The 57,671-nt window shown below is 73.3% G+C and carries 35 protein-coding genes and 1 pseudogene (1 of these 36 running past the window's edge); 17 read left to right on the plus strand and 19 right to left on the minus strand.

What is annotated here, in order from left to right; genetic code table 11:
* Positions 1-104: 104 nt before the first annotated feature.
* Entirely contained in the window at positions 105-2,780 is a 2,676-nt protein-coding gene (locus ACZ4Z2_RS18485; protein WP_468077218.1) for an RICIN domain-containing protein, read from the minus strand.
* 635 nt (positions 2,781-3,415) lie between these two features.
* Between ACZ4Z2_RS18485 and ACZ4Z2_RS18490 the strand changes: the two genes are divergently transcribed.
* The 6 genes from ACZ4Z2_RS18490 to ACZ4Z2_RS18515 all read left to right on the plus strand — a co-directional run bounded on the left by ACZ4Z2_RS18490 (position 3,416) and on the right by ACZ4Z2_RS18515 (position 9,296).
* The gene (locus tag ACZ4Z2_RS18490; RefSeq protein WP_468077220.1) at positions 3,416-3,958 is read left to right on the plus strand and encodes an MOSC domain-containing protein; all 543 of its coding nucleotides are present in this window, start codon (positions 3,416-3,418) and stop codon (positions 3,956-3,958) included.
* A gap of 170 nt (positions 3,959-4,128) precedes the next feature.
* The gene (locus ACZ4Z2_RS18495; RefSeq protein ID WP_468077222.1) at positions 4,129-5,151 is read left to right on the plus strand and encodes a Rieske 2Fe-2S domain-containing protein; all 1,023 of its coding nucleotides are present in this window, start codon (positions 4,129-4,131) and stop codon (positions 5,149-5,151) included.
* Positions 5,152-5,197: 46 nt separating this feature from the next.
* Positions 5,198-5,920, plus strand: coding sequence for a VOC family protein (locus ACZ4Z2_RS18500; protein ID WP_468077224.1), 723 nt, complete (start codon positions 5,198-5,200; stop codon positions 5,918-5,920).
* Between the two features lie 201 nt (positions 5,921-6,121).
* Positions 6,122-6,526, plus strand: a complete 405-nt coding sequence (locus ACZ4Z2_RS18505; RefSeq protein ID WP_468077226.1) for a hypothetical protein — start codon at positions 6,122-6,124, stop codon at positions 6,524-6,526.
* A gap of 57 nt (positions 6,527-6,583) precedes the next feature.
* The gene (locus ACZ4Z2_RS18510) at positions 6,584-7,450 is read left to right on the plus strand and encodes an endonuclease/exonuclease/phosphatase family protein (protein WP_468077228.1); all 867 of its coding nucleotides are present in this window, start codon (positions 6,584-6,586) and stop codon (positions 7,448-7,450) included.
* Positions 7,451-7,652: 202 nt separating this feature from the next.
* The gene (locus ACZ4Z2_RS18515) at positions 7,653-9,296 is read left to right on the plus strand and encodes an alpha/beta hydrolase (RefSeq protein WP_468077230.1); all 1,644 of its coding nucleotides are present in this window, start codon (positions 7,653-7,655) and stop codon (positions 9,294-9,296) included.
* Between the two features lie 83 nt (positions 9,297-9,379).
* On the opposite strand, the gene ACZ4Z2_RS18520 is transcribed toward ACZ4Z2_RS18515, so the two are convergent.
* Positions 9,380-12,268, minus strand: coding sequence for a SpoIIE family protein phosphatase (locus ACZ4Z2_RS18520; protein WP_468077232.1), 2,889 nt, complete (start codon positions 12,266-12,268; stop codon positions 9,380-9,382).
* A 240-nt stretch (positions 12,269-12,508) separates the two neighbouring features.
* On the opposite strand from ACZ4Z2_RS18520, the gene ACZ4Z2_RS18525 reads away from it, so the two are divergent.
* Positions 12,509-13,204 (plus strand): hypothetical protein, encoded by a 696-nt coding sequence (locus ACZ4Z2_RS18525; protein WP_468077234.1) that lies wholly within the window; start codon positions 12,509-12,511, stop codon positions 13,202-13,204.
* A 32-nt stretch (positions 13,205-13,236) separates the two neighbouring features.
* Here the strand turns inward: ACZ4Z2_RS18525 and ACZ4Z2_RS18530 are convergent, their stop codons facing one another.
* Positions 13,237-13,806, minus strand: a complete 570-nt coding sequence (locus ACZ4Z2_RS18530; protein WP_468077235.1) for a hypothetical protein — start codon at positions 13,804-13,806, stop codon at positions 13,237-13,239.
* A gap of 158 nt (positions 13,807-13,964) precedes the next feature.
* On the opposite strand from ACZ4Z2_RS18530, the gene ACZ4Z2_RS18535 reads away from it, so the two are divergent.
* Positions 13,965-14,546 (plus strand): AMIN-like domain-containing (lipo)protein, encoded by a 582-nt coding sequence (locus ACZ4Z2_RS18535; protein ID WP_468077237.1) that lies wholly within the window; start codon positions 13,965-13,967, stop codon positions 14,544-14,546.
* Between the two features lie 72 nt (positions 14,547-14,618).
* On the opposite strand, the gene ACZ4Z2_RS18540 is transcribed toward ACZ4Z2_RS18535, so the two are convergent.
* Positions 14,619-15,422, minus strand: coding sequence for a HEAT repeat domain-containing protein (locus tag ACZ4Z2_RS18540; RefSeq protein WP_468077239.1), 804 nt, complete (start codon positions 15,420-15,422; stop codon positions 14,619-14,621).
* Positions 15,423-15,532: 110 nt separating this feature from the next.
* Between ACZ4Z2_RS18540 and ACZ4Z2_RS18545 the strand changes: the two genes are divergently transcribed.
* Positions 15,533-28,912, plus strand: a complete 13,380-nt coding sequence (locus ACZ4Z2_RS18545; RefSeq protein ID WP_468077241.1) for an amino acid adenylation domain-containing protein — start codon at positions 15,533-15,535, stop codon at positions 28,910-28,912.
* A 76-nt stretch (positions 28,913-28,988) separates the two neighbouring features.
* Here ACZ4Z2_RS18545 and ACZ4Z2_RS18550 read toward each other — a convergent pair whose 3' ends face one another.
* Positions 28,989-30,968 carry a hypothetical protein gene (locus ACZ4Z2_RS18550; RefSeq protein WP_468077243.1) on the minus strand — a complete coding sequence of 660 codons (1,980 nt, stop codon included), beginning with the start codon at positions 30,966-30,968 and terminating at the stop codon, positions 28,989-28,991.
* A gap of 340 nt (positions 30,969-31,308) precedes the next feature.
* Here ACZ4Z2_RS18550 and ACZ4Z2_RS18555 point away from each other — a divergent pair, with 340 nt between their 5' ends.
* Complete coding sequence (locus ACZ4Z2_RS18555) at positions 31,309-33,741, plus strand: non-reducing end alpha-L-arabinofuranosidase family hydrolase (RefSeq protein ID WP_468077245.1); 2,433 nt, start codon at positions 31,309-31,311, stop codon at positions 33,739-33,741.
* 217 nt (positions 33,742-33,958) lie between these two features.
* Here ACZ4Z2_RS18555 and argG read toward each other — a convergent pair whose 3' ends face one another.
* Together argG and ACZ4Z2_RS18565 are read right to left on the minus strand one after the other, a co-directional pair.
* Entirely contained in the window at positions 33,959-35,413 is a 1,455-nt protein-coding gene (gene argG / locus ACZ4Z2_RS18560) for an argininosuccinate synthase (protein WP_468077247.1), read from the minus strand.
* 133 nt (positions 35,414-35,546) lie between these two features.
* On the minus strand, positions 35,547-37,259 hold the full coding sequence (locus ACZ4Z2_RS18565; RefSeq protein WP_468077249.1) for a lysyl oxidase family protein: 1,713 nt from the start codon (positions 37,257-37,259) through the stop codon (positions 35,547-35,549).
* Between the two features lie 386 nt (positions 37,260-37,645).
* Between ACZ4Z2_RS18565 and ACZ4Z2_RS18570 the strand changes: the two genes are divergently transcribed.
* On the plus strand, positions 37,646-38,680 hold the full coding sequence (locus ACZ4Z2_RS18570; protein ID WP_468077251.1) for an SCO2400 family protein: 1,035 nt from the start codon (positions 37,646-37,648) through the stop codon (positions 38,678-38,680).
* A gap of 419 nt (positions 38,681-39,099) precedes the next feature.
* Here ACZ4Z2_RS18570 and ACZ4Z2_RS18575 read toward each other — a convergent pair whose 3' ends face one another.
* The 3 genes and pseudogenes from ACZ4Z2_RS18575 to ACZ4Z2_RS18585 form a co-directional block, all read right to left on the minus strand.
* A complete protein-coding gene (locus ACZ4Z2_RS18575; RefSeq protein WP_468077253.1) occupies positions 39,100-39,792 on the minus strand; it encodes a TetR/AcrR family transcriptional regulator in 693 nt (230 codons plus the stop codon).
* A gap of 224 nt (positions 39,793-40,016) precedes the next feature.
* Positions 40,017-40,331: pseudogene (locus ACZ4Z2_RS18580) on the minus strand (TerD family protein); the annotation flags it as partial.
* 157 nt (positions 40,332-40,488) lie between these two features.
* Positions 40,489-41,088, minus strand: a complete 600-nt coding sequence (locus ACZ4Z2_RS18585) for a hypothetical protein (protein ID WP_468077255.1) — start codon at positions 41,086-41,088, stop codon at positions 40,489-40,491.
* A gap of 110 nt (positions 41,089-41,198) precedes the next feature.
* On the opposite strand from ACZ4Z2_RS18585, the gene ACZ4Z2_RS18590 reads away from it, so the two are divergent.
* Positions 41,199-41,393: a hypothetical protein gene (locus ACZ4Z2_RS18590; protein WP_468077257.1), complete on the plus strand. Its 195-nt coding sequence runs from the start codon at positions 41,199-41,201 to the stop codon at positions 41,391-41,393.
* 162 nt (positions 41,394-41,555) lie between these two features.
* Here ACZ4Z2_RS18590 and ACZ4Z2_RS18595 read toward each other — a convergent pair whose 3' ends face one another.
* A complete protein-coding gene (locus tag ACZ4Z2_RS18595) occupies positions 41,556-43,121 on the minus strand; it encodes a carbohydrate-binding protein (RefSeq protein WP_468077259.1) in 1,566 nt (521 codons plus the stop codon).
* A 280-nt stretch (positions 43,122-43,401) separates the two neighbouring features.
* On the opposite strand from ACZ4Z2_RS18595, the gene ACZ4Z2_RS18600 reads away from it, so the two are divergent.
* Positions 43,402-43,971: a SigE family RNA polymerase sigma factor gene (locus tag ACZ4Z2_RS18600; RefSeq protein ID WP_468077261.1), complete on the plus strand. Its 570-nt coding sequence runs from the start codon at positions 43,402-43,404 to the stop codon at positions 43,969-43,971.
* Positions 43,968-45,326 (plus strand): PQQ-binding-like beta-propeller repeat protein, encoded by a 1,359-nt coding sequence (locus ACZ4Z2_RS18605; RefSeq protein ID WP_468077263.1) that lies wholly within the window; start codon positions 43,968-43,970, stop codon positions 45,324-45,326. Before ACZ4Z2_RS18600 ends, ACZ4Z2_RS18605 begins: the two co-directional genes overlap by 4 nt.
* A gap of 118 nt (positions 45,327-45,444) precedes the next feature.
* Here ACZ4Z2_RS18605 and ACZ4Z2_RS18610 read toward each other — a convergent pair whose 3' ends face one another.
* The 5 genes from ACZ4Z2_RS18610 to ACZ4Z2_RS18630 form a co-directional block, all read right to left on the minus strand.
* On the minus strand, positions 45,445-45,951 hold the full coding sequence (locus tag ACZ4Z2_RS18610; RefSeq protein WP_468077265.1) for a hypothetical protein: 507 nt from the start codon (positions 45,949-45,951) through the stop codon (positions 45,445-45,447).
* 251 nt (positions 45,952-46,202) lie between these two features.
* Complete coding sequence (locus tag ACZ4Z2_RS18615; RefSeq protein WP_468077267.1) at positions 46,203-46,568, minus strand: DUF1330 domain-containing protein; 366 nt, start codon at positions 46,566-46,568, stop codon at positions 46,203-46,205.
* Positions 46,569-46,717: 149 nt separating this feature from the next.
* Positions 46,718-47,314 carry an exonuclease domain-containing protein gene (locus ACZ4Z2_RS18620; protein ID WP_468077269.1) on the minus strand — a complete coding sequence of 199 codons (597 nt, stop codon included), beginning with the start codon at positions 47,312-47,314 and terminating at the stop codon, positions 46,718-46,720.
* A gap of 54 nt (positions 47,315-47,368) precedes the next feature.
* Positions 47,369-48,766 (minus strand): serine hydrolase domain-containing protein, encoded by a 1,398-nt coding sequence (locus ACZ4Z2_RS18625; RefSeq protein WP_468077271.1) that lies wholly within the window; start codon positions 48,764-48,766, stop codon positions 47,369-47,371.
* A gap of 109 nt (positions 48,767-48,875) precedes the next feature.
* Entirely contained in the window at positions 48,876-49,793 is a 918-nt protein-coding gene (locus ACZ4Z2_RS18630) for a hypothetical protein (RefSeq protein WP_468077273.1), read from the minus strand.
* Positions 49,794-50,066: 273 nt separating this feature from the next.
* Here ACZ4Z2_RS18630 and ACZ4Z2_RS18635 point away from each other — a divergent pair, with 273 nt between their 5' ends.
* Positions 50,067-53,990: a glycoside hydrolase family 2 TIM barrel-domain containing protein gene (locus ACZ4Z2_RS18635; RefSeq protein ID WP_468077275.1), complete on the plus strand. Its 3,924-nt coding sequence runs from the start codon at positions 50,067-50,069 to the stop codon at positions 53,988-53,990.
* A 217-nt stretch (positions 53,991-54,207) separates the two neighbouring features.
* Here the strand turns inward: ACZ4Z2_RS18635 and ACZ4Z2_RS18640 are convergent, their stop codons facing one another.
* Positions 54,208-54,792: a hypothetical protein gene (locus ACZ4Z2_RS18640; RefSeq protein ID WP_468077277.1), complete on the minus strand. Its 585-nt coding sequence runs from the start codon at positions 54,790-54,792 to the stop codon at positions 54,208-54,210.
* Between the two features lie 198 nt (positions 54,793-54,990).
* Between ACZ4Z2_RS18640 and ACZ4Z2_RS18645 the strand changes: the two genes are divergently transcribed.
* Positions 54,991-55,467, plus strand: coding sequence for a DUF6174 domain-containing protein (locus ACZ4Z2_RS18645; protein WP_468077279.1), 477 nt, complete (start codon positions 54,991-54,993; stop codon positions 55,465-55,467).
* A gap of 52 nt (positions 55,468-55,519) precedes the next feature.
* On the opposite strand, the gene ACZ4Z2_RS18650 is transcribed toward ACZ4Z2_RS18645, so the two are convergent.
* Entirely contained in the window at positions 55,520-55,978 is a 459-nt protein-coding gene (locus ACZ4Z2_RS18650; protein ID WP_468077281.1) for a hypothetical protein, read from the minus strand.
* 185 nt (positions 55,979-56,163) lie between these two features.
* Entirely contained in the window at positions 56,164-57,102 is a 939-nt protein-coding gene (locus ACZ4Z2_RS18655) for a hypothetical protein (protein WP_468077283.1), read from the minus strand.
* A 480-nt stretch (positions 57,103-57,582) separates the two neighbouring features.
* Here ACZ4Z2_RS18655 and ACZ4Z2_RS18660 point away from each other — a divergent pair, with 480 nt between their 5' ends.
* Positions 57,583-57,671: the beginning of an ATP-binding protein gene (locus tag ACZ4Z2_RS18660; RefSeq protein ID WP_468077285.1), read on the plus strand. Its footprint extends 877 nt past the window's final position; only the first 89 of its 966 coding nucleotides appear in the window; it begins with the start codon at positions 57,583-57,585; its stop codon lies beyond the right edge, outside the window.

The raw sequence follows: 57,671 nt of genomic DNA on the forward strand, positions 1-57,671 counted from the left end.
AGGACGAAAAAAACCCAGGAGCACCCCAAAAAAAAGGGGGGGGGGGAAAAAAAGACCGTTTCTCCCCCCCCCCGCCGCCTCTCGGACCGCGTCAGGTCACCCGGTCACTGGATCGTCCAGGTCTGGTTGGACTGGTTGAGGGGCATCCACTGGCTGACGGCGGCTCCGTTGGCGGTCGATCCGCCACCGACCTCCAGGACCTGCCTGCTCTCGAAGTTGCGGATGACGTACCCGCCGCTGGTCGGCTCGAAGTACCACAGCTGGTTGTTGCCGCCGCCGTAGGTGTACTGCCGGAGCGCGGCCCCCTTCCGGTGGCTGGAGGCGTTGATGTCGAGGACCTTGCCGCTGTTGCGGTTCACGATCCTGTAGAGCTGTCCGCTGACCGGGACGATGTTCCACTGCTGGTTGGTCCCGCCGGTGCTCGGCCACTGGATGATGCCGGCGCCGTCGGCGGTGGAGCTCTGGTACACGTCCATCAGCTGTCCGCTGTTGGCGTTCTTGATGGTGTAGTTCGTCGACGCGTTGACGTTCGGTGTGCCGGTCGCGTCCTCCAGCGCCCCGCCGGCCCGCTGCACACTGAAGTCGGCGAAGAAGAAGTACGCGCCGTCGGTCTTGGCGACCCGTACGTAGCGGAACTTCTGGCGGACGTCGATGTTGCCCGTGAGCGTCGAGGCGAGCGGCAGGGTGCTCGTCTGGCGTCCGAGGACGGTGTAGGTGCCGAAGGACGGGTCGTTGGAGCCCCGGATCTCGAAGTTGCCGCGAGTCTCGGGCTGGTCCAGGTCCTGGCGGGTGGTCAGGGAGAACTGCCCGAGCTGGTAGGCCTGGCCCAGGTCGACCTGCCACCAGGCCGAGGTGTCGCTCCCGGTCGGCGACCAGCCGGTCGCACCGTTGTTGTCGTTGGCCTTGGACGCCGCCCACGAGGAGTTCAGGGTCGTGGACGCGGAGGCCGGCTTGTTGTGCGCGAGGTTGATCCTGGCTGCCAGCCCCTGGTAGGCGGGCTCCAGACCGGACGCCTTGATCACCGCGTCGCCGGAGGTCCTGTTGTTGGTGAGCGTGACGCTGGTGCCGTTGCGGTTCTGGTTGATGAATCCGTCGGTGCGCGACAGCACGTTGTTCGAGAGGGTCATGTTGTTCGACCCCTCGTCCAGGTAGATCCCGCTGACCGCGGACGTGCAGGCGGACGGCGTACGCACCACGTCGTGGATGTAGTTGCCGTTGAAGACGGTGCCCGGGTCGTTGGAGAGGTGGTAGATCCCGGCGGCGTCGCAGAGCCGGTTCATCACGTTGCCGATCCGGTTGTAGCTGACGCTGTTGCCGCCCAGGGCGTTGGCCGCCGACTGCCAGCCCCAGCCGAGCGAGATACCCGCCCACGGTGTGTCGGATATGTCGTTGTGGTCGATGGTGGTGCTGTTGACGAAGCCCGCGTTGATGCCCGCGGTGCCCACGTAGTCCTCGCCGATGCGGGTGATCAGGTTGTTGGTGACGGTGACGTTCTTGACGACCTCCCGGGCGTCCTCACCTGCCGGGGAGGTCGGCGGGTTGTAGACGGTGTGGAACTCCACGGTCGGGTCGGAGAACTTGCCGACCATGATCCCGTTGCCGGCGATGTCGTGGATGACGTTGCCGGTCACGCTGCTGGCGTGCACGCCGTGGTGCAGGTCGAGGGCGGTGGCGCCCATCTGGGTGAAGGTGTTGCCGGTGAAGGAGAGGCGGTCGGCGTTCGACGCCTGGACCCCGGCCGGCGGACGGCCGACGAACTGGTTGTTGGAGGTGTCGGCCGACGTGTTGTAGTTGCCGCCCTGGCCGTTGAGGTAGCCGTTGTCCGTCGCCTCCATCCAGGTGGTGCCGGTGAAGGTGAGCCCGGAGAAGCGCAGGTCGTGAGCGGGGCTGTCGAGGCTGGTGCCCTTGATGTCGAAGAGCGTCTCCAGCGTCGGCGCCTGCACGGCGGCCGTGGACATGTCCTCGCCGGGGCGGGGCTTGTAGTAGACGGTCTGCGCGGCTGTGTCGACGTAGAACTCGCCCGGTTCGTTGAGGAACTCGTGGGCGTTCTCGAAGTGCACGGGGGAGCCGTTGGCGAGGATCGGGAAGGGACGCGGGAACAGGATGCCCGCCTCGTGGTCCTGGATCGACACGTTGGCGGTGCCGTTGCTGTTGCTGATCGACTTCAGCCGCAGATAGCTCTCGCCCCACTGCGTTTCCAGCATCATCTCGACCTTGCTGAGCTGGCCCCAGTCGGAGACCTGCGAACTCAGCATCTTCAGCAGCTTGTTGGTCTTGTCGCTGCCCTGGAGCTGGAAGTCCGAGCCGATGTCGGGGAAGCGGGCCCGGGTGGCGCGGACCCCGTTGACGTACAACTGCCGGAAGTCGAGGCCGCCCACCGACGCCTTGTACTCGCCGCCCGAGGCAGCGGTCCAGCCGGTGATCGCCTTGCTCCCGGTGATCACCGGCGTCTCGCCGTTGTACGCCTGGTAGACGACCGTGTGGCCGTTGGTGCCCGAGTCACTGGTGCCGAAGGTGATCGGGGAGGTGAGGGGATAGGTTCCTCCGCGCAGGTTCACGACGATGTCGTCGGACATGTTCGCGTTGACGGCCCGGACCGCGGCCTTGGCGGCCTGGATCGTCCGGAACGCCGCGGCGGTGCTGGTTCCCGAGTTGCTGTCGCTCCCGTTGACGGGGTCGACGTAGAAATTCGTCGTGGCCGCGTAGGCGGGTTGGGCGGGCAGTACGGCCGCGAAGACGACGGCCGCCGCCGCGAGCGCCCTGACTGCCCCCGCACCCATGCGTAGGGGTCTCATCTGTGGTGTCCCTTCTGCAACCCCCGGCTTCTATGAGTTGCATTTATCGACGCAGAAGAGCACCGCAGTCAAGACAATAGGCATGCCTATTTTTTTTCTGTGGCAACACCCGTGACACGTGGACGAATTGAACGGAGGGCGCACCGCAGGGCCACCGGCATGGCAATACCGCAGGCTGTGGCCCTGCCGAGGGGAGCGGTCGGCACGCCCGTCGCGAGGATTCTCTCCACGCCGCCAGCGCCCCCCACTTCAGAATGAGTACTACTCATTTTCCTTGGTGGGGATGCGACCGGGAGTGAAACGCGGGCTCCCGCCGACCGTCGCCGCGGTGACGTGCCGTCCGGCGGGCGGCAAGGGCCGGTTACCCCCGCGACGGCGCCCGGACCCTCGTGTACAGCGTCAACTCCACCGACGCCAAGGGCCGGGGCATGAACAAGGTGGCCGAGACCATCATGGTCGCGGCGTTCGGCATGCCCGACGCCCCCGCGCACCGCTGAGGTCCCCCGCCGCACCGCCTGATGCCCCCTCGGGCACGCACCGCTGAGGTCCCCTCCGCCGTGCCCCTTCCGGCGGGTTAGGGTCGTGATCCACCGACACAGGGGGATGCCGAGATGCCGACGATGAGCGGAACGGTGACGGCGGTCAGCAGCAACGCCTCGTACTCGTTCACCAAACCGAACCGGGACGGCGTCACGCTGCTCGCCGGGCTAGGCGTGGAGGGGGACGTCCACGCGGGGGTGACGGTCAAGCACCGCTCGCGGGTCGCGCAGGACCCCACGCAGCCGAACCTCCGCCAGGTGCACCTCATCCACGAGGAGCTGTTCGAGGAGGTCGCCGCGGAGGGCTTCGAGGTGGGGCCCGGTGACCTCGGCGAGAACATCACCACCCGGGGGATCGACCTGCTGGGGCTGCCGGTCGGCACGCTGCTGCGCCTCGGCGGCGGGGCGGTGCTGGAGGTGACGGGTCTGCGAAACCCGTGCCGCCAGATCGACGCCTTCCGCGAGGGCCTGCTGAAGCGGGTCGTCGGCCGCGACGCGTCCGGCGGGCTCGTGCTGAAGGCCGGAATCATGAGCATCGTGAGGGAGGGCGGGGTGGTACTGCCCGGAGACCCGATCGAGGTGGAGCTGCCCAGCGGCCCGCACCGGCCGCCGGAACGGGTCTGACCACGCGCCCCCGCTCCACCGCACCGCCGCCTTTACGCCAACTCCGCTTGCGTACACGCAAGTTGTTCTACGGTGAACGGCTTCGCGGCTAGCATCGCCCCATGCGCCTTTGTCGGCAACATGACAATCTCGCGGGGCTGCCCCGTGATCCGCGAGCCGACGAGTACCCGATGCCGGCCGTCCCGTACGGCTGGTACGCGGTCCTGCGGAGCCGGGAGCTGCGGCCGGGGAAGGTCGTCAGCCTGCACTACTTCGGACGGGCGCTGATCGCGTTCCGCGGGGAGGACGGCCGGGCCGCGGTCCGGGACGCGCACTGCCCGCACTACGGCGCGCACCTCGGCGTCGGCGGGAAGGTCGTGGACGGGACGGTGGAGTGCCCCTTCCACGGCTGGCGGTTCGGCGCGGACGGACGGTGCGTCGAGGCGCCGTTCGCGGCCCGCACCCCGAAGGTGGCGCTCGGCGGTCTCCCGGTGCGCGAGCACAGCGGCCTCGTCCTCGTGTACGTCGGGCCGGGCGAACCCGCGTGGGAGGTGCCGGAGATCCCGGAGGCGGTGTCGGGGGAGTTCTCGCGGCCGATCGACGACACCTGCCGGGCCCGGATCCACATCCAGGAGATGCGCGAGAACATCGTCGACGAGTCCCACTTCCACTTCATCCACGGGCAGAGCGAGCCACCGGTGCAGCAGTGGCGTGAGGACGGCCCGTTCGCCGAGGCGCGGGGGTCGTTCACCCGGCGGGTGCTCGGCCGGGACATCGCCAACACCTTCGACGCGTTCATGTACGGGCCCGGCGTGATGGTGGTCCGCTCCCACGGGCCCGTGCTGTCGGTCACCGCCGTCGCGCTCACCACGCCCGTGGACGACCGCACGAGCGAGCTGCGGATGCTGTACCACCTGCGCGGACCGGCCCGGATCCCGCTGCTCACCCCTCTGCTCAAGCTGGTCTTCCGGAGGGAGGCGCTGGGCGAGGTCCGCGAGGAGGTCCGCATCTGGGACCACAAGATCCACCAGCCGCGTCCGGTGCTCCTCCCGCACGAGAAGGGCATCCGGGCGCTACGCCGCTGGTACGCGCAGTTCTACCCGCCCCGGGCACCCGACGGGCCGGCTCGGGTGCTCCGGGCCGCCGGAAATCGGGCTGCGGCTGACGACCGGTCGGCTCTAGGCTCCGCCCCGGGGGCCGGCAAGGCACCCTGACGCGACCAGCCGGACGAGCGGCCGGCGGATCGGAGATTCCGGGGCCATGACCTGTCAGCTGTACGCACTCTGCTTCGACGCGAGCCGGCCGCGGGACCTCGCGCACTTCTGGTCCGGTGTCCTCGGCTGGGAGCTCACCGACGACCCGCACGAGGGCATCGCGCTGCTGCCCGCCGACGACACGGGGTTCCGCCTCGGCTTCTTCCCGACGGAGCGGCCCAAGACCGTCCCGAACCGGATCCACTTCGATCTGACGAGCACGTCCCCCGAGGGCCAGCAGGAGACGGTGGCCCGGGCGCTCGCCCTCGGCGGGCGGCACATCGACATCGGTCAGCGCCCCGAAGAGGGGCACGTGGTGCTCGCCGACCCCGACGGCAACGAGTTCTGTGTCATCCCGGCCGGCAACAGGTTCCTCGCCGACTGCGGCTTCCTCGGGGCGCTGGCCTGCGACGGCTCGCAGGAGGTCGGGTACTTCTGGAGCGCGGCGCTGGAGTGGCCGCTGGTCTGGGACCAGGACGAGGAGACCGCGATCCGCGCGCCCCACGGCGGCCCCAAGATCACCTGGGGAGGTCCTCCGGTGGCGCCCAAGGACAGCAGGAACCGCCTCCACTTCGACCTCGCGCCGCCCGCCGGCGGCGACCAGCGGGCGGAGATCGACCGCCTCCTCGCCCTCGGCGCGAAACCCCTCGACGCCGCCCCGCGCCGGGACGGCCGCGTCACCCTGCTCGACCCCGACGACAACGAGTTCTGCGTCCTGACACCCCGGTAGGCCGGTCACGTTCCCGGCCGGTCACGTTCCCGGCCGTGCACGTTCCCGGCCGTGCCACATCTCCCGGCCGAGTCACCCTCAGCCGTCGCATTCCTCCGTCGTGTCACATTCCTCGGTCGTGTCACATTCCTCGGCCCCGCTCCGTCGGACCGGGAGAACAGCACCGACGTTCCGTCGTGAGGCGGGAGAGGGGACCGAGTCATGGCCATCCACACGGCACCGCCGTACCGGGGGACCACGTTCCTGCGGGTCGCCGTCGCGTTGCAGACGCTGACCCTCTTCTTCCAGGCGGCCACCGCCGGTCTGCTGCTGACCTCCGCCGGCGGAGCGCTGCTGCACGACGTCGGCGCCCGCGTGATGTACGGGGCCGCCATGCTCCACGTACTGGCCGCCGTCCTCGCCTGGCGCCCCGGCGGCGGCTCTCCCCGGCCCGTGCTGTACGCCTCGGGCTTCCTCCTCCTCGCCTCCCTCCAGGTGGTCCTCGGCATCGCCCACGTGCCGTCGCTGCACGTCCCCCTCGGCATCCTGATGTTCACCGGGAGCGTGCTGGTGCTCGTGGGCGGACGGCCCGGCGGCGCGCCGGACCGCCCCGGCAACGGGAGTTGATCGCTTAACCTCGAACGTGGATGTCGGTGCCTTGGGGTTCCGGGTGAGGAGGCGAGGGTGCTCGGCAGGGGCACGCGTTTGCTCGCGGGGGGTCTGGGCGTGGCCTGCGTGGTGGTGCTGGTCGGGCCCAGTGCGCCGGGCGGGGGGCTCTTCGGCGGGTCGGAGCCCGTGAAGGCCGTCCGGGACATCGACCCGGACCGGGTCATGACGTGGAACCTCTGCAACCCGTGCGACACGGGTGACGTCGACCGGGCGGCGGAGATCGCCCGGTACGCGCCGCAGGTGATCGGCGTGCAGGAGGCGTGCGTACGGGACGTCGAGCGGATCCGGGACTATCTGGAGCACCTGCACGGGCTGGTCTACCAGGTCGCGTACGGTCCGGTGCTGCGCAGTTGGAACCGCTGCGGCGGAGTGCCGTGGAAGCCCGGCGGCTTCGGCCAGGCGATCCTGTCGGCGGCGCCGATGAGCGACCCCGTCAAGAAGCTCTACCCCGACGGCGGCTCCGAGGCGCGCGGGTACCTGGCGGTCACCACCACCGTGGACGGCAGGCCGGTCCGGGTGTTCAACACCCACCTCGCCCAGCGGAGCCAGGAGGCCGTCCGCCGGAAGCAGGTCGGGGTGCTGGCCGAGGCGGTCGCCCGGCACGACCGCGCCATCGTCCTCGGCGACCTCAACGCCGTGCCGGACGCCCCGGAGCTCACCGCCCTGTGGGCGCTGGCCGCGGACGCGGATCCGGCGTGCCGACCCCCGGCCTCCGGCGACTGCGAGGTCACCACCGACTGGCGGCTCAAGTTCGACTACGTCTTCCTGCGCGGCGTCACCCCGCTGGACCAGGACGTGCGCCGAACCCCCGCCTCCGACCACGACCTGGTGCACGCCGACGTGGACACCGCACAAGGGAACACCGCGGACGGACGGTCCTAGAAGGCTCACGCACACGCGCGCCCCGGTGTACGAAGCCGGTTCCGGTCGCGGTAACTACCGCCGGGTAGTGGAGAGATCGGGTGGAAAGTCGGCCACGGTGGCACCACGCTCGCCTTTTTCCCCTCTCTCGAGCTAGACATTGCCCCGACTCACCTTGACCAGTGGGTACTTGAGGGCAACTTCAGCACAGGGGGAAGGACACATGACGACATCCCATGGCGCACCGAGACGTTTCGGGCGTCTGAGAATGGCCGGGGCCGCGCTGACCGCGCTCCTCGTCGCCGGCACGGGGACGGCGACCCAGGCGATGGCCTCGCCGAAGACACCCGACACCCTGCCGACCCCGCCCGTGCCGTCCCTGGCGTGGACGGACTGCCAGGGCGGCTACGAGTGCGCGAACGCGGACGTCCCGCTCGACTACCGCGACCCGGACGGCAAGAAGATCACCCTGGCGGTGGTGCGCAAGAAGGCCGCGGACCCGGCCAAGCGCAAGGGCACGCTCTTCATGCAGCCGGGCGGGCCCGGCAACTCCGGCGTGGACTTCGTCCGCAACAACTACGCGGGGCTGCCGGCCGCGCTGCGCGAGTCGTTCGACGTGTTCGGCTACGACGTCCGCGGTGTCGGCCGCAGCTCGGCGCTCACCTGCTTCGACGACACGCGCTACTCCAAGGCCGTCACCGACGCCAAGGGCGTGCCCGGCCCCGACGCGTTCGGGCCGGCGCTGCGGGAGGCCGCCGAGTTCAACCAGGCGTGCCTCGACAACGCGGGCGGACTGCTGCCGTACATCGGCACCGAGTACGTCGCCCGTGACATCGACCTGCTGCGGCAGGCCCTCGGCGAGGAACAGCTCACCTACTACGGGCGGTCGTTCGGCTCGTACATCGGGACCGTGTACGCCGCCCTGTTCCCGCAGCGGGTGCGGGCGCTGACCCTCGACGGGGCGTACGACCCGGTGCACTACGCCAACCGCCCGTACGCCTACGACCGGCCGCAGTACCTGGCGCTGGACGGCGCGATGAGCCGCTTCCTCGACTGGTGCGCCGCCGACCAGGCCGTCTGCGGGTTCGGTGACGGCGACCCGCGCGGGGCGTTCGAGCAGCTGAAGAAGGACCTGGACGCCAACCCGGTCACCACCGCGAGCGGCGGCAAGGCGAACGGTTACACGCTGGTCTACCGGCTGATGTTCAACATCAACGAGGGCAAGGTCATCTGGCCCTCGCTCGGCGCGGCCCTCAGGAAGGCGCAGCTGCGGGACAACACCTCGTTCCTGCTGCGTCCGCCGTCCCCGGCGAGCTTCGACTTCCTCGGCCCGAACGTGGCCGTGGAGTGCGCCGACCGGGACTACCCGCGCAACCAGTGGCTGCTGAAGCACAAGGTGGAGTCGTTCGCGAAGGCGGCACCGCTGCTCGGTCCGGCGATGGCTTTCGGTCCGCCGACCTACGACCACCAGCATGCGACCGCGTGTACACAGTGGCCGGCCGAGCGGGTCAGCCGTTACGACGGCTCCTACCGGGCGAAGGGCTCGGCGCCGATCCTGGTCATGGGCACCACCGGTGACCCCGACACCCCGTACCAGGACGCGGTGGCGCTGTCCCGGCGGCTCGACAACGCCTCGCTGCTGACGTTCCAGGCGGAGGGGCACACGGCGTTCGGCCGGAGCGCCTGCGCGACGGACGCGGTCGTCAAGTACCTGGTGGACCTGACGGTCCCCGCCCACGGCACGACCTGCGCCGACGAGACGCAGCCGCCGTCGTCGACGCCGAAGGTGGCCCCGCCCGGCACGACGCTGGGTGAGCTGCGCAACGGTGTGAACGAGCGCGTGGAGCGCATCGGTTCCGTGGCCTGACCGGTCGCGCACCGAAACCGAGGCGTCGGCCGTGACACGGCCGGCGCCTCGGCCTTTGCCCGCGGCGAGCACGAGGCCCCTGGTTACTCCAGGTCGCCGGCGAAGTCGTCGGGGCCGGGGCTCAGCGGGTCCAGGGGGCCCGGTGGCTGTGCGCGGCGGTCGGGGGCGGTCAGGGGCTGCTCGGTCCAGATGCACTTGCCGTCGGGGGTGTAGCGGGTGCCCCAGCGCTGGGAGAGCGCGGTGATGAGCTGGAGGCCGCGGCCGCCCTCGTCGGTGTCGGTGGCCCGGCGGATGCGGGGCATCGTGAGGCTGCCGTCGAAGACCTCGCAGGTCAGCTCGGAGCCATGCAGCAGCCGAAGCCGGACGGGCCCTTTGGCGTGGCGTACGACGTTGCCGACGAGTTCGCTGGCGAGCAGCTCGGTGGTGGGGGCGAGGTCGTCCAGGCCCCACGCGGCGAGCTGTTCGCGGACGTGGCGGCGGGCCTGCCCGGCGGCCCTCGGGTCGTCGAGGAGCGGCCAGCAGGCCACCCGGTCCTCGGTGAGGGCGTGCAGCCGGGCGACGAGGAAAGCGGCGTCGTCGGCGGCCTGCTGGTGGGCCGGGAGCAGCCCGTGGATGAGGGTGTCGCAGAGGAGTTCCAGGTCGGCGGCGGTGCCGTCGTCGTGGGCGTTGCGCAGCAGACGGGCGAGTTCGGCCATGCCCTCGTCCATCTCGCGTTTCGAGGACTCCACGAGCCCGTCGGTGTACAGCACGAGCATGCTCCCGTCGGGCACGTGCAGCTCGACCGTCTCGAACGGCGGCTCGGCCGCCCCGAGCGGCGGGTCGGCGGCCAGGTCCGGGAAGCGCACACTGCCGTCGGGCAGGACCAGCGCCGGCGGCGGGTGCCCGGCGCGGGCGAGGGAGCAGATCCGGGTCGTGGAGTCGTACAGCGCGTACAGGCACGTCACGTACGACTCCTCGCCCATGCCGGCGACGAGGTCGTTGAGGTGGGTCATGATCTCGTCGGGCGGCAGTTCGAGGTCGGCGAGGGTGTGGACGGCGGTGCGCAGCCGGCCCATCGTGGCGGCCTCGGGCAGTCCGTGGCCCATGACGTCGCCGACGACGAGGGCGACCTGTCCGCTGGAGAGCGGGATGACGTCGTACCAGTCGCCGCCGACGTCCATGCCCCGCCCGGCGGGCAGATAGCGGGCGGCGGCCTCGCAGGCGGGCAGGCGGGGCAGGGCCTGCGGGAGGAGGCTCCGCTGGAGTTCGCGGGAGCGGGTGTGCTCGACGTCGAAGAGCCGGGCCCGTTCCAGGGACTGGGCGAGCAGGGCGCTGATCGCCGTGAGCAGGGTGCGCTCCTCCTCGGTGAGGCGGCGCGGCCGGTCGAAGGAGACGACGCACACCCCGAAGGTGTGGTCCGACGCCGTCAGCGGCAGGAACGCCCAGGACTGCTTGCCCGACCGGCGGGGCAGGTCCGCGTTGCGCGGCGCGTACGCCGTGTACTCCTCGGCCGAGGAGAGGAAGACGGGTCTGCCGGTGGTGATGGCGTCCCAGGCGGGGCCGTGCCGTGTCTTGCGGCGGTGGTCGATCAGCTCGATGAACTCGGCGGAGTAGCCGACGTACCCGACGTTGTGGAGCCGGTCGCCCTCGACGTCCTGGACGAGGAACCCGGTGGCGGCGAACGGCGGCAGCACCCGCCGGGCCACCGCGTCGATCACATCCCGCGTGGTGGTCGCCTTCGCCAGCGCGGCCGTCAACTCGGCTGTCCGGAAGGCCCGTTGGGTCGCGGCCAGCTCGGCGGCGCGGCGCTCCTCCGCCAGTCTGCGGTGCTCGGTGATGTCGGTGAAGTAGAGGGTGTGGCCGTCGGGCCCGGGGACGACGCGGAGGTGGAACCAGCGGCCCTTGCCGGGGCTGTGCACGTCGAACCCGGTGGGCTCCCGGTCCGCGGCGGCCCCGCGGCACAGCCGCTCCAGTCCGGGCACCCCGTCGCACTCGACGGGCAGCTCCCACAGCACCCGGCCGAGGAGTTCGCCCTCGGACAGGCCCAGCATGCGTTCGGCTTCCAGGTTGGCGAAGGTGATCCGCCACGCCTCGTCCACCGCGAGGAAGGCGTCGCTCATGTGCCGCAGGGCCCGGCTGAGGGCGTCGCGGGCGGAGCGGGAGTCGGTGCTCTCCCAGCCGACGCCGACCATCCGGTGGGGCCGGCCGCGCTCGTCGTAGGTGGCCCTGCCGCGGGCCCGGGTCCAGCCGTAGGTGCCGTCCGGGCGCCGTACGCGGTACTCCGCCTCGTACACGGTGCGGTCGCGGATGGCGCGCTGCACCGCGGCGAGGGTGGGGGCGAGGTCGTCGGGGTGGACGATCCGCATCCAGTGGTCGATCCGGCCGGTGAAGTCCGCGGGCCGGGTGCCGTACAGCTCCAGGGCGGCCTCGTCCCAGATCAGGTCGCCGGTGCGGATGTCCCAGTCCCAGGAGCCGACGCTGACCTCCGTCAGCGCCTGCCGCAGCCGCTCGCCCCTCGACTCGGCGGGTGCCGGGCCCGGCGGGGGCGGCGCCTGGGCCATCCGCTCCTGGGTCCAGGCGACGAGGGCACGCAGGAACCGCCAGTTGTCGTCGTCGGGTTCGCCCCGGTCGCCGGTGAGGACGGACAGCGCGCCGATCGCCCGGTCGCCGCACGCCATGGGGACGACGGCGAGACCGGTGCCGGGCCATGTGAGGTCCACGGAGGCGATGGGTGCCCAGGAACCGCCGTCGCGGTGGAGGGCGCGGGCCGGGGGCAGGGGGCCCTCCTGGTCGATGATCTCCCAGGAGCGGGTGAGGGCGGGCGGGAGGCCCGTCACCGACACCAGCCGCAGCGCGGACATCGGCCCACGGAGGTGGATCATGCCTCCCAGAGCGCCGAGTTCCCCCACCGCGTGCTGGAGCGCGAGCCGGAAGACCTCGCTCTCCGCGACACCCGGATCCACCGCGCCGAGCAGGGCCAGCCGTGCGTTCATGAATCCGACCTTAACGTTCACCGCTCGATCGAGGCAGTGCACCACAGGAATCTCACCGATCCGTCGCGTGGTCGTTCACGTTCCTCAACTCGCTTGGCTGGCGCGATATCTGACGGAGCGACAGAAGTGTTCCCGGAAGGGCGACCGGGTCGGCGGGCGGGCGGCGTGACCAAGATCCGGCGCGGGTCGTTGGGCCGCTGCAAGACCCAGGTTGTCCGGCCGAACCCCAGCAGGCGCCCCATGTTCAAGTCGTTGGTCAAGACGTTCGTCGAGCAGTACACGAAGAACCAGCAGCTCAGACGAGAGCTGAGGGTTCAGCACGAGGAGCAGGAGCGGCGATGGCGTGAGGAGGACCGGGCCGTGCTGCGGGCCGCGCTCGCGGAGAACCGGGTCGCGCTCGACGAGCACAACGGCACGCTCCGCCGGGCCGCCGGCGTCTCCTACATCACCCTGCGCTGCCACGAGGACACCTGGACGTTCATGGCGCGCACCGCCTTCGGTGTGTGGGAGCCGAACTGGACCCAGAGCACCCGCGACCCCTACGACCGGATCGGGCCCGGGGTGAGCAAGGCGGGCCGCTTCACCGCCGACCCCAACCTGCCGCCGGGCCGTATCACCAAGGGCGAGGGGGGCATGCAGGACGTCCTGCTGTCCGGCCACAACCTGGTCCTCGTCCTCGACGCCCTGCACACGGCCACCACGTCGGAGCTGTCCGCCACCGGGGCCCGCTGCAGGACCCTCTACGACAAGCTGGCGTCCTTCACCGCCAAGCTCGACCCGAGCGCGCCGCCCGGCCGCACCACCGGGGTCCTGTGCCGGATCGACGACAGCATGCACACCCAGTACGTCGGCGGCCGGCCCTCCGGCGGCACCGGCCGCGGCACCGCCGCTCCCCTGCTGCACAAGGTGCCGTCCCCCGCCCCGGCGACCCGCTGAGACGGGCGGCGCGAGCCGGGGCGGGGCCGGGGTCAGGACAGGGAGGCGAGGAGGCCGGTCCGCGGTTCCAGGACGCCGGGCTGGCCGAGGGCGCGGAAGTCGGCCTCGACGTCCGACAGTCGGAGGGTGCCGGCGCGGACGGCGTGGTAGCGGACGAGCGACCACACGAAGACATCGAGATTGTCGAACTGCGTGTCCGCCTCGACGACCTCCTCCTCGTGGAACCACACGGCCACCCGGCCGTTGCCGAGCACCACGTAGTAGTTGCCGCCCCCGTCGGCGCCGACGGACCACACGTCGTCGTCCGACAGCTCCGTCTCGTAGTCCGAGTCGAGGATCCGGCAGTCGTTGGCCGCGAACTCGAAGGCGTACGACCAGTCGTGGATGTCGAGGAACCGCGGCATGGTCCCCGCCCGCACCCGGCGGTCGAAGGCGGCCAGCGCCGTCGCCGCGTCGCGGGGGAGGCGGGCGAGGAACGGTGCGACCGGACGGGTCGACGCCGGGGGCGCGGCGGCCCACGGCTCGCCGGGGAACCAGCGCGCCAGATCGGCGTCGAGCCCCCGCTCCACGTACCCGGCCAGTGCGTCGACGGTGAGAGACATGCGGGGAGGCTATCCGAGCCCGGCCGCCCAGGGGCCCTGGACGGCCGCCCACATGGTGGATCACGGCCCGGGGCCGTTCGACGCGAGCGGAGCACAACCATCCGCCGTACCGGGCGGTCTCACCCGACAGCAACGTCATGCGATCCAGGGGGGACGACATGCGACGTATCGGAGCGGCGGTGGCCGTACTCGTGCTCGCCGGCACGGCGGCGGTGGCGGCGGGCGGCGGCGCGAGTGCCGCGCCGGCGGGGGCCGCGCGGGCGGCGGCGGCCTGCCCGACGGGCTGGGGCAGCGGCCTCAAGGGCGTCCCGGACAGCGGCGTCGTCCCGCTGGCCGACATCAGGACCGGCCGGCACGACTGCTTCGACCGCATGGTCTTCGACGTCCCCGGCGGCGGCGACCACATCGGCTACTACGTCCAGTACGTCGACGAGCTGCACCAGGCCGGCTCGGGCGACGTCGTCCCGGTCGGCGGCGGCGCCGTCCTGGAGGTCAGGATCGCCGCGCCCAGCTACGACCCGGCCAGCGGCGCGATCGCCTACCCCGGGAAGGTGGCCAAGCCGCTGCCCGGCGTCGACATCACCGGCTACCGCACCTTCCGCGACACCCGTTTCGCCGGCAGCTTCGAGGGCGAGACCCAGGTGGGTCTCGGCGTCCGCGCCCGGCTCCCGTTCCGGGTGGTCCAGCTGCACGACCGCCTGGTCGTCGACGTCGCCCACAGCTGGACGAGCACGCGCTGACGCCGGCCGGGGGGCGTGCGGCGGCGGGGCGGAGCACGGCCGCCGCACGAGGAGGGCCGGGGTGACGGTCCCTTACTCCGGTTCGCGTACGGCCTCCACGGCGTCGCGGACGTCGGGGTGCGGGTCGTCGGCGAGGCGGTCCAGGAGGGCGCCGACGCCGGGGGTGGACCAGCCGGAGACCGCCCACACCAGGTCCTCCCGTACGCCGGGGTCGGGGTGGGCGGCGAGCGGGGCGAGCCGGGGCAGCGGGCCGCGGCGGCGCATCCCGAACCAGTGCAGCGTCTCCCGCACCACCGCCGGGTCACCGGGCCGCCCGGCGGCCTCCAGCCGGGCCAGCAGCACCCGCGCCGGCGGCGGGGGCCCGTCCAGCGGATGCGGCAGCCGCTCGCGCAGCCGCCGGGCGCCGTGGCCGCCGCGCACCCGGCAGCCGAAGCACGTACAGGGCCGCGTGCCGTGCGCGTCCGGCAGGTACCGCCATCCGACGACCTGGGGCGCGGACCGCACCCGGTGCACCTCGCGGGGCCGGACCGCCCGTGGCACGAACACCTCCCAGCCGCGCGGGTCCTCCAGCGCCGAGATCCGCCGGACCGCCTCGGCGGCGGTGACGGTGACCTGGCCGCCGCGCGCCCGGTCCGTGTACCGCCCGACCAGCACCTCCTGGGCGTCGTCCAGCCGGACGTGGACGGCCACCAGTCCGCCCCTGCTGCCGAACCGGCCCAGCTCGCGCAGCCACTGGTGGGTGAGGGTGTACGACGGCAGCACGGGGAAGCAGTACACGCCCCGCAGACCGCCCTGCCCGTGACTGGCCGCGCGCACCCCGGCCCGGCGGATCCGGGGCGCGTCGGCCGCCGAGGTCAGGTGCACGAACATCGCCATGCCCCGGATGCTAGGTGTATTGACCCGCAGCGTTGTTGACGCGGGGCGGGAACACGCGACGGCCGTGCGCCGGTGCTGTTCCGCGATGCCCGACTTGTAGGGTCCGCACGGTGGAGAGATCGAATGAGGGTTTGAACGACGAGGCGTCGACCGAGACGCTGCTGGACGTGCTGCTGGGGGCGGCACGGGAGGCTCCCGGCCGGACCGTCGTTCATGTGCGGGGCGACGGCGGCGAGCACACCGTCACCTTCGCCGGACTCCGCGACGAGGCACTGCGGGTGGCGGGCGGCCTCGTCGCGGCCGGCGTCGCACCGGGCACCCCGCTGCCGCTGGTCGCCGACCGGGGCGAGGACTTCCAGCCGATGTTCTGGGGCGCCCTGGCGGCCGGCGCCGTGCCCGTGCCGCTCGCGCCGGAGCCGCGCCGCGTGGGACCGGTGTGGGAACTCCTCGGCCGCCCGCCGGTCGTCGTCGACGCCTCCACGGCCTCCCTGCTCGACGAACTGGACGCGGGTGTCAGGGCATTGCCTCTCGACCCGCTCCGCGAGAGCCGTCCGCCGCGGCGACCGCACCGGGCGGCGCCCCACGACGTCGCGTTCCTCCAGTTCTCCTCCGGCAGCACCGGCTCCCCCAAGGGCGTCGAGCTGACCCACGCGGGCGTCCTCGCGAACCTCCGCCAGATCCGTACGGCGATGGCCATCACCGGCGACGACGTCCTCGCGACGTGGATGCCGTACTTCCACGACATGGGTCTCATCGGCACCCACCTCGTGCCCATGGCCGCGCGCGTGCGGCAGATACGCGTCGAACCGCTGTCCTTCGCCAAGCGCCCCGCGCTGTGGTTCGAGGCCGCGGCCCGGCACCGCGCGACCCTGCTGTCGGCCGCCAACTTCGCCCTCGACCTGGCCGTGCGGCGGGTCCCGGCCGCCACCCTCGCGGGGCTCGACCTGAGCCGCGTACGGCTGCTGCTCGTCGGCGCCGAGCCGATCGCCCCGCGCGTCTGGCGGGAGTTCCTGGCGCACACCGCCCCCGCCGGTCTCGACCCGCGCGCCCCGCTCCCGGTCTACGGCCTGGCTGAGGCGACGCTCGCGGTGACCGTGCCGCCGCTGGGCGAGCGCGCCGAGCCGCTGGTCCTGGACCGGGCCGCGCTCAGCCGGGGCCGGGCGGTGGAGACCGCGCCCGGCCCGGGCGCGGTGGAGCTGATGGACCTCGGACTGCCGGTGCCGGGCTGCGAGGTCAGGATCACCGGGACCTCGGGCGCTGCCGAGCGGACCGGCGGGGGCGGCGAGGGCAGCGGGAGCAGCCCGGACCGGGTCGGCCGGGTCGGCCGGGTCGGCCGGGTCGGCCGTGTGCTCGGTGAGGGCCGGGTGGGGCAGGTGGAGGTGCGGGGGCCGCAGGTGGGGCGGGGGTACCACCGGGCGCCCGGGGCGAGCGCGGAGGCGTTCGGGGCCGACGGGTGGCTGCGGACCGGGGACCTCGGGTTCCTGCGGGACGGGCGGCTGGTGGTCACCGGGCGCCACAAGGACGTCGTGTTCGTCAACGGCCGTACGTTCCACGCGTCCGACCTGGAGGAGGCGGTCGCCGCGACGCCGGGGCTGCCGCCCGGCACGACCGCCGCGGTCGTCGGGTCCACCGACCTGGACGGCGGGGGCGAGCGGGTCGTCGCGTTCGTCCGGTGGGCGAGACCTCCGGCGGCGACCGCCGGACCCGTGCTGCGGGCCGCCGCCGGGCGCCTGCGGGAGGCCCTCGGGCACGACGACGTACGGGTACTGCCGCTGCCGCCGGGGGCGTTCCCGCGCACCACCAGCGGCAAGCTGCGCAGGGGCGCGCTGAGGGAGGGGTTCGAGGCCGGGCGGTTCGCGGCGGCGGAGGAACGCTGGGGCTACGCGGGGGCGGGGAAGCGCTGGGGCGACGCGGCGGCGGGGAAGCCCTCAGGCGACGCGGCGGCGAGAAAGCCCTGGGGTGACGCGGCGGCGGGGAACGGCGAGGTCGCCGGGGCGGGGACGGCTGTGGTGCGGGAGATGGCCGCGGTGACGCATTCGGCCGCCGTGGGGGAGACGGGCGCGGAGGGGGAGACGGCCGCCGCCGTGGCAGAGACGGTCCCGGCGGCAGACACAGTCCCGGCGGCAGACACAGTCCCGGCGGCAGACACGGTCCCGGCGGCAGACGCAGTCGCCGCGGCAGAGACGGTCGCCGCGGCAGACACGGTCCCGGCGGCAGAGACGGTCGCCGCGGCAGACACAGTCCCGGCGGCAGACACGGCCCCCGCGCCAGACACAGTCCCCGTGGCAGACACAGTCCCCGTGGCAGACACAGTCGCCGCGGCAGACACAGTCCCGGCGGCAGACACGGCCCCCGCGCCAGACACAGTCCCGGCAACAGAAACGGTCCCCGTGGCAGACACAGTCCCGGCGGCAGACACGGTCCCGGCGGCGGAGACGGTCGCCGTGGCGGAGACGGTCGCCGTGGCGGAGACGGTCGCCGTGGTCGGGGGGTCTCGGTCGGTGCGGGACGTCCGGGAGGCCGTGTGGCGGATCTGGGCGCGGGTGTTGGAGCGGCCCGAGGGCGAGATCGGGCCGCACGGCCGGTTCTTCGACCTCGGCGGCTCCTCGCTGAAGGCGATGGCCGTACTGGCCGGGCTGGAGGACACGTTCGCGGTGACCGTGGAGCCGAGGGCACTGCGGGACCACGACACCGTGGCGGGCCTCGCGGAGTACGTGATGGCGGCGACGGCGGGCACGGGGGCGGGAGCGGACACGGCTGCGGCATCGGCCACCGGTTCCGCTCCAGCTCCTGCCCCCGCCCCCCACGGTCCCGGTGGCCGTGCCGGTGTCGACGCGGCTCCCTCCGGTGCCGTGGCCGTGCTCTCGGTGGCCTGTCGGTTCCCCGGGGTCGAATCGCCCGAGGAGTTCTGGGAGTTGCTGGAGGCCGGGGGCGACACCGTCGGCGGGATACCCGAGGGCCGGTGGGGGAACGGGCCCCGCCCGCGCACCCCGTTCGGCTCCTTCCTCTCCGACCCGGCGGCCTTCGACGCCGACTTCTTCGGGATGGACGACGCGGAGGCACGGGCGACCGACCCCCAGGCGCGGATCTTCCTCGAACTGGCCCACGAGGCACTGGAGCGTGCCGGGTACGCGGGCCCGCGCCGGGCCGGCCGCAGGGTCGGGGTGTTCGCGGCCACCGGTGACAGCGGCTACCGCGAGGTCCTGGCCGAGGCCGCCGACGGTGACCTCGCCCGGCACCCGGCCGCCCTCACCGGCAATCTGCCCAACCTGATCGCCGCCCGCGTCTCCCAGGTGCTGGACCTCAACGGCCCGGCGCTCGCCGTCGACACCGCGTGCTCGTCGGCGCTGGTCGCGCTGCACCTGGCCCGGCGGAGCCTGGCGGCCGGGGAGTGCGACCTCGCGGTGGTCGGCGGGGTCAACCTGGGCCTGACCGGCACCGGGCACCGGCTGCTCGAAGCGACGGGCGCGCTGTCGCCGACGGGACGGTGCAGGGCGTTCGACGCCGACGCGGACGGGTTCGTGCCCGGCGAGGGAGGCGCCGTCGTCGTACTCGCCCGCCTGGACGAGGCCCGCGCCGCCGACGACCCGGTGCTCGCCCTCGTCCGCGGGACGGCGGTGAACAACGACGGCCGCTCGCTTGGCCTGCTCGCGCCCACACCGCGCGGGCAACGGGAGGTCATCGCGCGGGCGTACGCCGAGTGCGGGGTCGATCCGGCCACCGTGTCGTACGTCGAGGCGCACGGCACCGGTACGCCGATCGGGGACCCGGTGGAGGCGCGGTCCCTCGGCCAGGCGTTCCCGCCCCGCCCCGACGGGCTCCCGCGACGGCTGGGCTCGGTCAAGGCGAACCTGGGGCACCTGCTCAACGCGGCCGGAATGCCCGCCCTGGTCAAGGTCGTCCTCGCGCTCGCCCACCGCAGGCTCCCGCCGACACCGCACGCCGGGCGGCCCGCCCCCTTCCTCGCCCACGCGGCCCCCGGCTTCCGTCTCGTGACCGAGCCGGAGCCGTGGACCACCCCGGACGGCCGTCCTCTCACGGCGGGGGTCAACGCGTTCGGCTTCGGCGGCACGAACGCCCACGTCATCCTGGAGCAAGCGCCGGACGGCGACCGCCGTGGGGACGGCTCGGACGGCGCGGATGACCGCCGTGGGGACGGCTCGGACGGCGCGGATGACCGCCGTGGGGACGGCGACGGCGACCGCCATGGCTGCGGGGAAACTTGTGGGTGCGGGCGTCTGCGTCCCGCGTCCGCGTCCGCCGGCGGCGTGGCCGGTGGCTCCGGTCCGCATCTGCTCACCCTCTCCGCCAGGGACCCCGGCGCCCTGCGGGCGGCCGCCGCCGGTCTCGCCGCCCACCTCCGGGCACGGCCCGACCTCGCCGAGGCGGACGTCTGCGCCGCCGTCGGCACCGCGCGCGACGACGCCCCGTACCGTCTCGCGGTCGTGGCCGACGGCGACCTCGTCCGACGGCTGGACGCGGCCGCCCGCGCCGACGCCGGCGCACCCGCCCGCGCCCGCCCCCGCACCGTCTTCGTCCTCCCCGGCCAAGGGGCGCAACGCCCCGCCCCGGCCCGCGCGCTGTACCGGTCGGCCCCCGCCTTCCGGGACACCCTGGACGAGGCGTCCGCCCTCGTCGGTCCCGTCCTCGGCCGCTCCCTGGTCACGTGGTGCCTGGACGAGTCGGCCGCCCCCGAGGAGCTGGCGCGGACGGAGGTGGCGCAGCCGCTCCTCGTCGCGTTCGGCGCGGCCCTGGCCGCGCAGTTGGGCGCGTGGGGCGTACGTCCCGACGCGGTCGTCGGGCACAGCGTCGGCGAACTCACCGCCGCGCACCTCTCGGGCGCCCTCTCCCTGTCCGACGCGATGGCCTTCGCCGCCGAACGGGGGCGTCTGGTCGGCGAACTGGCCGCGCCGGGCGCCATGGCCGCCGTCCGGGGCGACGAGGACACCGTCGCCTCCGTGATCGCCGCGTCCGACGGCGGTCTGTCGGTGGCCGCCGTCAACTCGCCGACCCAGCTGGTGATCGCCGGCGCGTCCGACGCGGTCGACCGTGCCGTCGCGGACCTGGGGGCGCGCGGTGTCGCCGCCCGTCGGCTGCGGGTCTCGCACGCCTTCCACTCCCCTGCGCTGGACCCCGTGCTCGACCCGCTCGGCAACGCCGCGAAGGCCCTGACCGTGCTCCCGGCCGCCGTGCCCATGCTGAGCACGGTCAGCGGGGAGTGGGGCCCCGAGCTGAGCCCCGCCCACTGGCGCGACCACGCGACCCGCCCGGTGCGCTTCGGCGCGGCCGTGGCCCGGCTCCTCGACGACGGGTACGACACCTTCGTCGAACTGGGACCGGGTGACACCCTCTCGGGCCCCGTCCGCACCATCACCGCCGACCGGCTGGGCGCGGGGGCCGGGGCGAGTGCCGGGGCGGGGGCCGGGTCCTCGTCCGCCGGTGTGGCGTATCTGCCCGCCCTGAGCGTCTCCCCGAACGGTGACGCCTTTGGAGTTCCGGACGCACGCGCCCTGCTGGAGACGGTCGGCCGCCTGTGGACACGCGGGGCACCGCTGTCCCCGACGGCCTCCGCACGCGTACGCCCGGGACAGCGCCGGGTGCCCGTCCCCACGTACCCGTTCCAGCGGCGGCGCCACTGGCCGGAGCGCCTCGACGCGGCGGCACCCCGCCCGACGCGTCCCGCCCCCGAGGGCGCCCCCGCCCCCCGGCCCCTGCTGTGGCGCGACGCGCCCCTCATCGCCGCCCCGGGCCCCCGCGCCGTACGCCTGGCCGGCGCCGGCACGGCCCTCGCCGGGGCTCTCGCCGACCGCCTCGCCACGCGGGGCGTGACCGTGCTGGGGCCGGACGACAGGTCCCCGGGCGGGCCGAACACCCCGGAAACCGTGCTGTGGTTCGCCGAGGACACCCCGGAGTCGGCCACGGCCGCCGACGCCATCGCCTCCCTGCGGGGTGTGCTCCCGCTGCTCGGAACCGCCCCCGCCCGTCTGCTGCTCGTCACGGAGGACGCGTACACGACCGGCGCCGGGGACTCCCCCGAGCGCGCCCGGCCGGCCCGGGCACTCCTCCACGGCTTCGCCCTGGCCCTCCCCGACGAGCACCCGGCGCTGTCCGCCCACGGCGTCGACCTCTCCTCGCACGACCCGCTCGCCGTCCGACTCCGGTCGCTGGAGCTGGAGTTGGCCGCAGCCGACGCCCACGGCGACGCCCCCGGCCATGCTCAAGGCGACGTCCCCCGCGAAGCCGTCGGCACGGTCGCCTGGCGGGCGTCCCGTCGGCTCACCCGTACGCCCGTCCCCGCGACCGGCGCCACCCCGACGACCGCCGACGTCCTCCCCCCGAACGGCACCTACCTCATCACCGGCGGCGCGGGCGGCCTCGGTTCCGCGCTCGCCCGTGACCTCGCGGAACGCGGCACGCCCGACCTCGTCCTGACCGGCCGCACCGCCGCTCCGCCCCGAGCCCTGCTCGCCCGACTCCGCGCCCTCGGCGCCCGCGCCCGCTACCAGGCGGCGGACGTGAGCGACGCCCGCGCGATCGACGACCTCGTCGCCGGACTACCGCCCCTGGACGGTGTCCTCCACGCCGCCGGTACGGCCCGCCCCGGCAGCCTGCGCGGCAAGTCGGACGACGAGATCGAGGAGACCCTCGCGGCCAAGGTGCGCGGCACGGTCCTCCTCGCGGAGGCGCTGCGCCGGTACGGCCACGACACCGCCGTCCGCGTCGTCTTCTCCTCCGTCTCCTCGGTCCTGCCCGGCCTGTCCGGCGCCCTCGGCGACTACGCCGCCGCCAACGCGTTCCTCGACGCGTTCGCCACCGCGGAGCACAGCGCGGGGCGCCCCTGGCGGACGATCGCCTTCGGGCCGGTCTCCGACACGGGCCTGGCCAGCGGCCCCCGGGCCGAGGAGCGCCTGCGCGCCCTTGGCCTCGCCCCCCTGCCCGTCCGCGCCGCCCTCACCGCCCTCCACTCGGCGCTCGCCCTGGACACGGCCCATGTCCTGGTGACGGCCACGGCGGATCCGGCGACGACCTCGCGGACGGCGACGGCCCCGGCAACCGCACCCCCACCGGCCCCCGCACCGACCCCGGCACCGGCCCCCGCACCCGCACCCGCACCCGCACCGACCCCCGCCCCAGCCGCATCGACGGAGACAGCCGCCCCCACGGAGGCGGCCGCCCCCGCGATCACCGCCCTCATCCGCCGTCTGCTCGCCGAAGCCCTCCACCGTTCCCCGGCGGACATCGCCGACGACGCCCCGTTCCTCGGCCTCGGGCTGGACTCCCTCAGTGCCGTGGACCTGGCCCGGCGCCTCGAGAGGGAGTTGGGCCGGGCGCTGCCGGCCACCCTGCTCTTCGAGTACCGCACCATCGGCGAACTCGCCGCCCATCTGGCCGCCGGGGCGCCCGGCACACCCCCGCCCGCGCTCCCCGCCGCACGGGGGCATGGCGACCTCCTCCCGCTCACCCCCCTCCAACTCGCCTTCCACATAACCGAGTCGCTCCACGAGGGCCTCACCGCCCACGGCTATGTCCGTCAGAGCGTCAGCGGCCCCCTCGACCCCGCGCTCCTCGGCCGGGCGCTCGCGCGTCTGGCCCGGCGCCACCCCATGCTCCGGATGCGGTTGACCAGTGACGACGGGCCCCGTCCGCGCCAGTACGCCGCACCCGCCGAGATCCTCGACGCTCCCGGTTCCGACGCCGGCCCCGTCTGGTACGAGGTCCGGCGGGTCCCGGCCGGTCCGCGCGCCCTGGCCGACCTCGAACGGGCCCTCTGCAACCGTCCCTTCGACCTCACCTCGGAGGATCCGGTACGAGCCGTGCTGGTCCCCGACCACGACGACGCGCACCTCGCCCATCTCCTCCTGGTCGTCCACCACGCCGCCGCCGACGGCTACAGCCTCAAGGTGCTGAGCGAGGACCTCTGGTCGCTCTACACCGCACTCGCGCGGGGCGACGAACCGACACCGCCCCGCGAACTCCCGTCCTTGTCGGACGAGTTCGGCGCCTATGCGACCGCCCTCTCCGCCGAACGGCACTCACCGGCGTACGAGCGGGACCTGCGGTACTGGCGCGACCGTCTCACCGCGGCGCACACGTCCACCGCGTCCTCCGCCCCCGCCCTTCCCTACGACGGTGATCCCGACGCTCCCCCGGCGCCGCCGCTGGTCCACCACCGCACCGAGCTCGACGAGGAGTTGACGTCCGGGTTGCGTGAGGTCGCGGCCCGGCGCGAGGTGTCGCTGTTCCATCTGATGCTGGCGGCCTACGGGCGGTGCCTGGCGCGGTGGAGCGGACGGCCGGACGTCGCCGTGAACGTGGCGCGGGCGCGCCGCGAGGCGGCGATCGCCGGTGTCGACCGTCTGGTGGGGCCCCTCGCCGACACCCTGCCGCTGTTCGTGACGGTCGGCCCCGACGAGCCGGTGACCGCGCTGGCCGGCCGGGTCCGGGAGATCTGGCGGGAGGCCGAGGCGCACGCGACGCCCGGCAGCGCCGACCTCGCCCGGCTGCTGGGCGAGGTGCGGCCCGCCACGGGACCGGCGCCGCGCACGGTCGCCGAGGCGGGATTCAGCTTCGCCCGCTTCCCGGTGGTCCACGGCCCCGACTGGCCCGTCACCGTCACCCCGACGGCCGCGGCCACCGCCACCGCCGCCACCCGGCTCGGCCTCCTGTGCTGGGAGGCCGACGCGAGCCTGCGCCTCTCCTGGAACCACCCGGCCGCCCTGTTCCGCCCCGGGACGGTACGCCGTCTCGCCGACGCGTATGTCTCCGAACTGCGCGCGGTGGTCGCCGAGTCGGCTGGGCCGGCCGCCGAGCCGAGCACGCACCCGACCACCGAGCCGGCCTCGCCCCCGACCACCGAGCCGGCCTCGCCCCCGACCACCGAGCCCACCACGCACCGGCCCGCGCCGCCCCCGGCCCCGGTTCCCGGGGCGGAGCCGAGGGGCGCCGGGCGGCCCGGCATCGTCGAGCGGCTGTGCGCGCGGTTCCGCGCCACGCCCGAGGCCGTCGCCGTCCACACCGGCGGCGCCGTCCTCTCCTACGCGGCCCTCGACACCGCGTCCGCCTCGCTCGCCACCGGGCTCCGCGCCCACGGCGTACGCCCAGGCGACCTCGTCGGGCTGCTCACCGAACCGGGCGGCACCGCCGCCGTCACCGGAGTGGTCGGCATCCTTCGTGCCGGCGCCGGCTGGGTACCGCTGGACGCCACCCACCCCAGCGCCCGGCACCGGGACCAACTGGCCCGTACCGGTGTCCGCGTCCTGGTCTGCGACCCGGCGACCCACGAGACCGCCGCCCGGCTGGCGGGCGTCGTCCCCGTCGTCACGGCGGAGGTCGCCACGCCGCTCCCGGGCGGCCCGCCCCCGGCCGACGGCCCCGCCGCCCCGGTCCTTCCCAAGGGCCCCGCCGCCCCCCTCCTCCGGGAAGTTCCCGCCGACCCCGGCCACCCCGGCGTCGGCACCGCCGAGCCCTACGACCCCGACGCCGTCGCGTACGTCATCTTCACCTCCGGCTCGACGGGACGTCCGAAGGCCGTGCCCGTGACCCACGGGTCCATGGCGAACTACCTCGACTGGGCGCTGGCCACCTTCGGCTACGGCCCCGGCGACCGGCTGGCGCAGACCGCGTCGGTCTGTTTCGACGCCTCCGTACGGCAGTTGCTGGCCCCGCTGCTCGTCGGCGCCACCGTGCACACCGTCTCCCGGGATCTGCTGCGCGACCCCGAGGCGCTCCTCGACCGGGTCGTGGCGGACCGGATCACGGTGTGGAGCTCTGTTCCGACGCTCTGGGAACGCCTCCTGACCGCCGCCGAGGAGCGCGTCCGCGCCGACGGGGCGACGCCCCCGGACCTCTCCGCCCTGCGCTGGGTCCACGTGGGCGGCGAGGCCCTCCCCGCGGCCCACGTCCGCCGCTGGTTCGACCTCCTCGACGCGACGGCCTACCCGGCCCCTTCCGGCGTCCGACGGGCCCGCCACCGGGTCGCCAACCTGTACGGCCCCACCGAGGCCACCATCAACGCCACCTGCCACATCATCGACACCCGCCCCGCCGACGACGTCCGCCACCTCCCCATCGGCCGCCCCGTCACCGGCACCGAACTGGCCGTGGTCGACGCCGACGGCCGCGCGTGCGCGCCCGGGGAGGCCGGGGAACTCCTCATCGCCGGCACCGGACTCACCCCCGGCTACCTCGGAGACCCGGACCTCACCGCGGCGGCCTTCACCGAACGGGACGGGCGGCGCTGGTACCGCAGCGGCGACCGCGTCCGCCGCACGGCCGACGGGGTACTGGAGTTCCTGGGCCGCCTCGACGACCAGGTCAAGGTCCGCGGCCACCGCGTCGAACTCGGCGAGGTCGAGGCCGCGCTCCTCGCCCACCCCGGCCTGGCCCGCGCCGCCGTCCTGCTGCGGGAGGGGCGGCTCGTGGCGTACGTCGAGCCCCGGGCCGGGGCGGCGCGGCCCGACGCCCGCGAGGTACGCGCCTTCCTGTCCCGGACGCTCCCCCCGTACATGCTCCCGGCCCGGATCCACACCCTCGCCTCCCTCCCCCTGACCGGCACCGGCAAGATCGACCGCAACCGTCTCGCGCCGCCCCCGGACCACGGCACACCCGCACCCACGCCGGAACCGCCCGCAGACCGGGCCGCCGCCGTACCGGAGGAGCCCACCGCGGCGACCGGGCGGACAGCGCCCCGCACCCCACCGGCGACCCCCACCGAACGGCTGCTGGCCCGCGCCTGGTCCCAACTCCTCGACGTGCCCGAGGTCTTCCGGGAGGACGACTTCTTCGTCCTCGGCGGGGACTCCCTCACGGTGCTGGAGCTGTTCTCCCGTCTGCGCGACGGCCACCGCCTCCTGCCACGACCGACCGCCGTCTACACGCACCGCACCCTGAGGGCGCTGGCGGCGGCCATCGACACGGCCGACGACACGGCGGCGGCCACCGCGGTCCCCGTCGCGGAAGCCGCCCCGGCCGCCCCCGCGTCCCCCACCGCCGCCGTCACCCCCTACCCCCTCACCCCCTCCCAGCGGGGCTTCCTCCTGGCCGACGCGCTCTCCTCCGGTGCGCCCGGCGGTTCCGGCGGCCCAGCGGACTCCGCGTGGCTGGCCCGCTTCCGGATCCGCGGGCCCCTGCGCCCGGAGCTGTTCCAGCGCGCGGTGGACGTCCTCGTGGCCCGGCACGCGATGCTCCGGACCGTGTTCCCGGCCGGGGCGCGCCCGCCCGTGCAGCAGGAGTTGCCGGACACGCTGCGGCTGCCGGTGGAGACGGAGGCGCTGAGCGATCCGGGGCTGCTGGAGCGGCGGGTCGCCGAGGAGGCGCGGCGGCGGTTCGAGCCGTGGGCGTGGCCGCTGCTGCGGCTGCGGCTGTTCGCGGTCGCCGCCGACGAACACGTCCTCGTCGTGCACGCCCACCACCTCATCGGCGACGGCTACAGCGCCGCGCTGCTCACCCGCGAACTCCTCACCGTCCACGACCGTTTCGCCGCCGGACTGTCCGACGGGCTGGAACCGCTGCGCTCGACCTTCCGCGACCACGTGGAGCTGCGCGCCGCCCGCCGGGCCCCGTCGCCGTCCCCGGAGACGGCGGACCACCTCGCCCGGCACCGGGCCCCGTACACGCCGCCCGTGCTCCGCGCGTCCCGCCCCGCCGACGGCACCGCCCCGTCCCCCGGCTTCCACACCGCCGGCTTCACCGTCGACGCCGGCCGCGCCGAGGCGTTGCGCCGGCTCGCCCGTGCCGCCGGGACGACGCCGTACGCGCCGTTCCTCACCGCGTACCACCGCGCTCTCACCGGCCTCACCGGCCGACGGGACCTGGTGCTCGGCCTCGCGGTCACCGGACGCGACGACGGCGTGCCCGACGCGCACCGGGTGTTCGGCCCGTTCGCGGAGGCGGTGGCCGTCCGCCCGCCGGTGCGCGGTGAGGCACCCGTCCCCTTCGTGGAGGACCTGCGCCGGGTCGCCGCCGAGGTGGTCGCTGCCCGGACCGCCGGTCCGCCGGACCCGCGGACGGACGAGGGCCTGCCCCGTACGGCCCAGTTCTTCTTCACGTTCCTGGACTTCGGTTCCCTCGGCGCCCCGGCCGGCACGGCGCTGACCGTGCTCCCCGACGACACGGACACGGCGCTCGCCCCGCCGCCCGTGGGCACGGACGTCTTCCTGGCCGTCCGCCCCTCGGCCGACGGCGTACGCGTCACCGTCCGCGCGTCGGCGACCGCCCTCACCGAGGAACAACTGGCCGCGTTCGCAAGGGATTTGTGCCACGAGCTGGAGGGCAGCGCACCCCTGGACGCCGCGCTCGTCGGCTATCTGCCCGCGCCCCGCGACCTGGCCGCGTACGCGGGTCTGCCCCCGGACGCCGTGCCCGGCCGGGAACAGCTCCGGGCGCTCCTTTTCCCGGACGGCCGCCCGCGGCTGCTGGAGACGACGACCACGCCCCTCGGCACGTCCGGCTTCCTCGCCCTGCCGCTGTTCGCCGACGAGCTGACCCGCACTCCCGCAGCCGGGGCCGGTCAGGCCCCTCTGGCCGCCCGCACCGCCCGAGCCGTGGAGCACGCCCTCGCCCTCGGCGCCCGTTCCGTCTCCCTCGCCGGGGTGATCCCGGCCCTGACCGGCTACGGCTACGACGTCCTCCGGGAAACCGCCCCCACGACGGCCACGGCCGCCGCTTCGCTCCCCGCCGCGCTCACCACCGGCCACGCCACGACCACCGTCGCCGTCGTGAAGACCGTCCACGCGGCGCTCGCCGCGACCGGCCGGGACCTCGCCGCACTGACCCTCGCGGTCGTCGGCTGCGGTTCCATCGGCATGTCGTCGCTCCGGCTGCTGCTGGCCCGCAGCCCGCGCCCGCCGGCCGGGCTGCTCCTCTGCGACCTGCCGGGCAGCCTCCCTCGGCTGCGCCGTCTCGCCGCCGAACTGTCGGCGGACCGTCCCGGCACGGCCGTAGAGGTCCTGGAGTCCACGGGCGCCGGTGAGGGCCTGCCGTCCGGTCTGTACGAGGCGGCCGACCTCATCGTCACCGCGGTGAGCGGCCCGACGGCCCTCCTGGACGTCGACCGGCTCCGCCCCGGCACGATCGTCGTGGACGACTCCTTCCCGCACTGCTTCGACACCGCGCGGGCACTCGACCGGATGGGGCGCGAGCGGGACGTGCTGCTCGTCGGAGGCGGACTGCTCGCGGTGGCGACCGCCGAGACCCGGCTGTCGGCGGACCTCCCGGCCCTCGCGCGCACCGGCGCCGCCAAGGGCACGCGGTTCCAGCCCCATCTGCCGGGCACCCTCGCGTCCTGCCGTCTGGAGTCGCTGCTCCACGCCCGCCACGACGGCACGGAACTCCCCCCGACCCACGGCCTGGTGGACCTCCCCCACGCCCTGGCCCACTGGGACGCCGCCGAGGCGGCCGGGGTCACCGCCGCGCCCCTGCACCTCCTGGACCACGTGATCCCCGAGACGACTCTGAGATCGCTGCCCCTGCCCATGCCCCGGCGGTCCTGATGCCGGCTGTCCGGGCCCTCATGACGACGCCCGGCCGGGAGTCCCCCGGCCGGGCGTCCGTCGGTGTCCGCGCGGCTCAGCGCACGACGACCCCGGCGGTCGTGGCCGACCCGTTGGTCCAGCCGTACCGCTTCGCCGTGACCTTCACGGTGATCTTGTGGCCCCGGTCGGCCCCGACCAGGACGTACGTCGACCGCGTGGCGCCCGTGATGGTCGTGCCGTCGCGCTTCCAGGAGTACGTGTAGGAGGTGGCGGACGGCGACCAGGTGCCGTGGGCGGCGGTGAGCTTGTAGCCGACCTTGGCGGTGCCGGTGACGGCGGGTGCCGTGACGGCCTTCAGGGCGGGGCCGACGGCGACGGTCACGGCCGGGGAGGTGGAGGTGACGGACCCGGCGCCGTTGCTGACCTTGGCACGGCAGGACACCTGGTGCTTGTAGTCGGCGGAGGTCAGCGTGCGGGACGTGCCGGTGGCGCCGGTGATGGTCGTACCGTCACGGAGCCAGGACCAGGCGACGGTCGTCTGGTAGCCGGCCCATGCGGCGTCGCAGGTCACCTTGGAGCCGGTGCGGGCGGTGCCGCTGACGGCGGCCCGGGAGGTGACCTTCGGCTTGGTCAGCAGGGTCTGGGACTGGGCGGACAGCTGGGAGGTGAAGTCACCGGGGGAGATGTCCACCGCCTTGCGGAAGACGACGGTGGCCCGGCCGTCGGGGCCCGCGGTGACCTCGCCGGAGAGGGCGTTCGCGTCGGGGACGGCGGGGACGGGCGCGCTGTTGAGGGCGGTCGCCTTGCTCCAGGTGCCGCCGGCCGGGCGGACGGCCCACTGGAGGTAGTTGTCGTCGCCGTTGTCGATGCCCGGGGTCTGCGGCCAGACGACCTGGACGGTGCCGTCGGCGCCTATGGACGCGGAGACGTCCCACTTCACATAACCGGTCGACAGCGTCTTCGGCGCCGACCATGTGCCGGTGCTCGCGGTCCGGGTGACGGTCCGTACGACAGGGGTTCCGGCCGTGGAACTCCACCCGGCCCACACATAGGTGAGGTCACCGTTGGGTGCGGTGAGCGGCTCGCTCTCGTCGCTGGGGTCGATGGCGGCGACCGCGGTCTGCGGAGCGCCCCACCCACCGGACACGGAGGTCCGCCTGACGGACTTGAGGTCCGCAGCGCCACCGGCGGCGGCCCGCCAGAGGACGGTGGTGGCGTCCTTGGCGTCCATCGTGACCCGCACGGTGCCGGTCGCGCCGGCGGTGCCGGGCAGCGGGGCGGCGGCACTCCAGCCGCCGCCCGCCGAGGCGCGGGTGGCGGTGTGGACGGTGTGGGCGTCCTCGCCCTCCTCCGGGAGCTGGTCGTAGACGTCCCAGACGGCGGTGGCCGCGCCGTCGGGGGCGACGGCGAGCGCGAGGTCGTAGACGGACCCGGTGGTGACATGGGCCAGCGGCTTCGCGGTGGACCAGGTGGTGGCGCCGGGGGCGCGGGTGGCGGTCATGACGTCGTAGTCGGCGAACCCGCCCTGGTCCCACACGGCGGTGAGGGTGCCGTCGGCCGCGGCGGCGAGCCGGGGCATTCCGAGGTACACGCCGGTGGTCGTCGCGATCGGCGCGGGTGCGGACCAACCGCCCTGGGCGGAGTTCCAGGTGGCGGCCAGCGCCGTCGGGTCGCCGCCCGAGCCGCCTCCCGCCAGCCAGGTCACCACGGCCTGCCCGGTGGGGGTCACGGTCAGCTCGGCGCGGGCGCCCTTGGACCGGCCGGTGGCCAGCGTGTGCGGCGTACCCCAGGCGGTGCCGCCGGCGGCCTTCACGGAGACCTCGTAGTCCCAGGTGTCGGCGCCGGCGGCCCGGTCCTGCCACAGCGCGAACGCCGTGCCGTCACCGGCGGTGCGCACGTCGATCAGCGTCTGCTGCCCGTCGGCCCCGGTCAGCGCGGCGGCACTGCTCCAGGGCCCGGCCACCCCGGTGTACCCGGCGGCGCTCGCCGTGCCCCCGGCCCCCAGCGTCACCGCGACGACCGCACCGACGACCGCCGCACCGACGGTCCCCGGCCTCCACACCCTCACTGCCACGACGGCTCCTGTTCTGCGGGCACGCTCGTGTGCCCGGTACGCGTACGCGAACTCGGTGTGGGGGGAGCCACGGCCCGGGAGCGGGTGCGCGAAAAGAGTGGGGTTGCGCTGCCCTGCCGCAGGTCACGACAGGGATGACGCTACATGTCGTCCCGTCGGCCGCATCCCCAGGGTGATCCTCGAAGCGGTCAGGGTTCCGTATCCCGGCGCCCGCGCGGCTCGGCACGAGATCTCCGGCGCGACGGAGAACTTCCCCGTCCACGGCAACCTTCGGGTGTGCGGCGCCGACTTGGCGGATGTCAGGGGCCGAGGCCCCCACAGCGCCAGAAAGACCAAACCCTTGCCAGATCAGCACCGTTCACACCGCCGCCGCCCGGCGACCCGCCATGTGCTGGCCGCCGCCCTGGTCCTCGCCACCGCGGGTGCCGCCGTCCCGCTGGTCGCCCAGGCCGCCCGCACACCGGAGCCCGCCAAGCCGACCGTGCTCGCCGACGCGGCGGCCGGCAGCGGCCGCTACTTCGGGACGGCGGTGGCCGCGGGCAGGCTCGGCGACTCGACGTACTCCACCCTCCTCGACCGGGAGTTCGACATGGTCACCCCGGAGAACGAGATGAAGTGGGACGCCGTCGAACCCTCCCGCGGGTCGTTCGACTTCGCCCGCGCCGACCGCATCGTCAGCCACGCCACCGCGCATGGTCAGCGCCTGCGCGGCCACACCCTGGTGTGGCATTCCCAGCTGCCCGGCTGGGTCGGCTCCATCCGCGACGCCACCACCCTGCGCGCGGTGATGAACAAGCACATCACCACCACGATGAGCCACTACAAGGGCAAGATCTACGCCTGGGACGTCGTCAACGAGGCCTTCGCCGACGGCGGCAGCGGTCGGCACCGTAGCTCCGTGTTCCAGGACGTGCTGGGCGACGGCTTCATCGAGGAGGCCTTCCGCACCGCACGGAAGGCCGACCCCGCGGCCAAGCTCTGCTACAACGACTACAACATCGAGAACTGGTCCGACGCCAAGACCCAGGGCGTCTACCGCATGGTCAAGGACTTCAAGTCCCGCGGTGTCCCCCTCGACTGCGTCGGCTTCCAGAGCCACTTCGGCGCCGGCGGTCCGCCGGCGAACTTCCGGACCACGCTGTCCGAGTTCGCCGCGCTCGGCGTGGACGTCCAGATCACCGAACTGGACATCGCCCAGGCGTCCGCCGCCGCGTACACCGACGCCGTCAAGGCGTGCCTGACCGTCGACCGCTGCAAGGGCGTCACGGTGTGGGGCATCCGCGACAGCGACTCCTGGCGCACCGGTGAGAACGCGCTGCTGTTCGACGGCGGCGGCCGGAAGAAGCCCGCGTACAGCGCGGTGCTCAAGGCCCTGGCCGGCGGCAGCGGCGGGGGCGCGCCGAGCGGGGGCATCACCTCCGGCGCCGTCTACACGCTCTCCGACGTCGCCGCCAAGCGCGTTCTCGACAAGCCCGCGGGGAAGAACGGCAACCGGACCCCGCTGCGGATCTGGGACGCCCGCGGCACCTCCCACCAGCAGTGGCGCGCCGACCGCAACGCGGACGGCTCGTACACCCTGACCAACGTCGCCAGCGGCCGCGTCCTGGACGCGCCGGGCAACCAGACCGCCAACGGGACGAGGACACAGCTCTGGGACGCCAACGGCGGTGCCAACCAGCGCTGGCGGGCCCACCGGAACAGCGACGGCTCCTACACGCTGACCAACGTCGCCAGCGGTCGCGTGCTGGAAACCCCTCGCGGCCGGACCGCCAACGGGACCCCCGTGCGGATCGGGGACTCCAAGGGCGGCGCCCACCAGCGCTGGAGGTTCAGCCCCGCCTCGACGAAGGGCGGCACCTGCGCTCTTCCGTCGACCTACCGGTGGACCTCGACGGGTCCGCTGGCGCAGCCGTCGAACGGCTGGGTGGGGCTGAAGGACTTCACCACCGTGACGTACAAGGGCAAGCACCTGGTCTACGGGACGACCGCTTCGGCGTCGGGATGGGGCTCGATGGCGTTCGCCCCCTTCACGAACTGGTCCGACATGGGCTCGGCAGGCCAGAAGGGCATGAGCCAGGGCGCGGTGGCACCCAAGCTGTTCTACTTCGCGCCCAAGAAGACCTGGGTGCTGGTCTCCAACGGCTGGGGCACCGCCTGGACCTTCACCTACCGCACGTCCAGCGACCCCACCGACCCCGACGGCTGGTCCGCGCCGAAGCCGCTGTTCACCGGCAGCCTCCCCGCCGGCTCCGAGGGCGGCCCGATCGACCCGACCGTGATCGCCGACGACAAGAACATGTACCTGTTCTTCGCCGACGACAACGGCGGCATCTACCGGTCGGTCATTCCGATCGGTAACTTCCCCGGCAGCTTCGGCTCGTCGTACACGAAGATCATGAGCGACACGAAGGCGAGGCTGTTCGAGGCGCCGGAGGTCTACAAGGTCAAGGGCCGGAACCAGTACCTGATGATCGTCGAGGCGATGGGGGCGGGCGGACGCTACTTCCGCTCCTTCACCGCCACCAGCCTGAGCGGTTCCTGGACCCCGCAGGCCGACAGCGAGAGCCGTCCCTTCGCGGGCAAGGCCAACAGCGGTGCCACCTGGACCAACGACATCAGCCACGGTGACCTGGTCCGCGACAACCCCGACCAGACCATGACGGTCGACCCCTGCGACCTGCGGTTCCTCTACCAGGGCCGGAACCCCGCGTCGGACGGCACCGACTACCTGAAGCTGCCGTACCGGCCGGGCCTCCTCACCCTGCGTCGCTGACCCACACGGCCCACGGTGACCGCCCGACCGTGACCCACCACCCCGGGAACCCCAGCCGCGCGTCGGCTGGGGTTCCTCTCCTCTCCCGGGCCGCCGCTTCCGCGAGATCGGTGCCGGCCGTCAGCGTCCCGCGTCGACTGACGACGCGAGGGGCCGGGCCGGCGCTCGTCGCGTCGACCCGGCCCCTCGCGGTCCGGAGATCCTCTTCGGCAGGGGGTCAGTCCATGCCGAACTCCATGGCGGCGCGGTCCAGCAGCTCGTCGTCGTCGGAGCCGGTGAACTCGCCGCGTGCGGCGATGGCCTCGGCGCCGCCCTCGGGCATGGTGCCGATCAGCCCGGTCGCGGCGGCCTGCGCGGCACCGATCGCGGCGGGGCCGCCCGTGCCGATGAGACCCATCGCGGCGTACTGCTCCAGCTTGGCGCGGGAGTCGGCGATGTCGAGGTTGCGCATGGTGAGCTGGCCGATCCGGTCGACCGGGCCGAACGCGGCGTCCTCGGTGCGCTCCATGGAGAGCTTGTCCGGGTGGTAGCTGAACGCCGGGCCGGTGGTGTCGAGGATCGAGTAGTCCTCGCCGCGCCGCAGCCGCAGGGTGACCTCGCCGGTGACCGCGGCGCCGACCCAGCGCTGGAGCGACTCCCGGATCATCAGGGCCTGCGGGTCCAGCCAGCGGCCCTCGTACATCAGCCGGCCGAGGCGACGGCCCTCGTTGTGGTACTGGGCGAGGGTGTCCTCGTTGTGGATGGCGTTGACGAGACGCTCGTACGCGGCGTGCAGGAGGGCCATGCCCGGCGCCTCGTAGATGCCGCGGCTCTTCGCCTCGATGATGCGGTTCTCGATCTGGTCGGACATGCCGAGGCCGTGGCGGCCGCCGATGGCGTTGGCCTCCATCACCAGGTCGACGGCGGAGGCGAACTCCTTGCCGTTGATGCTGACCGGGCGGCCCTGGTCGAAGCCGATCGTCACGTCCTCGGTGGCGATCTCGACCTCGGGGTCCCAGAACCGGACGCCCATGATGGGCTCCACGGTCTCGATGCCGGTGTCCAGGTGCTCCAGGGTCTTCGCCTCATGGGTGGCGCCCCAGATGTTGGCGTCGGTGGAGTACGCCTTCTCGGCGCTGTCCCGGTACGGCAGGCCGTGCGCGACCAGCCACTCGGACATCTCCTTGCGGCCGCCGAGTTCGGTGACGAAGTCGGCGTCCAGCCAGGGCTTGTAGATCCTGAGGTGCGGGTTGGCGAGCAGGCCGTAGCGGTAGAACCGCTCGATGTCGTTGCCCTTGAAGGTCGAGCCGTCGCCCCAGATCTGGACGTCGTCCTCCAGCATCGCCCGCACCAGCAGCGTGCCGGTGACGGCACGGCCCAGCGGCGTGGTGTTGAAGTACGCCCGCCCGCCGGAGCGGATGTGGAAAGCGCCGCAGGTCAGCGCGGCCAGGCCCTCCTCGACCAGCGCGGCCCGGCAGTCGACCAGGCGCGCGATCTCGGCACCGTAGGTCTTCGCGCGGCCGGGCACCGAGGCGATGTCGGGCTCGTCGTACTGGCCGATGTCGGCGGTGTAGGTGCACGGGACGGCGCCCTTGTCGCGCATCCACGCGACCGCGACCGAGGTGTCGAGCCCGCCCGAGAAGGCGATGCCGACGCGCTCGCCGGCCGGAAGGGAGGTGAGGACCTTGGACATAGGAAGAGTATGCACAACTATGCATGATCATGCAATGTCGGCAGGACGAAGCCCTCGCACGACGAAGCTCCCGCACGACGAAACCCCCGGGTACGGGACCCGGGGGTTCATGGCTGAGTGTGCCGTCGATCGGTTACGGGGCGTCGATCAGGTGGTGCGGGGGCACCTGCACCGTGCGGGCGCCGGGCTTGCCGCCGAGGATCACCTTGCGGAGGGCGACGTTGTTCTTGGTGTCGCTCTCCTTGAGACGGTTCTCCGGGTTGGCGATGACCTTGATGTAGTACGTGCCGTTCGGCAGGTCCGTGATGTCGAAGGACTGGCCGGGGCGCTCCTGGGTGTAGGTGTCACCGGAGCCGACGTCGAGGACCTCGCGGACGGAGATGGCCTCCTGGGAACCGCACGCGGTCGACAGGTCGGTGTTCTCCGGGTGCCAGTTGGCGCCCTTCACCGTGTAGTCGATGGCGTCGGTGTTGGCCAGGCAGAACGCCTCCTTGCCGGAGCGCACCTCCTTCGTCTGGTCCGCGCTGAGCAGGCGGTAGCTGGCGAAGTCGGTGAAGTGCCAGTGCATGTGGCCCTCACGCGGGTCCCACTCCATGGTGCCGGCGGGGGAGTAGCCGACCTGCTTGCCCTTGGCGTCGTAGAAGTACTGGTAGGAGTCCATCAGGTCGGCGCCCGGCTTGCGGAAGCCGTCCACGACGAGGGGCGCGGGGCCCGCGTTCCACACGTTGGCGCTGAAGGCGAGGTAGTCCTTGCCGGGTACGTCGCCGTCCTCACCGTCGGTGATGGAGATGCCCCAGGCGGGCAGCGAACGCAGGTCGGGCTTGGGCACGTTCGCCGGGGCGCCGGCCTTGCCGGTGGGCCGCTTGGCGGCCGGCTTCAGCGCGGGCGCGATACGGGACCCGTCGGTGTGGCCGGGGCCGTCGCCCAGGTGCTTGGCCATGCCCCGGTCCGCCAGGGCGTGGGGGAACGCGGGCGGCATCGGGACGTCCTCGCCGCGCGGGCCGAAGCCGTGCAGCGGCGGCTGGGTCGGGTCGACGGGAGCGGCGTCGTGACCGCCGTGACCGCCATGACCGGCGGCGTGGTGGCCGGACGACTTGGCGCCCACGCCCACGCCGCCTTCACCGCCCTCGCCGCCCTCGTCGATCTGCTGCACCGTCAGCTTGATGGTCGGACGGTCGTTCGGGATGCCGAAGAGGTCGCGGTACTTCTTCGCGATGCCCACCTCGGCGGTGTACTCGCCCGCGGGGATGTCCATGGCGTCGTCGTAGCGGTACTGGGTGGTGTTGACCGCCCAGCCCTTCTCGACACCCCACACCGAGCCCAGCGTCCACGGGTTCCGGGAGCAGCTCTGCGGGTAGTGCGAGGTCGACGGGGCGTCCGGGCGGATGCGGCCGGAGGCGTTGTTCGGGCAGAAGTCGCTGGCGGTCTTGAGCACCTGCTGACCCGCGGCGTCCTTGAGCGAGATCTCCAGGAAGCCGGACAGCCCGGAGTGGTCGGTGACCAGCCCGGCCGGAAGCGTCCGCGTCGTGGTCTTCTTGCCGTTCCGGAAGATCTGCTTCGCGACGATCGGGTCCTTGTAGGACTTCCGCGTCACCTTGAACTCCAGGGGGGCTCCGTCGACCGTGACGTATGTCCCCAGGTCCAGGAAGGTGCCGCCCTCCGAGTACCGGTAGGCCGTCACCGACTTCGAGGCGGCGATCAGCTTGAGCTTCGGGGTGCCCGCCTTGGCCGCGGGCGCGGCCCCAGCGCCCGGGGCGGCACCCGCCACGGTGGCGACGACGGCGAGCGTGGCCAGGGCGGCGAGCCCGGGACGCCTCAGACGGCTGCGGTGTTCTTGACTGGTCATAGGTTCCTCGTCTGCGAGTGCCATGGTCAGTGGCATCGGACTGGACAACCCACGGACGACCGGCCGCCGATGCTGCGGGCGCTCCCCCGAACGCCTCCGGCTGCAACCGGTCTGTGAGCACCCTGTGAGACAGGTGAAAACCGTGCGGGGGTTGCCTGTTGAGAAGAAATCCAAGAAAACCGCGGACGGTGACGCCCAAACACCGTGCTGTGAACCGGCGCGAAGTCCCCGGAGAACCCACCCAGGAGCATCACACAGTGTGCACACAGCTCTGAGAATGGCTCGTTAGCGTTGCTGACCGCTCGATCCGCTCGATCCCACGTGCGAACGACGTGACCGGGCCGCGACCCGGCGGGTCGACGGCATGCCGACACAGGAAGACCTCCATGGACTACTGCTCCTCATGTCGCCGACACCTCAACGGCGCCCTCGTCTGCCCCGGCTGCGGTGCGTACGCGCCGGACATCGCCCCGACGAGGCCCGTTCCGACGACCTCCACGGCCGTCGCCCCGACGGTTCCGGCGGCGACCTGGGAGTACGCGGCCCCCACCGCCGAGGGGACGACCTGGCACGACGGGACGGCCTCGGCGGCCGAGGAGACCTGGCACGACGGCGGGCCGGCGGAGCCGGAACCGCCCGTGGAGCGGGCGCCGGCCGCCGCCTCGGGCGCCGCGGGTGCGGGAAGCGCCGCGGACGTCGAGGTCGAGGACGTGGAGGGCGTCCCGGCCGCGCCGCGGGGAAGGGCTGCACGGCGGCGGCAGATGGCCCGCTGGAAGAAGAACCAGCGCCGGGCCGTGGTCGCGACCGCGGTGGCGCTGGTCGGCGGCGGACTGACCGTGATGGGCATGGACCGCCAGTCCACCGACCGGACGCAGGCGGCCACCGCCCCGGACGCCGAGGGCCTGACCGCCGTCGAGGAACAGGGCTCGCAGAGCGGCCGCACACCGGACACGCGCCCCGACGAGACCCGGCGCTCCCCGGACTCCTCGCCGGGCCGGGCGTCCCGGGGCGGCTCCTCCTACGACCGGTCCGGCGCGCAGCAGCGGGACACCGGCGCCGACACGGGCGACTCATCGCGTACGGCCGCGACCGCGCCGTCCGGTCAGCGCGTGCAGTCGGGCTCCGCGCCGCACGGCGGTGCGGGTGCGGACAGCTCCCCGGACACCCCGTCGGGCGGGGCGACCACGCCTCCGGCCGCCGACGACTCCGCGAACTCCGGCACCGGCTCGGACACGGGTACGGGGTCGGGTTCCGGGTCGGGGAGCGGCTCCGGTACGGACACGGGGACCGGCTCGGGTTCCGGCACGGGCTCGGGGTCGGGCTCGGACACGGGCGCTTCCGACGGCTCGGGCTCCTCGGACTCGGACGCGACCTCGCCGTCGGGCCTGTGCCTGCTCGGCGGCATCGTCTGCGTCAGCTGAGAGCGGCGCGACGACCACCGGGCCGGCCCCGACCGCGCACCCCGCGCGGTCGGGGCCGCCCCCGTTGCCAGCGGTCCCCGGCCATCGGGCGTGGCCAGAACCCCGGCGATCCGGAACTCCCGGGCCACTCCCCCCTCGGGGTCGAGGATCCGCTCCACCAGACCGTCGCGCAGCAGCGCCGAGGTCTGCCGGGTGAACGTGGACGGCGCGAAGACGGTCGCGCGTGAGGATCAGCAGCTCCCGCTCGATGCGCTCCCCCGCCTCACGGGCATCCACACCGGTCCCCTTCCGCGGACGGCGTCGTCGTCCTCCTCGACCCGGAACCGGCCCCGCCCCACCACCCGGCCGTCCGGGAGGGGCGGCGGTCTGCCCGACGTCGGCGATCACGGTGGACGAGGACGGGAGCGGCGCCTGAAGGGCTACACCTTGGGCGCCCGATGAGGCCCCAGTTCCTCCAGTACGGCACCGAGTTGGGCGGCCGTGAGGGCGTCCCCCGGCAGGGCGGGGGCGGGAGCGGGCGGGGAGGCCGGGGGCCGGAGGCTGTCGAGGAACAGGGCCAGGGGCCGCTGCCAGGCGTCGGCACCGGTCGCGGCCGTGAGCGCGGGCACGGCACGTCCGAGGGCGGCGAGCCCGAAGAGCACGTCCTCGACGGTCACGTCCCCCCGCACGGTGCCCTCGGCCCGGCCGCGCGTGAGCAGCAGCTTCATCGTCTCCCTGTTGTGCGCGTGCACGGCGTCCAGCGCCTCGACGCCCTCGACGCGCGTGGTCATGAGGTCGTTGGTGCCCCGGTCGGCGGCCAGCGTCGCGAACACCACCCGCAGATAGGCGTGCAGCCCCTGCCAGGCGTCCGCGGCACCCCGCGCCCGCTCACCGGCGTCCATCGTGCCGGTGAGCCGGTCCCGGAAGACGGCGTCCACGAGTGCGGCCCGGGTGGGGAAGTGCCGGTACAGCGTCGCGTTGCCGACCCCGGCCCGCCGCGCGATCACGTCCCACGGCGCCTCCAGCCCCCACTCGGCGAACACCTCCCGGGCCGCCGCGAGGAGCAGCTCCCGGTTCCGCCGGGCATCCCGTCGCAGCCCCGGAGTCCCGTCCTCCGCATCGCCGCCGCCCATCACACCCTCCGCATCAACCGACACACCGCCCGGCCCGACGCACCGCCCCGGCCCGCCTGGCCCGACCGACCCGACCAGCCCAACCGACAGGCGGCCGACCCGCTCGGCCCGACCACCCGACCGGGGACCGCTCCCCGGTCCCGCCGCGCGCGATGCTACCGCCGCCGGAGTGCAGGCCGGCCCCGTTCTCGCGGGCCCGCGGCGGCCCGGTCGCTCCGGTGGGCTCAGCCGACGGCGGTCCGTTCGGCGGCCGGGGCCCGGCGAGCGGACGGACGGTCGACGTGGACCACCACGGAGCCGTAGAAGCGGTGCACGGCGTCGTCGACGCTGCGGATGAAACCGGACTCGGCGTTGCCGCGGGTGCTGCCCATGCCCTTGAAGAGGGACAGACGGAAACCGGTGATCTGCGCGCCGTTCGCCGGGAGCATGTCCCCCGGCTCGGGGCGCAGCCGTTCCAGTGTGCCCCTGGGGCCGCCGGTCTCCCCGTCGACGAGCGTCTCGACGTGCAGATCGGCCGGTGCCTCGGCGAGCCGCCTGACGGGCGGCCTGACCGGAGGGCTGTTCGCGGCCGGGGGCGCCCGCCGGGCAGCGGAGTCCCCCGGCGGAGACGATCGGCAGCGGCGTCCCCGGCGCAGACGATCACCGGCGTCGCCGGCGTCCCCGGCGTCTCCGGGGAAACCGCTCCGGCAGCGGGCCTCAGGTGTAGACGATCGGGCAGCCCCGGCGGAGGGAGTGCTGGGCGGCGCGCAGATACAGCGCAACGTAGAAGGCCGCGTCGAGGTCCTCGCTCCACGGCCCCCGCCGGGACGCGGCCAGCTCTCTCGCCGGTCCGTCCATGAACCACAGGGTCAGGTCGAGGTTGTCGCACATGGCCGGGGTCTCGGCCGGCAGGTCGACGGCCTCGGCCAGTCTCTCGGCGAGCGCGAGCATCTGCGGGGCGCCGGCGACGAGGGTCTCGTCCGTGTACCCGGAGCCGACGGGCAGCAGTATCGGCTCGTCGAGCGAGAACGGCACCAGCACCGACCAGCCGCAGAGGACCTCCACCTCCTCGGCCGAGAGGTGCGCCCCGCACAGCGCGACGAACCCGTCCATGGAGGGGACCAGCTTCTCCTCGAAGCGCTGGCCCGACCCGCGGACGAACTCCGCCTCCTCCGGCACCGAGTCATAGGGCGGCAGCCCCCGCCGGCCCAGTTCCTCGTTCAGCGCGGAGGCGACGTGGGCCCACCCGTCCTCCTCCTCGTCCCCGGCCCCCTCGAACCAGTCCTGCGCCCCGACACTCACCAGATACACGCCCATGAGCGGAACGTACAACGCACCACTGACACTCCGGTCCGCCCGCTCCGGAGGGCGGCGGCCGCCTGAGAGGATGCGCGGACGATCACCGGAGAAGCGAAGGGGGAACGAGCATGACCGTGCTCATACTGTCCGGCGTCCTCGTACTCGTCATCGGCGGCTGCGCCTGTGTCTTCTGGGCCGCCCGGGGCGGCCCCCGCTGGGTCCGCGCCGTCGCCACCGGGACCCTCGCCGTGGGTGAACTCCTCCGCGTCGTCGACCCCCTGCGCTCCTCGAACAGCAAGAGAGGCGACACACAGGGGGATTGACACCTCGCGCCCTCCACACGAAGAAGCGGACGGCCGCGAGGAGAGGTCCCACGGCCGTCCGCCTCTACGCATGCCGCCTCCGCGAATGCCGCGCCGGGAGAGCCCGGCACCGCGTCGTGGGATCAGCGGGCTGTCCAGACCCCGCGGTCTCCGCCCGGCAGGTCACCCGCCGAACGTGACCACGAGGCGGCCGTCCGAGGCGAAGGACCACTTCATCGCGCCGGAGTACGACGAGCAGCGGGAGCCGTTCGTACCGGACCAGAACTGGTTGGAGCCGTCGGAGTTGCCGATGACCCGGTCGTTCGTCCCGCCGGCGCCCCGGCACGAGGTGTTGTCGCGGAAGAGCGACGTACCGCCGTCGAAGTTGAAGTTGCGTTCGGTGTTGTCGACGCTCACGTTCCCCGAGACCGTCATCGTGCCCGGGTTGCTGTTCCACGTGAAACCGTGCTTGCCGTTGTCGTAGGCGATGCTGCGCCTCACGACATGGTTGACGGCGATGTCGTCGCCGCCGAGCTTGTAGCCGTTGCGGTCGCCGTTGCCGGCCTGGGAGCCGTCGCTGAGCGTGCCGTTCTCGAAGGCGAGGGAGTCCTCGATGGTCACCGGGCCGATGGGTCCGGTGTCCGTCTTGGTGTAGAGGTCCCAGCCGTCGTCGATGTTGTTGTGGGCGACGGCGTACCGGAAGACGTTCCCGGTCCCGGTGGTGAGCTTCGCCGCGAACCCGTCGGCGTCCTCACCGTCGGAGTCGGCGTTGTCGTGCGACTCCGCGCTCAGGATCAGGTTGTCCGACGGCCAGTCGGCGGCCGGGGTGGTGGAGGTGGCGCGTCCCAACTGGAGCCCGGTGTCGCGGTTGTGGCGGGTCACCGTACGCTCGATGACGTTGTGGCTGCCGCCGACGTAGATGCCGTTGTCACCGGCCCGTTCGACGACGATCCCCTTGACGTGCCAGTACGAGCCGTTCAGCTGGAGCCCCCGGTTGGACGGACTCTCGCTCTGCGCGGCGAAGTTCAGGACCGGGGTCTCGCCCGGGTAGGCGGCCAGGGTCGTACGGGCGGAGGCGGTGCCGTTCCTGCCGACCGGGATGGTGACGGTCGAGGAGTGCTGGTACGTCCCGCCGCGCAGGTAGATCGTGCCGCCGGCGCTGATCCGGCTGATCGCGGAGGTGAGGGTGGTGGGAGCGGACTGCGTGCCGGCCGCGCCGTCGGCGCCGTTCGGGGCGACGTAGAGGGCGGAGGCCGCCGGGGGTGTGCCGGTGCCGTCGGGCACGGTCGCGTCGAGGCGGTCGACGTTGGGCAGCCCGGCCGCGGAGGTGGGTGTGAGCCGGACGGTGTTGCCGCCCGCCACCACCGGCACGGACAGGCTCTTCGTGGTCCAGCCCGACCAGGTGCCCGTGCCCTCGAAGGAGACGGTCGCCACGGTCGAGCCGTTCACCACGACGTTCGCGGCCCGGGCGGTGGTGGTGCCGTTGGCGAACCGGACGCCGAGCGTCGCCGTGCCCGCGGCGCCGGACGCCACCGTGAACTGGACGTAGCCGCTGGTCGAGTTGGTCCCGTTGCAGAAACCGCTGCCCGAGTAGCCGGTCCAGTCGGAGTCGATGGTGCCGGCGCAGACGGCCGGCGAACTCTCCGCCTCGTACCGGGCTGTCGCCGCCTGCGCGGTGGTCGCGCCGGCCAGCGCGACGAGCGTGCCGGACAGCAGGGCTGTGCACGCCATGACGGATCTCTGACGCATGGGGGGCCTCCATCTGCGGGTATGGAAAGCGCTTTCTCCGCAAGGTAGGGAGCCGGCCTGAACGCGTCAATGGACCAGACAGAACTTTCTGTTCACATGGAGGAACAGAAACGGGTGAAGGAAGGGGAAGTTCATCGAATCAGTTCATGTTCATGAACTCACCTCCCATCTGTGCACCTTGCGGAGTGCCGGGCCAACAGGCGGCGGAGAATCTTCTCCCCGAGGGGATAGCCGGGGGGCGCTCGCCTCGTCGTGGGGGGTGTGGAGAAGGGGAGGGTCGATGAAGGCCTCTGGGCATGACGAGTTCCGGGAGTTCGTGGCGATGCGGTCCACCGCCTTGCTGCGGCTCGCGGTGCTGCTCACGGGAGGTGACCGGTATGCCGCCGAGGACCTGCTGCAGATCGCGTTGATGAAGGCATACGGGCGCTGGGCGAGCATCGAGCAGCCCGAGGCGTACGTACGGCAGATCATGTACCGGCAGCAGGTCAACCGCTGGCGGCTGCGCCGGCACCGCGCGGAGACGACCGTGCCGGTCCTGCCCGACTCCGCCGCGGAGGGCGACGCCGGGGCGGGATCCGAGCTGCGGATCGCGCTGTGGGCGGCACTGCGCCGGCTGTCCCAGCGGCAGCGGACCGTGGTCGTCCTGCGCTACTTCGAGGATCTGCCGGAGGGCGAGGTGGCGGCGCTGCTGGGGTGCCCCGTCGGCACGGTCCGCAGCACCGCGCACCGGTCGCTGGCCAAACTCCGGTCCCTCGTTCCGGAGTTGGGGCCTGAAGGGCTTGAGGGGACCGGCGCGCCCGTGGAACAGGTCACGCAGCTCAGCTACGCACCGAGGGGGGTCCGGGGATGACGACGGAGCAGGTGGAGGCGAAGGTCCGGGAGACGTTGCGAGCGGTCGACCTGGACCGGGTGCGGGCGCCCGGGGACCTGGTCGACCGGGTCGTGCGGCGGCGTGACCGGCGCCGTCTCGCGCAGGCCGCGGGGTCGACGGTGGCCGTCGCCGCGATCGCCGCCGGGACGGTGCTGGGCCTCGGGGGCGGTGGCGCGGCCGACCAGGACCGGCCGGCGCGGCCCGCGGCGTCACCGCAGAGCTGGAAGCCGTGGAACATCAGCGCCAAGGGCGCGGCCGAGCGGGGCTGCCTGGTGGACGGCGCCGCGCTGTACTGCGCCGGAGGCAGGTACGACGCGGCGAAGTTCGACGCCCGCACCGGCGAACGGCAGTGGACCGTCAAGGTCGTCCGCAGCGGCGGCTACAGCCACGACCACCCGATCGCCGTGCGCGACGGCGTCGTCTACGCGTACCAGAACCACACCGCGCGGAGCCAGCCCGACGGCAACTACGCGGGCGGCACCGATCTGGTCGCGGTGAAGGCCGGCACCGGGAAGGTGCTGTGGAAGGCGGAGCTGGCGAACGACAACCGGGACGCGCAGTCCGCGCTGCTCATCGACGGCGCGGTGCTGGCGAACACCCCGAGGGACCGCACGGTGTCGGCCCTCGACCCGAGGACCGGCAGGACGAAGTGGCGCCACACATGGAACAAGGGCGTCTGGTGTGACCGGGCGGTGCTGAGCGGGGTGCCGTACCTCGTGTGCCGGCGAGAGGTGAAGCATCCCCCGTCCACCGACGTCCTCCGCCTCGACCCCACCACCGGAAAGGCCGAGAAGGTCACGGAACTCCTCGGCGGTCGCTCCCTCATCGGGACGTCGAAAAACCGGCTGGTGGTCGGCACGGAGAGGGGCGCGGCCGGCAAGAACCTGAGGATGACCCTGGTCAGCGGCTCGGGGCAGAAGGTCGAGCGATCGATGCCCCTCCAGGGAGCGCAGGCCAACCTGGACGTCATCGGTGACCGGGTGATCTCCGTGAACTGGGAGGGTGAGGCCCGCGCCTACTCGCTGCGGACGGGCAAGGTCCTGTGGACCCGCCCGGTGGGCGTCCCCATGCCCGACGAGGAGTCGATGACGGGTATCGCCTCACCCGTGGTGTCGGAGAAGCGGGGGGTCGTGTTCTTCCTCAGCCCCACCGGTGACCTGTCGGGTCTCGACCTGCGCACGGGACGGCAGGTCTGGCACCACCGCGTCGACTTCTTCGGGAAGGGCAAGCCGCTGAACTACGGCATGCCGCCCCAGTTGCTCTCGTACGACGACGTACTGATCGCCCGCTTCGGCCCGAAGATGGTCTCCGTGCTCCCCCGCCTCACCGACTGACCGACTGACCGACTGACCGACTGAACGACCGAACCGTGGCCCGGCCGAACCGTGGCCGGGCCGCACCGTGGCCGGGCCGCACCGTCGCCGGGCCGCACCGTCGCCGGGCGTTCCGTCTTCAGTCGGCGAAGCAGCCGAACTCCTCGTCGTCCCGGTCGTCGTAGTCCGCCCGGGACTCCGACTGCGAGTCGCTGAACACGACCCTCTCGGGGGCGAGTTGCTCGGGGCGGAAGGTGAGGAAACCGGAGACCTGGTCGTCCGAGGCCATGTTGGTGCGCAGGGCGTAGGTGGTGCCGGGGTCCAGGGCGGTGGTGAAGGGCCGTTCGGTCGTGAAGCCGTCCGGGGCGGTGCCCAGTCGTATCCGCTGCGCGAGGGTTCCTCCGTCCGTCGCCCTGATGTGCCACAGCGTCCGTCCGGGGTCGTCGACGGTGCTGGAGTCGTCCCACTCGTAGAGCGCCGCCTCGGTGATCCCGTCGTCCCGCGCGGCCGGGCAGTCCCGCCAGGCGAGCGTGGGCTCCGCCGCGGTGCCCGTGACGAAGAGGGGATCGTGCTCGGCGCCGCAGGCCGTCAGGAGGGGCGCGAGAACCACAACTGCCGCCATGCGCACCGCTGTTCCCCGTCTCATGGAGCGGAGTCTAGGCCCTGTCGTCACATTCCCGCCGTCGCCCGAAGGGCGGCCCCGCGGCGTCAGGTGCGTGCTCTCGGCGTGCCGGGCCCTGACCCGAGTACTGGACGTACTCGGGTCGGGGCCCGGTGCGTCGAGAGCGCGTGCATGGCGTCGCGGGGCAGGTGGGAATTCGACGACAGGGCCTAGGGAGGAACGCGGGCCCCGTCACGATCCCCCGCGCCCGGCCGGCGGGGCGGAGCGGGGCCGCCTCACGGGCGCGGCGGCGGGACGTCGGCGGCCAGTGCCTCCCGCATGGCCTTCGCCGTGGCCGCCGGGTCGTAGTCCGCGGGGACGCCCTCGACCATGATGATGTCGCCCTCGATGTGCCGGGAGCGCAGCGGGGCGATCTCCTGGTAGGCCGGTGAGTCCCACCAGGCGCGGGCCTCCGCGATCCCGGGGAAGCCGATCATCACGACATGGCCCGGCCAGCTGCCCTCCTTCACCTCGTGCGGCGTGACATGGACGAGGAAGCGACCGCCGTACGGCTCGAACGTGCCGGGGATGCGCTCGATGTACTCGGCGATGTCCGGGTGCGGGGCGGCGTCGCGCAGGTGGGCGATGACATAGGCGGTCATGGTGTGCTGTGTCCTTTCGGTCGGTGGCAGTCGGAGGAGGGTCGTGCTCCGGTGGTCTCCCCGCGCGGACGAGCCTGGCAGCCCGCCCGCGGGCGCGTCGATGACCTGAGGGGTAATGCCCCGGCCCCGGCGGCCCCCCGACCGCCCGGCTACAGCAGCCCCGGCGGGAGGGTGATCCCCGCCTCCGCCAGGTGGCGCAGCGCCGCCGCGATCGAGTGGCAGTCGAAGAGCGCCGCGTGTTCCGTGCCCTCGGCGGCCGGGCGGGGCAGCTCAAGCCCCTCCCACAGGCGGCCCGAGTTGAGGCCGGCCGTCGCCGGGGCGACCGCGTTCAGCCAGGGTCGGATGTTCAGGAAGCCGGGGGTGAGGGGTGTGTGCGTGATGTGTTCGCCCCGGGCGCGGGCCCAGCCGATGTTCTCGCCGAGGACCAGCATGTCGTTGCCGTAGGAGAGGACGGGCCCGCCCCGGCAGAAGGCCAGGAAGTCGCTGAGGGCCTCGGCCGGGGGTACGCCGTCCTCGTCCACCGACTCCTGCGTGATGCCGGTGAGTTCGGTGAAGAAGGGGGACAGCCGGGGGTTCGCCACGGGGCGGACCAGCGTCTCGTGCTCCTCCACCACCGCGTACCGCTCGTCCAGCCGCACCGCCCCGATCTGCACGATCTCGCGGAGCTGACCGGGCGCCGACCAGTCCTCCGCGGCGGCTCCCGGCCAGGTCGTGAACTCCAGGTCGAAGATGACGAAGGTGGGCACGGCGGCACTCTCCCGGTGAGGCGTGAGCGGATCAGCCTACCCAGCCGGAAGGGGTCAGTCGGAGACCGGAACGGCCGGGCTCACCGCCGCGTGGCCGGTGGACAGGTCCACGCCGACCAGCCCGTCGGGAAGCACCCGTCCGCCGTCCGGCGTCCCGGCCGAAACCCCCGACGACGGCTTCGCGTCCGTACCCGAGCCCGTCCCCGTCCCCGCGGTGTCCGGCGCCGGCGCGTCGCACAGCGCCTCGGCGAGATGGACGTTGATCGCCTCGTCGATCGGGCTCGGTTCCAGCGTGCCGTCCTCGTTCAGGCGCTGGTACTTCATCAGGGTGTAGCCCATGCTGAGCTGGCGCTTGCCGTCCGCCCGGGTGAGGCTGAGCGTGCCGGCGCCGAAGACCCCGCCGTCGTGGCCCCAGAAACGGCCGCAACCGGGGATCTCCAAGGTGTAGAGGCCGAGGCCGTAGTCGATGGTGACGCCGGGGGCGACCGCCACCGGGACCGTGCGCTGCATCTCGGCCAGCGACGCCCGGCCGACGAGCTTCCCGGCGAGCAGCCGGGCGTAGAAGCGGTTGAGGTCGTCCATCGTCGAGGTGATGGCGCCGGCGGTGTAGCCCCAGGACATGTCGTAGACGCTGTAGTCGCGCGGCGGGTCGATCAGGCCGAAGAACGACTCGTACATCCTCGCGTGCGGGCCCTTGATGTACGGGGTGCTGGGGAACGCGGTGTGGCGCAGCCCGGCGCGGTCGATGACGTGGCGGGTGAGGTACGCGGCCGCCTTCTGGCCGGTGACCTTCTCCAGGATGAGGCCGGCGACGACGTAGTTGGTGTTGGAGTACGAGCCGGGCTGCGCCCCGGGGCGGCCGGTGGCGGGGGCGGCCAGGCCCAGGCGTACGAGTTCCCGGGGGCTGATCGAGCGGAAGCGGTGCTCGTCGAGGCTGGCGGTGGAGTTCCGGGCGAGGGAGGGGAAGGCGCCGAGGACGTAGTCGCCGAGGTGGCTGGTGTGGTTGAGCAGCATCCGTACGGTGATGGCGTCGCCGCGCTCCCGGTCGCCGCCGGGGAAGAGCTCCGGCACGTACCGCGTCACCGGGGCGTCGAGGTCGATCCGCCGCTTCTCCGCCTGCTGGAGGATCGCCACCGCGGTGAACGTCTTGCTGATGCTGCCGACGCGGTGCCGCATGTCCGGGGTGACCTTGCGGCCGGTGTCCACGTCGGCGAGCCCGGAGGCGCCCTTCCAGCGGTCGCGGCCCTCGCGGACGGCGGAGTACGTGCCGTACATGCCGGCCTCGTGGACGGCGTCGAGCGTGGTGCGCAGCGCGGCCCGGTCCAGGGTGCCGGGGGCGGCGGACGGGTGGGGGGTTGTGGTGGTGTCGGCGGCGGCGGACGCCGTGGGCACGGCGGTGACCATCAGCAGGGTGGTGCCCACGGCGGTACCCACGAGGCGCTTGATGCGCATGGTTGTCTCTCCCCGTTTCGGCTCTCGATGTCCTGAAGTCTCGCGGGAACCGGTGCAGGGCACATCGTTCCGCTGGACGAGGGCCTTCACGGCGGGACCATGACATCTGTCATGACGTCCCGTCAGGCGGCCTGGCCGCGCTGGCACTTCGCGCACCCTCGCCGTCTCCCGCCTCCCCGAACCGGGCCAGCGCCACGCCTCCGGCCACGCAGGCCGCGAACCCGGCGGCCGCCGGCGCCGTGTAGCCGTGCCGGGTGGTGTCGCCGAGCCACGCCACACCGAACAGGCCCGGCCAGACGGTCTCGCAGATCACCATCGCCGCGGTGGCCGCCGTGACGGAGCCGGACTGGAGGGCCTGGACGAGCAGGAGATAGCCGCCGAGCCCGGAGACGACCACCGCGTACGCCGCCGGCTGGGCCAGTACGGCGGGGACGGACGCCTCCGGCAGCAGCCGGACGGCGGTCGCGGTCAGCCCGAAGCAGAAGCCGGCGGCGGCGCCCAGGACGACGGCCCGACCGCGCCGCAGCCGTCCGCCCACGACCCAGCCGACCGCGACCACCAGCAGCGACACCACGAGCACCGTCACCCGCAGCGCCTCGTCACCGTCGCCGTCCCCCGCGCGCCCGGCGGACACGGCCAGTGTGGCGAGCCCCAGACACACCACCGCCACGGCCGCCCACTCGCCGCGTCTGAGCCGCAGTCCGAGGACGAACGTGCCGACGACCGCCGTGATCGCCAGGGACGCGGCGACCGCCGCCTCGACCAGGAACAGCGGCACCAGCAGCAACGCCCCCACCTGTGCCCCGAATCCGGCCGTGTCCAGCCCGGCGCCCAGCAGGAACGGCCACCCCCGCAGCACCGCCACGACCGTCCCCCACCGCCCCCGGGCCTCACGGGCCTGGGCACCGGCGCCGGAGTTCGCGTCGGCGCCCCCGTTCGCCGTCCGCCGCGACCCCAGCGCCTGGAACACCGTCGCCGTACCCATGCACAGCGCGGCGCACAGTGCCAACGCCAGACCTGCCACCATCCGCGCACCGTAACGGCGCGACGGGGCCCGGCCCGGACGACACCCGCCGGACCCACCCGCACGGCTGCGTGCGTCTTCCCCCCTCCCCCCACCCCCTTCCCCCCTCCCTCGCTCACCCCACCCGCCCCCAGGACCACACAGATTCCGACAGGCTCATTGCTCCCCTTCTGTTCGAAGTCCTACTGTGAGCCCGGTTTTTCAACAACAACGGACAGCATCCGACGGTCCTCAGTACGCGCACTCCCCCAAGTCGTCACGAGGAAGGCCCCGGTCATGCATCACCCGCACCCAGGCGCAGTGAGCCGCCGCCGTCTGCTGGAGGGCGGCGCCGCGCTCGTCGGCGCCCTCGCCCTGTCCGGCAGCGCAGCCCGGGCCGTGACCCGCACCGCGACGACGGCCGCGGCCGAAGCCGCCGCGGCGGTCATGTTCGACGGCACCGAGTGGAACGGCGACATCGCGCTCTTCCGGGTCGGCGCCGAACCACCCCACACGACCCTCATGCCGTACGCGGACGTCAGACAGGCACTCAAGGCGGACCGCACCGACTCCCCGTACCGGCTGAGCCTCGACGGCCGGTGGCGGTTCGCGTACGCGGACCGGCCGGACGACCGGGACGAGGACTTCTACCGCACGGACGTCGACGACAGGGCCTGGGACACCATCGCCGTCCCCTCCGTCTGGCAGACCCAGGGCTACGACCGCCCCATCTTCGTCAACATCACCTACCCGTGGTGGGGCCCCAACGGTCTCGGGGAGGAGGCGCAGCCGCCCGCCGCGCCGACCCGCTTCAACCCCGTCGGCCAGTACCGCCGCACGTTCACCGTGCCGCGCGGCTGGGCGGGACGGCGGACCTTCCTGCACTTCGAGGGCGTCAAGTCCGCCCACTACGTGTGGATCAACGGCGAGATGGTGGGCTACGGCGAGGACTCGTACACGCCCGCCGAGTACGACATCACCGACCACCTCAAGCCGGGCACCAACCAGGTGGCGGTCGAGGTCTACCGGTTCTCCGACGGCGACTGGCTGGAGGACCAGGACATGATCCGGCTGAGCGGCATCTTCCGCTCGGTCTACCTCTTCTCCACCCCTTCCGTGCACCTGCGTGACTTCAAGCTGGACACCCCGCTCAGCGACGACTACACCGCCGCCGAACTGTCGGTCACCGCGAGCGTGCGCGACTACGGCGGCGGGGGCGCCGGACGCCACACCGTCGAGACCCAGCTCTACGACGCCGGCGGGCACCCCGTGTGGTCCCGCCCGCTCCAGCAGTCCGTCGACGTCGGCGCGGCCGGCGAGGACGTCACCGTCCGGGCCGCGAAGGCCGTGCCCCGCCCCCGGCTCTGGTCGGCCGAGCACCCGAACCTGTACACCGCCGTCCTCCGGCTGCGCGACCCCGCCGGGAAGGTGACCGAGACCGTCTCCCACCGCGTCGGTCTGCGCGAGTTCGCGCTCAAGGACGGCCTGATGCGCGTCAACGGCAAGCCGGTCTCCTTCCGGGGCGTCAACCGGCACGAGATGCACCCGGACGGCGGTATCGCCCTCACCCGGGCGCACATGGTCAAGGACATCACGCTCGCCAAACGGCTCAACATCAACAGCGTCCGCACCTCGCACTACCCCAACAACCCGCTGTGGTACGAGCTGGCCGACGAGTACGGCCTGTATCTCGTCGACGAGGCGAACATCGAGACGCACGGCATCCGCGACCGGTACCCCGGCGACCACCCCGACTGGTCCAAGGCGTGTGTGGCCCGCGCCCAGCACATGGTCCACCGCGACAAGAACCACGCCAGCGTCGTCATCTGGTCCCTCGGCAACGAGGCGGGCGGCGGCAGCACGTTCGTCGCGATGCGCGACTGGATCACGTCGTACGACACCACGCGCGTCGTCCAGTACGAGGGCGACGACCGGCCCGCGATCAGCGACATCCGCTCGGAGATGTACGACAGCCCGGGCCGCGTCGAGCAGCGGGCGAAGGACACCGCCGACCGGCGGCCCTACGTCATGATCGAGTACGCCCACGCGATGGGGAACTCCAACGGCAACCTCACCAAGTACTGGGACCTGGTCCGCCGCCACGACGTCCTCCAGGGCGGCTGGATCTGGGACTTCGTCGACCAGTCGCTGGCCTGGCCCACGCCGTCCCGCATCCTGCTCACCGAGTCCGGGCCCGGCGGCCTGCGGGGCGAGGTCCTGCCGGCGTCCGGCGCCTTCGACCGGAGGAAGGGCGTGTCCGGCGGCACCGTCTTCGCCCGCGACGACCGCCTCGACCTCACCGGCTCGCTGACGCTGGAGGCGTGGGTCACCCCGCACCACACGGGCTACCACCAGCCGATCCTCGCCAAGGGCGACACCCAGTACGCCCTCAAGCAGACCGACCGGACCCTGGAGTTCTTCCTCTACGGCGGCGGCCAGTGGATCGCCGTGAACTGGGCCCTGCCCGCCGAGGGCTGGACCGGCACCGAGCACCACATCGCGGGCGTCTTCGACGCGGACACCGGCACGCTCTCCCTCCATGTCGACGGCGAGCGCAAGGCCACCCGCACCACCACCCGGCGGCCCGCCTCCACCACCGCCCCCCTCGCCCTGGCCACCGACGTCGACAACCCGACCCGCGAGTTCAGCGGCACCATCCGGCGCGCCCGTGTGTACGCCCGCGCCCTGAGCGCCGCCGAGCTGGGCGACGAGCGCCGGGGCCCCGGCGACGACGGCGTCCGGTTCTGGTTCGACGCGGCGACCGCCGAACTCACCGAGAAGCGGCCCCGCGAGCGGACGTTCCTCCCCTACGGCGGCGACTGGGGCGACAACCCCAACGACGGCAACTCCACCTCGGACGGCATCCTCACCGCCGACCGCCGCCTCACCGGCAAGGCGGCCGAGGTCAAGCAGGTCTACCAGGCGGTCGGCGCGGCCCCCGCGAACGGCGGCCCGCTCACCCCCGGAGCGCCGGTCACCCTCACCAACGAGCACCTCTTCACCGACCTGCGCGCCTACGACGGCCACTGGTCGCTGCTGGCCGACGGCGAGGTCGTCCAGCGCGGCCGCCTCACCCGCGCCCAGCTGAGTGTCCCCCCGCTCTCCGGCAAGGACATCACCGTCCCGTTCCGTCTGCCGTCCGCCCCGGCCCCCGGCACGGAGTACTTCCTCCAGCTCTCCTTCACCACCAGGGAACGCACCCCGTGGGCGAAGGCGGGCTTCGAGGTGGCCAAGCAGCAGTTGCCCGTCAAGGCCGCGGTTCCCGCCGTGAAGCCCATCCGGCCGGCGGCGGTGCCGGCCCTGCGGTACGAGGAGACCGCCGGGAAGGTCGTGATCAGGGGCCGCGGCTTCTCCGTCACCGTCGACAAGGCCGACGGACTGCTCACCGGGTACGAGGCGCGCGGCACCCGCCTCCTGGACTCCGGCGCGGTACCGAACTTCTGGCGGGCGCCCACCGACAACGACCGGGGCAACGGCCAGCACACCCGCAACCAGACCTGGCGGGACGCGGGCGCCCGGCGCACGGTGACGGAGGTGACGGTACGGACGCCGGGCACCGACCGGGCCGTCCAGGTGAAGGTCAGCGGCACCCTTCCGACCAGCACCGAGTCGGCGTACACCACCACGTACACGGTGTTCGGCAACGGCGAGATCCGGGTCGACAACACCCTGCGCCCGGGGGCGGCGTCCCTGCCGTACATCCCGGAGGTGGGCACCCTGCTCTTCCTCCCGCGCCGTCTGGACCGCCTCCACTACTACGGCCGGGGGCCGCAGGAGAACCACTGGGACCGCAAGGACGGCACCGACGTGGGCCGCTACTCCGGCACCGTCGCCGGGCAGTGGACGCCGTACATCCGCCCCCAGGAGAACGGCAACAAGACCGACGTCCGCTGGGCCGCGCTCACGGACCGCTCCGGTGCCGGCCTCCTCGTCTCCGCCGAGCCCGGCACCCTCCTGGAGGTCAACGCCTCCCACTTCACCCCGGAGGACCTCTCCTGCGGGGCGCGCCACGACTACCAGCTCACGCCCCGCGACGCCGTCGTCCTGCGGGTCAACCACCGCCAGATGGGGGTGGGCGGCGACAACAGCTGGGGCGCCCAGACCCACGACGAGTTCAAGCTCTTCGCCGACCGCGACTACGCGTACACCTACCGGCTGCGGCCCCTGCGGGACGTGGACACGGCGACGAGGGCCGCGCGGACGTGGACGGCCCTGGAGTAGCGGGGCCGTGAACGGCACGAACCCCGTCCCGCTGACCGCGGGACGGGGTTCGTAGTGGAGCGCCGGGCAGGCCTTGCACCTGCATTTCCCCACAGGAAGTGGGGCGTCTTTCCTTAGACGACCAACGCATTGAGCGTTTCCCGGTGTTCCGGCGAGCGGCTCGTGCTCAACCATAGCGGATCTTCGCGGGGGCCGCGAACCGGTGATCGAGCCGCGCTCAGAGCAGCTGCGCCTGGGGCGCGTACTCCACCCTGATGTACTTGGCGTTCCGCTCGCCGAAGGCCGCCCGGAGGATGGGTTCGGCCGTCTCCGGGTCGTCGACGCCGACGAGGACGTGGCCCCTGCCGTCCTGGCCGACCTCGCGGAGCTGGAAGGTGCCGTCCCAGCGGCTCATGTCCTCGCTGATCCGGTCGGCCAGGGCGTCGATGTCCCCCGCGTTGATGTCCGTGTCGTGCAGCCGGACGGTGACGCCCTTCTCGGCGGTCCCGCAGACGGCGGCGTCGAAGGACGCGGAGGGCATGCGGTAGATGCTCACACCGGAGCCCTCCTCGTCGACCTCCATACCGGTGAAGATGTCGGCGTAGCGGCCGTAGGCGATCTTGTCCACGTGGTTGAGCGTCCGCTGCAACGGGGTGTCCTCAGGGCTGCCCAGGCCCGCGAGACTGCCCTCCGGCCGGGTTCCCTCGCACACCGTCGCCGGTGACGACACCTCCGCCACGGTCTGCGCGCCCGAGCTCGACCCCTGCAGGGCCCCCAGCGCGAGCACCGCTCCGGCCGCGGCCGTACCCACCCGCATGCTCATCCGCCTGTTCATCCGGCCCTCCGGCCCCCCGGGGCGGCCGCCCGCGCGACCGCTGTCCCCCCTGTGACGCGGGAAGCGGCCGGAACGTTCGGCGCACCGGCGCAAGCATCACGAAGGGGTCGCCCGGACCGCCGGCGCCCGAACGTTTACCCAGTCCGCGCCGTCCCAGAGGGGACCGACTCTCCAAGGAGGCCCTCCGTGTCGAAGACGCGCATCAGCAAGCCGGTTCTCGTCGCCCTGGCCGTGGCGTTGTCGGGGGTGGTGTCGGCGTGCGGCGACGAGTCGTCCTCCGGGGCCACGTCCACGGCGCCGAAGTGGCGGGAACCCGCCTCGTACACGTACACGCTCACGTCGAGCGGCGGTGAGCGGGCGCTGATCGGGACGTTCGAGGTGACCGTGCGGGCCGGGAAGGTGACGAAGGCCGTCGGGGCCGACGAGGACTCACGGCGCGTGGTGCGGCAGTTGGACGGCCGGGTGCCGACCATCGGGGAGCTGCTGGCGGAGGCGGAGGCGGCCAGGGACGAGGACGCCGACACGGTGGACGTCGACCGCGCGGCCGACGGGCGGCCGTCGCACATCTCCCTGGACTGGGACGAGAACGCGATGGACGACGAGGCGGTGTACGACATCGGCGACTACCGGCCGGCGGGCGGGCCGGGCCAGGAGTCGCGTTGAGCGGTCGAGCGAAGGTGAGGTCTCCGGGGTGGGTCGCTTCGCGCTCGGTGGGTCACTTCGCGCTCGGGCTCGGGCCTTTCGTCCTGCCGTACGTGCTCAGGTCCTGGATCGTGCCGCCGACCTTCTCGCGCAGCGGCTCCAGCACCTCCTCCTTCGCGGAGATGGCCCAGCGCGGGCCGACCAGCTTCTTGCCGCCGTAGATCGAGGCGGAGTCCAGCCAGACCCGGAGGAGTTCCTCCTTGGGGAACGTGGTGATGAGGTAGTCACCGGCCGGGGTGTGGCAGACGCCCTCGCGGAGTTCCTCCGCCTCGGTGCGGATCTTGACCTCGCAGTCGGTGAGCGAGGCGAGCACCTCGACCTTGGCCGGGGCCACGACCTCGGCCACCGGGTCGGTCCTGTCCTGCGTCTTCCCGGACGCCCCCTCGTCGTCCCCGCCGCCGCACCCCGCCACCAGGGGCAGCACCGCCAGGCCCGCCGCCAGCGTGATTCCGCGCGTCAGCTTCCTCACCACGTGCCGTACTCCGTTCCGCGTGCTCGGTTCCGTCCGCTTCCCGCCGCGTGGGCTCCCCTTCCGTACGTACGCGGGCGCCGGAATGCTCACACGGGCCGCGTGGACCACGCCGACGTGGTCGGATCGCGCTGAACGGCCGGGCGCCCGGCCCCCTCCGGGCGGAGAGGGCCGGGCACCGGCAGGGCTCAGGCGCCCGTACGGCCCGCCGACTTGCGGCGGGTCACCGCGAAGATGACACCGCCCGCCGCGACCAGGCCGGCCGCGCCGAGCGCGAGCGGGATCGCGTTGCCGCCGCCGGTCTCGGCGAGGTCGCCGGAGCCGCCGTTGGGGCTCGGGGTGGAGTCAGGGGTGTCCGTGTCCGCAGGGGTCTTCGGGGACTCGGAGGGCGTGGGGGTGTCGTCCGCCGGGGGCTTCTCGTCGGCCGGCGGCTTCTCGTCCGTGGGCGGCTTCTCCTCGGCCGGGGGCTTCTCCTCGGCCGGGGGCTTCTCCTCCTCCGCCGGGGGCTGGTCCCCGGTCGGCACGCAGTTCTTCGTGCCGCCGTTCCAGGCCGCGATCAGCTTGTCCTTGATGACCGGGCGGTCGGGGCCCTTGGGCACGTCACCGTGCTCGAAGCCGTCCGCGGCGTCCAGCTTGCCGTCGAACTTCACCTTGCCGCGGTAGAGGTCGACCTGGGCGTAGCAGCCCGCGTCCGGGACCGCGATGTCCAGGGTGTCCGTGGCACCCCGCCCCACCGTGACGGTGTCGAAGTCGACGAAGACCTGCTCGCCGGAGGTGGCGAAGGTCGGGCCGTGGGCGAGGTACGAGGCGAGGGAGACCGTGCAGGTCGTGGCGTCCGCGGCGGCACGGACCGTGATGTGGGCCTTGCCGTCCTCGGTGGGCTTGAGGTTCTGGTCGTCGAGCTTGACCCAGTCGGCGAACCGCACGCCGTCCAGGGAGAACTCGCAGCGGTCGGTCTCGGTGACCGTGCCCGCGCCCTGGCCGGGGGCGTAGCTCTTCTCGCCCCACCCGTCGCCACCGGGCGTACCGGTGGCCCAGGCGGAGCCGGAGGCGGCGGCGGTCAGGGCGAGGGCGGCTGCGCCCGTCCCCAGCAGGCGGCGCACGGTGACACGTCTCGCTATGGACATGCGGATCCCATTCTCGTCGAGCTTGGTGGTACGAGACCCCGGGCACGGCGGCGGGCGCGCGACGGTACGGGGCAGCACCGGGTCACCGGGGCCGCGCCGGGGTGTGAGGTCGTCGGAGAAACACCTGGCCCACTGTTCGTGTGAGCCGCGGAGTGAGCACATCGTTTACTACCGGGTAGGGGCTGTCAACCTCGGGAAACGCGAGGTCACTTGGGGCGGTGCGAACATGTGCGCACGGGTGGCACACATTCGGGACACATGGGGAATCCCGCGCTCCGGTGGCGTCACGGTCTCCCCATGAGCTCCCCGCCGGATGCCCACCGGCGCGCAAAAACCTCCCCAACGCGCTCCGCCCTCCGGGGGAGACACCGGAGGGGGATTTGACAACCTCCGACCCGCTCCCGACTCTACGTTCATGACATCCATTTTCATTTGCGGTGCCGCGTACCCCGGGTGCGCCACCGAGCGGGGTGGCCGTCCGTGCGTGTCGCCTTCGTAGGGAAGGGCGGCAGCGGCAAGACGACGCTGTCCGCGCTCTTCGCCCGCCATCTCGCCCGCTCCGGCGCCCC

This window comes from Streptomyces sp. NPDC030183 (assembly GCF_055573455.1).

Excerpts from the sequence above, each read along its gene's own strand:
- ACZ4Z2_RS18485 (WP_468077218.1), bottom strand. The coding sequence starts at position 2,780 with ATGGGTGCGGGGGCAGTCAGGGCGCTCGCGGCGGCGGCCGTCGTCTTC.
- ACZ4Z2_RS18490 (WP_468077220.1), top strand. The coding sequence starts at position 3,416 with ATGAGCGGAACGGTGACGGCGGTCAGCAGCAACGCCTCGTACTCGTTC.
- ACZ4Z2_RS18495 (WP_468077222.1), top strand. The coding sequence starts at position 4,129 with ATGCCGGCCGTCCCGTACGGCTGGTACGCGGTCCTGCGGAGCCGGGAG.
- ACZ4Z2_RS18500 (WP_468077224.1), top strand. The coding sequence starts at position 5,198 with ATGACCTGTCAGCTGTACGCACTCTGCTTCGACGCGAGCCGGCCGCGG.
- ACZ4Z2_RS18505 (WP_468077226.1), top strand. The coding sequence starts at position 6,122 with ATGGCCATCCACACGGCACCGCCGTACCGGGGGACCACGTTCCTGCGG.
- ACZ4Z2_RS18515 (WP_468077230.1), top strand. The coding sequence starts at position 7,653 with ATGACGACATCCCATGGCGCACCGAGACGTTTCGGGCGTCTGAGAATG.
- ACZ4Z2_RS18520 (WP_468077232.1), bottom strand. The coding sequence starts at position 12,268 with ATGAACGCACGGCTGGCCCTGCTCGGCGCGGTGGATCCGGGTGTCGCG.
- ACZ4Z2_RS18525 (WP_468077234.1), top strand. The coding sequence starts at position 12,509 with ATGTTCAAGTCGTTGGTCAAGACGTTCGTCGAGCAGTACACGAAGAAC.
- ACZ4Z2_RS18530 (WP_468077235.1), bottom strand. The coding sequence starts at position 13,806 with ATGTCTCTCACCGTCGACGCACTGGCCGGGTACGTGGAGCGGGGGCTC.
- ACZ4Z2_RS18535 (WP_468077237.1), top strand. The coding sequence starts at position 13,965 with ATGCGACGTATCGGAGCGGCGGTGGCCGTACTCGTGCTCGCCGGCACG.
- ACZ4Z2_RS18540 (WP_468077239.1), bottom strand. The coding sequence starts at position 15,422 with ATGGCGATGTTCGTGCACCTGACCTCGGCGGCCGACGCGCCCCGGATC.
- argG (WP_468077247.1), bottom strand. The coding sequence starts at position 35,413 with ATGTCCAAGGTCCTCACCTCCCTTCCGGCCGGCGAGCGCGTCGGCATC.
- ACZ4Z2_RS18565 (WP_468077249.1), bottom strand. The coding sequence starts at position 37,259 with ATGACCAGTCAAGAACACCGCAGCCGTCTGAGGCGTCCCGGGCTCGCC.
- ACZ4Z2_RS18570 (WP_468077251.1), top strand. The coding sequence starts at position 37,646 with ATGGACTACTGCTCCTCATGTCGCCGACACCTCAACGGCGCCCTCGTC.
- ACZ4Z2_RS18575 (WP_468077253.1), bottom strand. The coding sequence starts at position 39,792 with ATGGGCGGCGGCGATGCGGAGGACGGGACTCCGGGGCTGCGACGGGAT.
- ACZ4Z2_RS18585 (WP_468077255.1), bottom strand. The coding sequence starts at position 41,088 with ATGGGCGTGTATCTGGTGAGTGTCGGGGCGCAGGACTGGTTCGAGGGG.
- ACZ4Z2_RS18590 (WP_468077257.1), top strand. The coding sequence starts at position 41,199 with ATGACCGTGCTCATACTGTCCGGCGTCCTCGTACTCGTCATCGGCGGC.
- ACZ4Z2_RS18595 (WP_468077259.1), bottom strand. The coding sequence starts at position 43,121 with ATGCGTCAGAGATCCGTCATGGCGTGCACAGCCCTGCTGTCCGGCACG.
- ACZ4Z2_RS18600 (WP_468077261.1), top strand. The coding sequence starts at position 43,402 with ATGAAGGCCTCTGGGCATGACGAGTTCCGGGAGTTCGTGGCGATGCGG.
- ACZ4Z2_RS18605 (WP_468077263.1), top strand. The coding sequence starts at position 43,968 with ATGACGACGGAGCAGGTGGAGGCGAAGGTCCGGGAGACGTTGCGAGCG.
- ACZ4Z2_RS18610 (WP_468077265.1), bottom strand. The coding sequence starts at position 45,951 with ATGAGACGGGGAACAGCGGTGCGCATGGCGGCAGTTGTGGTTCTCGCG.
- ACZ4Z2_RS18615 (WP_468077267.1), bottom strand. The coding sequence starts at position 46,568 with ATGACCGCCTATGTCATCGCCCACCTGCGCGACGCCGCCCCGCACCCG.
- ACZ4Z2_RS18625 (WP_468077271.1), bottom strand. The coding sequence starts at position 48,766 with ATGCGCATCAAGCGCCTCGTGGGTACCGCCGTGGGCACCACCCTGCTG.
- ACZ4Z2_RS18630 (WP_468077273.1), bottom strand. The coding sequence starts at position 49,793 with ATGGTGGCAGGTCTGGCGTTGGCACTGTGCGCCGCGCTGTGCATGGGT.
- ACZ4Z2_RS18635 (WP_468077275.1), top strand. The coding sequence starts at position 50,067 with ATGCATCACCCGCACCCAGGCGCAGTGAGCCGCCGCCGTCTGCTGGAG.
- ACZ4Z2_RS18640 (WP_468077277.1), bottom strand. The coding sequence starts at position 54,792 with ATGAGCATGCGGGTGGGTACGGCCGCGGCCGGAGCGGTGCTCGCGCTG.
- ACZ4Z2_RS18655 (WP_468077283.1), bottom strand. The coding sequence starts at position 57,102 with ATGTCCATAGCGAGACGTGTCACCGTGCGCCGCCTGCTGGGGACGGGC.